The 57671-nt window shown below is 53.4% G+C and carries 46 protein-coding genes and 1 pseudogene (2 of these 47 cut by a window edge); 20 read left to right on the top strand and 27 right to left on the bottom strand.

Annotated elements, in window-relative coordinates; genetic code table 11:
- From ptrA to rppH, 9 genes are all read right to left on the bottom strand, one after another.
- Nucleotides 1–2544, bottom strand: partial view of a pitrilysin gene (gene ptrA / locus J1782_RS15410; protein WP_217153464.1) — the 5' portion only. The gene continues 342 nt to the left of window position 1, outside the view; the window shows 2544 of its 2886 coding nt (coding positions 1–2544); its start codon is at nucleotides 2542–2544; its stop codon lies beyond the left edge, outside the window.
- Nucleotides 2545–2856: 312 nt separating this feature from the next.
- Entirely contained in the window at nucleotides 2857–3204 is a 348-nt protein-coding gene (locus tag J1782_RS15415; protein ID WP_165061752.1) for a prepilin-type N-terminal cleavage/methylation domain-containing protein, read from the bottom strand.
- The gene (locus J1782_RS15420; RefSeq protein ID WP_371819787.1) at nucleotides 3197–3685 is read right to left on the bottom strand and encodes a YgdB family protein; all 489 of its coding nucleotides are present in this window, start codon (nucleotides 3683–3685) and stop codon (nucleotides 3197–3199) included. Before J1782_RS15420 ends, J1782_RS15415 begins: the two co-directional genes overlap by 8 nt.
- Nucleotides 3682–4269, bottom strand: coding sequence for a prepilin peptidase-dependent protein (locus tag J1782_RS15425; protein WP_217153465.1), 588 nt, complete (start codon nucleotides 4267–4269; stop codon nucleotides 3682–3684). Before J1782_RS15425 ends, J1782_RS15420 begins: the two co-directional genes overlap by 4 nt.
- Nucleotides 4260–4754 (bottom strand): prepilin peptidase-dependent protein, encoded by a 495-nt coding sequence (locus J1782_RS15430; RefSeq protein ID WP_256443913.1) that lies wholly within the window; start codon nucleotides 4752–4754, stop codon nucleotides 4260–4262. Before J1782_RS15430 ends, J1782_RS15425 begins: the two co-directional genes overlap by 10 nt.
- A 249-nt stretch (nucleotides 4755–5003) precedes the next feature.
- Entirely contained in the window at nucleotides 5004–5798 is a 795-nt protein-coding gene (thyA, locus tag J1782_RS15435) for a thymidylate synthase (protein ID WP_152325435.1), read from the bottom strand.
- Nucleotides 5799–5804: 6 nt separating this feature from the next.
- A complete protein-coding gene (gene lgt / locus J1782_RS15440; protein WP_152325434.1) occupies nucleotides 5805–6674 on the bottom strand; it encodes a prolipoprotein diacylglyceryl transferase in 870 nt (289 codons plus the stop codon).
- A 182-nt stretch (nucleotides 6675–6856) separates the two neighbouring features.
- Nucleotides 6857–9103, bottom strand: a complete 2247-nt coding sequence (gene ptsP / locus J1782_RS15445; protein ID WP_152325433.1) for a phosphoenolpyruvate--protein phosphotransferase — start codon at nucleotides 9101–9103, stop codon at nucleotides 6857–6859.
- Nucleotides 9104–9114: 11 nt separating this feature from the next.
- Nucleotides 9115–9642, bottom strand: a complete 528-nt coding sequence (gene rppH, locus J1782_RS15450; RefSeq protein ID WP_101079247.1) for an RNA pyrophosphohydrolase — start codon at nucleotides 9640–9642, stop codon at nucleotides 9115–9117.
- Nucleotides 9643–10337: 695 nt separating this feature from the next.
- Here rppH and mutH point away from each other — a divergent pair.
- The 3 genes from mutH to J1782_RS15465 all read left to right on the top strand — a co-directional run bounded on the left by mutH (nucleotide 10338) and on the right by J1782_RS15465 (nucleotide 12581).
- Nucleotides 10338–11024, top strand: coding sequence for a DNA mismatch repair endonuclease MutH (gene mutH, locus J1782_RS15455; protein WP_217153467.1), 687 nt, complete (start codon nucleotides 10338–10340; stop codon nucleotides 11022–11024).
- A 127-nt stretch (nucleotides 11025–11151) separates the two neighbouring features.
- Nucleotides 11152–11370: a YgdI/YgdR family lipoprotein gene (locus J1782_RS15460; RefSeq protein WP_165061797.1), complete on the top strand. Its 219-nt coding sequence runs from the start codon at nucleotides 11152–11154 to the stop codon at nucleotides 11368–11370.
- A gap of 170 nt (nucleotides 11371–11540) precedes the next feature.
- The gene (locus J1782_RS15465) at nucleotides 11541–12581 is read left to right on the top strand and encodes an NADP(H)-dependent aldo-keto reductase (protein ID WP_152325431.1); all 1041 of its coding nucleotides are present in this window, start codon (nucleotides 11541–11543) and stop codon (nucleotides 12579–12581) included.
- A 76-nt stretch (nucleotides 12582–12657) separates the two neighbouring features.
- Here J1782_RS15465 and lplT read toward each other — a convergent pair whose 3' ends face one another.
- The 3 genes from lplT to J1782_RS15480 all read right to left on the bottom strand — a co-directional run bounded on the left by lplT (nucleotide 12658) and on the right by J1782_RS15480 (nucleotide 18621).
- Nucleotides 12658–13866, bottom strand: coding sequence for a lysophospholipid transporter LplT (gene lplT / locus J1782_RS15470; protein ID WP_152325430.1), 1209 nt, complete (start codon nucleotides 13864–13866; stop codon nucleotides 12658–12660).
- A complete protein-coding gene (gene aas, locus J1782_RS15475; protein WP_152325429.1) occupies nucleotides 13863–16028 on the bottom strand; it encodes a bifunctional acyl-ACP--phospholipid O-acyltransferase/long-chain-fatty-acid--ACP ligase in 2166 nt (721 codons plus the stop codon). Before aas ends, lplT begins: the two co-directional genes overlap by 4 nt.
- 322 nt (nucleotides 16029–16350) lie before the next feature.
- Nucleotides 16351–18621, bottom strand: coding sequence for a molybdopterin guanine dinucleotide-containing S/N-oxide reductase (locus J1782_RS15480; RefSeq protein ID WP_217153468.1), 2271 nt, complete (start codon nucleotides 18619–18621; stop codon nucleotides 16351–16353).
- Nucleotides 18622–18871: 250 nt separating this feature from the next.
- Between J1782_RS15480 and galR the strand changes: the two genes are divergently transcribed.
- Nucleotides 18872–19876 carry an HTH-type transcriptional regulator GalR gene (galR, locus tag J1782_RS15485; protein ID WP_152325427.1) on the top strand — a complete coding sequence of 335 codons (1005 nt, stop codon included), beginning with the start codon at nucleotides 18872–18874 and terminating at the stop codon, nucleotides 19874–19876.
- On the opposite strand, the gene J1782_RS15490 is transcribed toward galR, so the two are convergent.
- From J1782_RS15490 to J1782_RS15510, 5 genes are all read right to left on the bottom strand, one after another.
- Nucleotides 19873–20322 (bottom strand): GNAT family N-acetyltransferase, encoded by a 450-nt coding sequence (locus J1782_RS15490; protein WP_217153469.1) that lies wholly within the window; start codon nucleotides 20320–20322, stop codon nucleotides 19873–19875. The two genes, galR and J1782_RS15490, sit on opposite strands and share 4 nt — an antisense overlap.
- 2 nt (nucleotides 20323–20324) lie before the next feature.
- Nucleotides 20325–21098 (bottom strand): FCD domain-containing protein, encoded by a 774-nt coding sequence (locus tag J1782_RS15495; RefSeq protein ID WP_152325445.1) that lies wholly within the window; start codon nucleotides 21096–21098, stop codon nucleotides 20325–20327.
- 69 nt (nucleotides 21099–21167) lie between these two features.
- Nucleotides 21168–21485: a PTS sugar transporter subunit IIB gene (locus tag J1782_RS15500; protein ID WP_101079257.1), complete on the bottom strand. Its 318-nt coding sequence runs from the start codon at nucleotides 21483–21485 to the stop codon at nucleotides 21168–21170.
- Between the two features lie 14 nt (nucleotides 21486–21499).
- On the bottom strand, nucleotides 21500–22936 hold the full coding sequence (locus J1782_RS15505; protein ID WP_165061735.1) for a glycoside hydrolase family 1 protein: 1437 nt from the start codon (nucleotides 22934–22936) through the stop codon (nucleotides 21500–21502).
- Between the two features lie 22 nt (nucleotides 22937–22958).
- Nucleotides 22959–24302, bottom strand: a complete 1344-nt coding sequence (locus J1782_RS15510; protein ID WP_208950557.1) for a PTS sugar transporter subunit IIC — start codon at nucleotides 24300–24302, stop codon at nucleotides 22959–22961.
- A gap of 278 nt (nucleotides 24303–24580) precedes the next feature.
- Here J1782_RS15510 and J1782_RS15515 point away from each other — a divergent pair, with 278 nt between their 5' ends.
- Nucleotides 24581–24901, top strand: coding sequence for a PTS lactose/cellobiose transporter subunit IIA (locus J1782_RS15515; protein WP_152325444.1), 321 nt, complete (start codon nucleotides 24581–24583; stop codon nucleotides 24899–24901).
- A 79-nt stretch (nucleotides 24902–24980) separates the two neighbouring features.
- On the opposite strand, the gene lysA is transcribed toward J1782_RS15515, so the two are convergent.
- A complete protein-coding gene (gene lysA, locus J1782_RS15520; RefSeq protein WP_217153470.1) occupies nucleotides 24981–26240 on the bottom strand; it encodes a diaminopimelate decarboxylase in 1260 nt (419 codons plus the stop codon).
- Nucleotides 26241–26375: 135 nt separating this feature from the next.
- On the opposite strand from lysA, the gene J1782_RS15525 reads away from it, so the two are divergent.
- The 5 genes from J1782_RS15525 to J1782_RS15545 all read left to right on the top strand — a co-directional run bounded on the left by J1782_RS15525 (nucleotide 26376) and on the right by J1782_RS15545 (nucleotide 33711).
- On the top strand, nucleotides 26376–27305 hold the full coding sequence (locus J1782_RS15525) for a LysR family transcriptional regulator (RefSeq protein ID WP_152325423.1): 930 nt from the start codon (nucleotides 26376–26378) through the stop codon (nucleotides 27303–27305).
- 67 nt (nucleotides 27306–27372) lie between these two features.
- On the top strand, nucleotides 27373–28227 hold the full coding sequence (locus J1782_RS15530; protein WP_217153471.1) for a ChaN family lipoprotein: 855 nt from the start codon (nucleotides 27373–27375) through the stop codon (nucleotides 28225–28227).
- Between the two features lie 128 nt (nucleotides 28228–28355).
- Nucleotides 28356–29186, top strand: coding sequence for an energy transducer TonB (locus J1782_RS15535; protein WP_152325421.1), 831 nt, complete (start codon nucleotides 28356–28358; stop codon nucleotides 29184–29186).
- 73 nt (nucleotides 29187–29259) lie between these two features.
- Nucleotides 29260–31386, top strand: a complete 2127-nt coding sequence (locus J1782_RS15540; protein WP_217153472.1) for a S9 family peptidase — start codon at nucleotides 29260–29262, stop codon at nucleotides 31384–31386.
- Between the two features lie 57 nt (nucleotides 31387–31443).
- Entirely contained in the window at nucleotides 31444–33711 is a 2268-nt protein-coding gene (locus J1782_RS15545) for a TonB-dependent receptor domain-containing protein (RefSeq protein ID WP_152325419.1), read from the top strand.
- Between the two features lie 79 nt (nucleotides 33712–33790).
- On the opposite strand, the gene J1782_RS15550 is transcribed toward J1782_RS15545, so the two are convergent.
- Together J1782_RS15550 and J1782_RS15555 are read right to left on the bottom strand one after the other, a co-directional pair.
- Entirely contained in the window at nucleotides 33791–34954 is a 1164-nt protein-coding gene (locus tag J1782_RS15550; RefSeq protein ID WP_152325418.1) for an MFS transporter, read from the bottom strand.
- 217 nt (nucleotides 34955–35171) lie between these two features.
- Nucleotides 35172–36089: a LysR family transcriptional regulator gene (locus tag J1782_RS15555; RefSeq protein ID WP_208950565.1), complete on the bottom strand. Its 918-nt coding sequence runs from the start codon at nucleotides 36087–36089 to the stop codon at nucleotides 35172–35174.
- 116 nt (nucleotides 36090–36205) lie between these two features.
- Between J1782_RS15555 and J1782_RS15560 the strand changes: the two genes are divergently transcribed.
- Nucleotides 36206–37081, top strand: a complete 876-nt coding sequence (locus tag J1782_RS15560; protein ID WP_165061714.1) for an MBL fold metallo-hydrolase — start codon at nucleotides 36206–36208, stop codon at nucleotides 37079–37081.
- 289 nt (nucleotides 37082–37370) lie between these two features.
- Nucleotides 37371–37694 (top strand): DUF805 domain-containing protein, encoded by a 324-nt coding sequence (locus J1782_RS15565; RefSeq protein ID WP_217153473.1) that lies wholly within the window; start codon nucleotides 37371–37373, stop codon nucleotides 37692–37694.
- Nucleotides 37695–37751: 57 nt separating this feature from the next.
- Here J1782_RS15565 and J1782_RS15570 read toward each other — a convergent pair whose 3' ends face one another.
- Nucleotides 37752–38468, bottom strand: coding sequence for a tetratricopeptide repeat protein (locus J1782_RS15570; protein ID WP_152325415.1), 717 nt, complete (start codon nucleotides 38466–38468; stop codon nucleotides 37752–37754).
- A 129-nt stretch (nucleotides 38469–38597) separates the two neighbouring features.
- Here J1782_RS15570 and J1782_RS15575 point away from each other — a divergent pair, with 129 nt between their 5' ends.
- Nucleotides 38598–40352, top strand: coding sequence for an ABC transporter ATP-binding protein/permease (locus J1782_RS15575; protein ID WP_217153474.1), 1755 nt, complete (start codon nucleotides 38598–38600; stop codon nucleotides 40350–40352).
- A 182-nt stretch (nucleotides 40353–40534) separates the two neighbouring features.
- Nucleotides 40535–41275, top strand: a complete 741-nt coding sequence (locus J1782_RS15580) for a GntR family transcriptional regulator (protein ID WP_152325413.1) — start codon at nucleotides 40535–40537, stop codon at nucleotides 41273–41275.
- A gap of 6 nt (nucleotides 41276–41281) precedes the next feature.
- Here J1782_RS15580 and J1782_RS15585 read toward each other — a convergent pair whose 3' ends face one another.
- Nucleotides 41282–42883 carry a PTS transporter subunit EIIC gene (locus J1782_RS15585; RefSeq protein ID WP_152325412.1) on the bottom strand — a complete coding sequence of 534 codons (1602 nt, stop codon included), beginning with the start codon at nucleotides 42881–42883 and terminating at the stop codon, nucleotides 41282–41284.
- 580 nt (nucleotides 42884–43463) lie between these two features.
- Here J1782_RS15585 and J1782_RS15590 point away from each other — a divergent pair.
- Nucleotides 43464–43766, top strand: a complete 303-nt coding sequence (locus J1782_RS15590; RefSeq protein ID WP_217153475.1) for a phage holin family protein — start codon at nucleotides 43464–43466, stop codon at nucleotides 43764–43766.
- Between the two features lie 71 nt (nucleotides 43767–43837).
- On the opposite strand, the gene malI is transcribed toward J1782_RS15590, so the two are convergent.
- Together malI and J1782_RS15600 are read right to left on the bottom strand one after the other, a co-directional pair.
- On the bottom strand, nucleotides 43838–44854 hold the full coding sequence (gene malI, locus J1782_RS15595) for a Mal regulon transcriptional regulator MalI (protein WP_165061705.1): 1017 nt from the start codon (nucleotides 44852–44854) through the stop codon (nucleotides 43838–43840).
- A 173-nt stretch (nucleotides 44855–45027) separates the two neighbouring features.
- A complete protein-coding gene (locus J1782_RS15600) occupies nucleotides 45028–46530 on the bottom strand; it encodes a PTS transporter subunit EIIC (protein WP_217153476.1) in 1503 nt (500 codons plus the stop codon).
- A gap of 654 nt (nucleotides 46531–47184) precedes the next feature.
- On the opposite strand from J1782_RS15600, the gene J1782_RS15605 reads away from it, so the two are divergent.
- From J1782_RS15605 to J1782_RS15615, 3 genes are read left to right on the top strand one after another with little or no spacing between them, the layout of a single operon-like run.
- A complete protein-coding gene (locus J1782_RS15605) occupies nucleotides 47185–48318 on the top strand; it encodes an efflux RND transporter periplasmic adaptor subunit (RefSeq protein ID WP_165061702.1) in 1134 nt (377 codons plus the stop codon).
- A gap of 12 nt (nucleotides 48319–48330) precedes the next feature.
- Nucleotides 48331–51480 (top strand): efflux RND transporter permease subunit, encoded by a 3150-nt coding sequence (locus tag J1782_RS15610; protein WP_208950571.1) that lies wholly within the window; start codon nucleotides 48331–48333, stop codon nucleotides 51478–51480.
- Nucleotides 51473–52876, top strand: a complete 1404-nt coding sequence (locus J1782_RS15615; protein WP_217153477.1) for an efflux transporter outer membrane subunit — start codon at nucleotides 51473–51475, stop codon at nucleotides 52874–52876. Before J1782_RS15610 ends, J1782_RS15615 begins: the two co-directional genes overlap by 8 nt.
- 81 nt (nucleotides 52877–52957) lie before the next feature.
- Here the strand turns inward: J1782_RS15615 and J1782_RS26395 are convergent.
- The 3 genes and pseudogenes from J1782_RS26395 to J1782_RS15630 all read right to left on the bottom strand — a co-directional run.
- Nucleotides 52958–53128 (bottom strand): annotated as a pseudogene (locus tag J1782_RS26395) (helix-turn-helix domain-containing protein); the annotation flags it as partial.
- Nucleotides 53129–53354: 226 nt separating this feature from the next.
- Nucleotides 53355–53723, bottom strand: a complete 369-nt coding sequence (locus J1782_RS15625) for an endonuclease domain-containing protein (RefSeq protein WP_152325442.1) — start codon at nucleotides 53721–53723, stop codon at nucleotides 53355–53357.
- 160 nt (nucleotides 53724–53883) lie between these two features.
- A complete protein-coding gene (locus J1782_RS15630) occupies nucleotides 53884–54285 on the bottom strand; it encodes a hypothetical protein (RefSeq protein ID WP_217153478.1) in 402 nt (133 codons plus the stop codon).
- A gap of 342 nt (nucleotides 54286–54627) precedes the next feature.
- On the opposite strand from J1782_RS15630, the gene J1782_RS15635 reads away from it, so the two are divergent.
- Nucleotides 54628–56538, top strand: a complete 1911-nt coding sequence (locus J1782_RS15635; protein ID WP_217153479.1) for an FAD/NAD(P)-binding protein — start codon at nucleotides 54628–54630, stop codon at nucleotides 56536–56538.
- Nucleotides 56535–57671: the 5' portion of a cytochrome c gene (locus J1782_RS15640; protein ID WP_217153480.1), read on the top strand. 42 nt of this gene lie beyond the right edge of the window; the window shows 1137 of its 1179 coding nt (coding positions 1–1137); its start codon is at nucleotides 56535–56537; its stop codon lies off the right edge, out of view. Before J1782_RS15635 ends, J1782_RS15640 begins: the two co-directional genes overlap by 4 nt.

Below are 57671 nucleotides of genomic sequence, written 5' to 3' on the forward strand. Positions count from 1 at the left end.
TTTCATTTCCCGCAAACGCTTTTCAGCCTGCGGATAAAATGCCAGATAGCGCTGATAGAGATAGTCAGGTTGTTTGCTGTTACTTTGCAGCAGGAAGCCGATACCCCATTGTTTACCCACCGGGATCGGGAAGGCAAATACCGCGTATCCCAGCTGTTCCTGCGTACGCAGCTGGCTGTAGAACCACGGCTGAATAATCTGACCCAGCAGCGCACTGTAGCCCATACTCTGAACTTCGTCATAACCGCGTGGCACATACACCGCCGCCAGTGCAGAATCTGTACTGGTGCCGGTACGCTGGACATTGGCCTTCATCGGCTCAGACACTTCAGCCTGCTTTCCGCGCCACCATTCGGTCCCGTGCGCGCCCAGCTTTTGCATAATCTGCTGTGACATCGCCCTGACCTGATCGGCGGTCATATTCCCCACCACCATCACTTCGACGGCGGCGTGGTGAATCAGCTGTTCACGGTAATTATTCACGTCATCAAGCGTAATCTGCGCGACTAACTTTTCACGCTCGGCGCGTTCGGTATACGGCACACGGGAAAGCAGTTGGATCGGCTGTAACGCCAGTTCGAAAGCTTTGCCTTTATCGGCTGAAGATAGGCGTTCCAGATACCAGGATTTCGCCTGATCCAGCTGTTCCTGCGTCGGCTTAAAGTTCGGATAGTTATCCACTAATGCCGCCAGCAAATCAGGCAGACATTCAGTAAAGCCGGTGGCGGTAAATTGCAGGCCATTATCCGGAGACGTCCCGAACGTAATGCCGCCGATGGACGCCTGATAGCTCAGCTGATCAAACGCGACACCGGTGAGATAATCCGTCAGGCCGTACAACACCTGATTTTTTGCCGAACTCAGTGCCTCTTCATTACGGAAAGACACCGTGACATTGGCTTTCGGTTCATCGGCGAAGTACCTGCTCGGCATATAGAAGACACGCAGCCCTTTATCTTCCACCAGCAACTCAGGTTTGGCCGCCTTCGAGTCTTTCGTCACCAGCGCCAGAGAATCGGGAATATAGGGATTCAGTGCTGGCAGCGACAACGTGATGCCCTGCGCCAGCGTTTTCCATTTTTCAAAAGTTTGCGGCGGCACTTTATCGACTTCGTAAGGTGCCTCCATAAAGTAAGCCATTTTGTTGTGCGGCTCATTCGGGCTGATGATCCAGTAGCGTGCATTTTGCGGCGTCATTTCATCCAGACGTGATGCGATTGCTTTGGGATCGTACTGATCGGTCAGATACGGCGAATCGAGCACATGTTCAACCGGAACACGTAGCATGGTATCCACCAGCCACTCCACATAATCCATATCGCGGGTTAACGCGGGATACCGGAAATCAAGCGCCATGACGTGAGCAATTTCGTCAAAATAAGACTTCTTAATACCCTGTGTCCGCATTTCGTTGAGATAACTGAAAATCGCGGCGATCACTGTGTCGCGCCGGGCAAGACCTTTATCCGTCAGGGAAACAGAGATATTAAATACCCCCATATTCCGGTTAACCATCGGGTCTGCTCCGGCGCTGATCCCGTCTGCATAACCTTGTTTCTGCAACCAGTCTGACAGCGTATTTGGGCTGCGGTTACCAATCAGATAGCTGATATAGGTATCTGTTTTACTGCGAAAATCTGCGCTGTTGTTGTCGATGGCAAATTCAATACGCAATTCTTTGCGTGGCTGCGCGGGAACAAAATGGATGAATTCACCTTTTTGCTCTGTCGTCACCGTCGGTACGGTAATCGGCGGCACAACGGCATGATGGTTAGTGATCTTTCCGAAAGTATTGGCAGCCAAATCTGCCAGCTCCGGCAATGGTTTATTGCTGTAGATAACTCCTACCAGCAGATTGGCAGAATAATAGCGGTGATAGAACGCGGTGAGCTGATCGTGAAGTTTGCTACCCGGTTTATCTTTTAACGTATCGAGATTACCACCGGAATAACGGGCCGCCGGGTGTTCAGGGTTTAACGTTTCGGCCCGAACCTGCGCCATACGCATCCCGTCACGCGAACGCGCCATGGTCAGTTCGGCATTTACCGCATTACGCTCACGGTCACCGTTAGCCGGGTCCAGCAATGGCTCACCGATGGCGTCCGAAAGGCGATCCACGGCTTCAGGCAAAGCATCATTTTCAACTTCCAGATAAAAGGCCGTACGGTAAGAAGCGGTGCTGCCGTTATGGCTGCCGCCATGTTTTTTAAGGAACTCGGAGAGGCTTTCAGGCTGAGGATACTTTTTCGATCCCATCAGAAGCATGTGTTCGGTGTAATGGGCAAGGCCAAGCTGGGAATCAGGGTCTTCCAGCGAACCCACGGGAATAGCCAGCGCAGCAAGTGACTTGGGCGCCTGAGGGTCAGAAACCAGCAATACCGTCATATCATTATCAAGCTTGATCGCCTGATACAGACGGGGGTCGTTCTGACTTTTATTAATAGCTTGTGCATAAGGCTGCCAGTTGGCGGCGCTTGCGACTCCAGGGGCCCAAAAGGTCAATAACAACAGTAACCCGGAAATTCGGGTAACCTGTTTCAACATTGCCACTCTCCCTCAATCGAGTAAATATGCCCGCGGGCACTAAAAATAAACAGTTCAACAACTGATGGATCTCAACCTGCTGTTTTCTGCTATCAGGACTGTTCAGACCCCGCAGACGCAGGATAGTTGTCAAAAAAATCGAACCGGGATGAGCAGTCAGGAGCTCCGTCACATTTTGTTCCCGAACCGGACGTTTCCTCCAGGGGAAAATCACCCTGTTAAACCACTCTAAGCTGTTAGCCCGTCATTGCAAGCGGCTTGAGGGTATTTTCCCGACTTATTCTGAACCCATTCTGCTGCCATTTAGCCATCCTATTTGCAGATCAGACGCTGCAAAATTGCCTGATATTTTGCAGGTGACCGGATAACAATATTGACCCGCTGGCATGATTGCCCGAAAGAAATCCCCGACAGTTGATATTCCCAGCCTTTCATGACAGTTTCGTGGCTCTGCCCGGTTGCCGCATAAGCTTCCAGCTGCGAATGAGCCTCTGACCACGCCTGTTGCACCTGCCACTGACGCATAAAACCATAGGTCAGTGACTGGTAATAATTTAGCAGCCCTAAAACAGACACCGACAGCAACAGTGCGGCTATCAATGCTTCCGGCAAGCTAAAACCCTGCTGTGAGATATCTTCTTTTCCGGATGCATTAACCATTACAAATCAGCTCATTAGTTTCCGGGCAGAAATCCAGCCAGCCTTGTTTCAGAGGGATAAAAACCTGAGTGCCGTCAGCCTTGTTTTTTCCACTGGCTTGCTGAAATTGCATGACAGGCTCACCGCCTTCGGCCATTTGCCCTTCCCCGCGCAGCAGAAATAGATCCGGGCGCAGTGACGGGCGCACACAGACCCGGCCTTTTCCTGAAATCAGTAAACCTGCGGCCACATCCTGGCATTGCCAGTCTGAACCGGTAGAAGCCTTCCAGCTTTGCTGAACTCCCCAGGCCAGCACCGTTGAAGCATTTTCCCAGGCAATAACGAACCGGTGCTGGCTGGAAGTCAGCGCCAGGCCAGCCGAAAGTTGCTGCTGTAATGAGTTAAGGGCGATAAGCCCCAGCCCCATCATCACCATAACGCTCAATATAAGGGCGCTGCCGCGCTGGCGTTCCGCACCGGTAAAATTCACAACAGCCTTCACAAGTTATGCCCCGCAACCAGCGCGCCGACCTGCTGATGGATAAAAGGATTTCGCCTCCACCGGGCCTCGAGTTGTAAAGTAAACAAATGGCCGCCAGAACTACTGGTTTGTTCTGTGATGTTAAACCTTGTCACGCTGACTTCGGCAGGATCGAGTAATTTTTCCCAGCCGGAACCGCTGCAACCGGAGGCTCCGCGCTGGATTTCAATGCCTCCTTGACGCAGGCGATAGCCAAAATATTCAGATTCAGCGGTGCCGGGGTTTTCCCATTTTCCGTTGCGGTTCAGGTCGTAAATGGCAATGACGCAGGAGCCCGCCGCTTCTCCGTCAGCATTGCCGATAAGGACGGGCTTTCCCTCACAAATGCCATTACAAAAACCAACCCGTCGGAGATCTTTCTCCATCGTAAATGCCGTCTGACGCAGAAGCTGATCCAGCTGATAATGTCGGCCAAGGCTCTGGCTTCTCTGGCGCATCATCGGGTAAATTTGCGCGGCACTGAGCATCAGCATGCTTCCCAATCCCATCGCCATCATCACTTCCGGCAGCGTGAACCCGAAGTTATTGCGCGGGATTACTGGCATGACGCTATCCCAAGTAACGGCTGATTCTCACTGCATATCCGCAATCTTCCCCGAGCAGAAAGGACAATCCGCAGGCTGCCTGCCGCATTTTTCAGTGTGAGATGTCCCGGCATGGCCGAATTTCGCAATCCGTAAAAACCGGTCGCGTTGTCAGAAAAATCGAGCAATTCAATTTCAGGATCATCAACCGTAAACACCTTACTACCAGCCGCCTTACAATCCGCCGCGCGCTGCCCGGTTCCCACGCAACCGCCCTTTCCACTCATCACCCACAGTATCGCGGAACGGTTGTAGTTGTTGGCACCGGTCTGTACGCCATAAAGATACAGGCGCAGCCGCTGAGCATGCTGCTCAAGCTTCAGCGCCTGCTGATAACCGCGCCAGCTGTGCATTCCCCACAGCGTGCACATCGCTACGATGACAACCACGACCATCATTTCTATCAGCGACATTCCCTGTTCTCCCGTCCGTTGCGTTGTTTTCATGCGGTCAGGTTAGGCATTTAAATTTTATCCGCTACAGGCAAAACGCATTTTTCCAGCACGCCTCGGGAACAATATGTGCAATAAAGGGCACGCAGCAAAATCGTTGTGCGATGCCTCGCAGGGATGAAATGAAATTAGAAATCACAACAGAAATTGTCAGGAAAAGGTGTAAAACGTACGGCAGCAGGGAGAAAGGTGTTAACGGAAATGGCCGCCTGACCAGAGTGGCAGGCGGCAAACAGCGAAGGATCAGACAGCGACGGGCGCTTTGATTGCCGGGTGCGGATCGTACCCTTCAATCTCGAAATCTTCGAAGTTGTAATCAAACAGGGAGGCTGGTTTGCGCTTGATAATCAGTTTAGGCAACGCGCGTGGCTCACGGCTCAGTTGCAAATGCGTCTGTTCCATGTGGTTGCTGTAAAGGTGAGTATCGCCACCGGTCCAGACAAAATCGCCCACCGCGAGGTCGCATTGTTGCGCCATCATGTGGACCAGCAATGCATAGCTGGCGATATTGAACGGCAGGCCGAGGAAGATATCGCATGAGCGCTGATACAACTGACAGGACAATTTTCCGTCCGCCACATAGAACTGGAAGAAGGCGTGGCACGGTGCCAGCGCCATCTGATCCAGCTCACCCACGTTCCAGGCCGAAACAATGATACGGCGGGAATTAGGATCCTGTTTCAGTTGCTTAATCACATTGGACAACTGGTCAATTTGCGTGCCATCAGCCGCACCCCATGCACGCCACTGTTTGCCGTACACTGGGCCGAGGTCGCCGTTTTCATCTGCCCACTCGTCCCAGATGCTGACGTTGTTTTCACGCAGATAGGCGATATTGGTTTCGCCTTTCAGGAACCACAGAAGTTCATGAATGATGGAGCGCAGATGGCATTTTTTCGTGGTGACCAGCGGAAAGCCTTCCTGCAGATTGAAACGCATCTGATGACCAAAAATCGACAACGTGCCAGTACCGGTACGGTCGGCTTTAGGGGTGCCCTCATCGAGCACTTTCTGCATTAAATCCAGATACTGTTTCATGTTACCTCACGACAATTGTTTCTGCGGACGGCGATATGCCCAGACCATCATAATCAGGCCAATGACCACCATCGGGATGGACAGAACCTGCCCCATACTGATGATCCCATCGAACAGGCCCAGTTGCGCATCCGGCTGGCGGAAATGTTCGACGATGATGCGGAATAAGCCGTAGCCAATCAGGAATAAGCCTGATACCGCACCCATCGGGCGTGATTTGCGAATAAAGACGTTCAGAATGATGAACAATACGATGCCTTCCAGCAGCAGTTCATACAGCTGCGAAGGATGGCGCGGCAGTACACCGTACTGGTTCAGCAGCGGCTGCCATTTCGGGTCAGCGGCGGCAATCGCGATATCTTCCTGACGTGAGCCGGGGAACAACATCGCCCAAGGCACATCGGTGGTCACACGACCCCAAAGCTCGCCGTTAATGAAGTTGCCCAGACGTCCTGCACCCAGGCCAAACGGGATCAGCGGAGCAATGAAATCGGAAACCTGGAAGAAATTACGCTTGGTACGGCGTGCGAAAATCAACATCACGACGATCACACCAATCAGGCCGCCGTGGAAGGACATACCGCCGTCCCACACTTTGAAGAGATAAAGAGGATTATCGAGGAACAGTGGCAGGTTGTAGAAGAAGACATAACCGATACGGCCACCGAGGAAGACACCGAGGAAACCGGCATAGAGTAAATTCTCTACTTCTTCTTTTTTCCAGCCGCTGCCTGGCTTGTTGGCACGGCGAACAGCCAGCCACATTGCGAAGACAAAACCGACCAGATACATCAGTCCGTACCAGTGAAGAGATACCGGCCCGATGGAGAAAATCACCGGGTCAAACTGGGGAAACGCCAGATAGCTGTTGCTCATCTATCACCACAAATTGTTTATCATTATCGCCCGGTTAAGGGCCAGCAGGGAGCGAATAGTAGCATAGCCGGGAGGTTTTCCGGGGCTAAGCCGCTGGAAAAGTTCTGTAAAAAATCATCTCATCGTTCGCCGGAATGCGGCCACAGCAGAAGTCACGCGGTACCGCGTACCGCGAAGGGTGTTTATTTGCCGCCGCGGATCAGGCCGCCCAGCCCGCGTCGCTCCATAAATGCTGCCGTCATATGGCGAACATCCGTGGTGAAATGCGCCTGTAAAACGCGGCTGGCCAGCTCTTCGGCATCGTGTAATTCAATACGGCGGAGCAGATATTTTATACGCGCCACGCTGCGGCCGTTCATGCTGAGATTGCGGAACCCCATGCCGGTCAGCAACAGCGCGCCCATCGGGTCACCGGCCATTTCACCGCACAAACTGACATCCAGCCCTGCGGCTTCTGCGCTGGTGACAATCTGCTTAAGCACACGCAACATCGCCGGATGCAGGCTATCGTAAAGCCCGGCGACGCGGGTATTGTTACGATCGACGGCCAGCAGATATTGCGTTAAATCGTTGGTGCCCACGGAGATAAACTCCACTCTTCCGGCCAGAGCCGGGAGCATGAAGATCATCGAAGGCACTTCAATCATGACACCCAGACGCGTCGGCGGCAGCTCATAACCCAACTGTTCTTCCACTTCACGTCCGGCACGATCAATCAGGCGTCGCGCTTCATCAATCTCTTCGAGGCTGGTGACCATCGGCAGTAAAATGCCAAGATTGCCGGTCGCCGCGTTGGCGCGCAGCATGGCGCGAACCTGAATCAGGAAAATCTCGGGCTGATCGAGCGTGATACGAATTCCACGCCAGCCCAGACACGGGTTTTCTTCGCTGATCGGCATATACGGCAGCTGTTTGTCAGAGCCGATATCCAGCGTGCGCAGCGTCACCGACTTTTGCGGGAATAATTGCAGCATGCCCTGATACTGCGCGACCTGTTCTTCTTCCGAAGGGAAGCCGCTTTGCAGCATGAACGGAATTTCCGTGCGGTATAACCCGACACCGTCGACGCGGCTGCCAAACAACTTTTCGTGGTCAGCGCTAAGCCCGGCGTTGAGCATAACCTGTACCCGCTCGCCGCTCTTCAGCGCAGCCGGTTGCTCAACATCATCTTCGGCTTTCTGGCTCAGCTCCATTTCTTCGCTGATGAGACGTTTGTATTCCGTCACCAGAACGGCTTCCGGGTCAATCAGCAATTCGCCACGGTAACCATCAACAATCAGCTGACGCTGGCTCAGCAGCGCGGGCTGAATATCCGCGCCCATAATGGTCGGGACGCCCATCGCACGGACTAAAATTGCGGCATGGGAATTCGCTGCACCGTCGCGGACGACGACGCCCGCCAGCCGGTCTTGCGGAACTTCCGCCAGCAATGTCGCGGTCAGTTCATCAGCGACCAGAATGAAACGTTCCGGCCACTGAGTATTGCCCTGGATGGTATCGTCGAGATGAAACACCAGCCGCTGGCCGAGTGCGCGTAAATCGCTGCCGCGCTCACGCAGATAGGTATCCTGGAGGCTGGCAAACTGAGCCGCAAATTCTTCAACAACCTTTTTGACCGCCCATTCCGCCACTGCGCCCTGATCAATCTGCGCAAACAGCTCGCGCTTGAGGCGCGCATCATTGAGTAAATGGGAATAGAGGTCGAAAATCGCCGCGCTTTCTTTCTGCGCGCTGGCCGTGAAGCGTTTACTGAAACGGCGAAATTCTGCACCGGCATCTTCCAGTGCGCGGGTCAGCCGCTCGCGTTCACGAACGGTGTCCAGCGTGGACGCCATGTAGACATGCTCAAGCGAAGGTTGCGAGCTGTCCTGCCAGCCGATCCCAATCGCCACACCGGGCGATGCGGCCAGTGCCCGCACGCGGGTCTGACGGAAACGTCCGTAAAGCACATTAAGCTGTGCCTGGGAAAGGATTGCCGCCAGCTGCGTTGCCAGCGTGACCATAAAGGACTCTTCACTTTCATCAAACTGGCGATGCTCGCGCTGCTGAATAACCAGCACGCCCAGCAGCTGACGACGGTGAATGATCGGCACGCCTAAGAAGGATCGGAAAAGATCTTCTTTGACGGCAGGGATATATTTGAAACTCGGGTGGCTCTGCGCGTCGGCAAGGTTGATGGGTTCAGCCAGACGCCCGACCAGACCCACGATGCCCTGATCAAACGCCAGGGTAATAGTGCGCCCGCGAGGCTTTTTCAAACCTCGCGTCGCCATCAGATAGTAACAACGGCGGTCATTGTCAGCGAGATAGACGGAACACACTTCAGTGTCCATCGCCAGGCAGGTTTCGTTGACCAGTACGTCCAGCGCATCATTCAGGCTGGACGCCATTGCTACCTTTTCAACAATTTCTCGCAAACGCGTGAGCATTTCTTCGTGACTTAGCCTCTTTTACGACGATAAGCGGGCGATGTCTTTGGAAGAGAGACTTCCTGCATCGGCATGATGGTGGTGGAAAACTCCTTCATTACACGACGGTAGACATCACGTTTGAATGACACGACCTGACGAACCGGATACCAGAAACTCACCCAACGCCAGCCATCAAATTCAGGCGTGCTGCTGCGCTGCATATTGATATCCGCATCGTTGCACATCAGTTGCAGCAAGAACCATTTTTGCTTTTGGCCGATACAAACCGGCTTTGTGTCCCAACGCACCAAACGTTTTGGCAATTTATAACGTAACCAGTTACGGGTCGAAGCCAGAATACGTACATCTTTACGGCCAAGCCCCACTTCCTCAAACAGCTCGCGGTACATGGCCTGCTCAGCGGTTTCACCGGGGTTTATGCCCCCCTGTGGAAACTGCCAGGAGTGCTGACCGTATCGTCTGGCCCATAACACCTGACCCTGCTTGTCACAGATTACGATACCAACATTCGGGCGGTAGCCATCATCATCGATCACCGGACTACCTCAATAGCTTAAAATCATAGATGTTCTGATTGTTTCATACTACCAACAGGCGGTAAACCACTGGTTAACGCCGATCGGCATGAATAAAAATGGGATAACTCACAGTTATAACCAAAGTTATAAACAGATTTGGGAAAACATCCGAGATTTTATTCACTTTTTCTGTGGATAGATATGTGAAGAACTTAAGAGTAAGCGGGGTAAAACTCTCCTGAACTTATTTGCCCGAGAAAAATGAAATCCCATAAAACACTTAAAAAACATGGTATTGATAACCAATAAACACGTTATCCCACGTTCAAAAATGAGAACCAAATCACATTGGAAAGTGATCTGGCGAAAGATCGACCAATGACGTTTTTATCCACAGCGATCGACTAAAAGTTGACGTTACCTGAGCAATAATTGGATGAAACCCCATACGTCAAGCCTGTAAATCGAACCAGTGATCGGATAAACCTGAGGTTATCCAAGAAATCTGTGGATAACTAGGTGGAAGATCCTGTTTATTGTCGCCTTCAACAGGTGATCAACCTAATCTTTAGCCTGCAAAATCCGCCGGAATGCGGAAAAAAAACTAAGATAAATCATGCTATTATTCCGCCGCCGCGCAGGTATAACTTTTTATTCACCGTGCGGGATGAAAGCAGTACGAAATTTAATCTATCGAATGAGCATTGTTTTTTATGTCGATTCCTTTACCTGCAACACAACCGCCCCGTGACGAAAACGCACTGCTGCAACGCGCGCAATCTCTTGCGGGTCATACATTAGGCGAACTGGCCACACGCGCAGGTTTGCCAATCCCGGCGAATCTGAAACGTGAAAAAGGCTGGGTCGGCATGTTGCTGGAAGTGTATCTCGGTGCCATCGCGGGCAGTAAACCCGAGCAGGATTTTGCCGACATTGGCATTGAGCTGAAAACGATCCCGGTCGATTCCAGGGGGAAACCGCTGGAAACCACTTTCGTGTGCGTCGCCCCGTTAACCGGAAACAGCGGCGTGACGTGGGAAAGCAGTCATGTGCGGCACAAACTGGCCCGTGTGCTGTGGATCCCTGTAGAAGGCGAACGTCAGATCCCGCTGGCAGAACGGCATATAGGTGCGCCTTTACTGTGGCAACCGTCGCAAGAAGAAGATCAGCAGTTGCGTCAGGACTGGGAAGAGCTGATGGATTTAATCGTGCTCGGTAAAGTCGAAAGCATAACGGCCCGTCACGGAGAATATCTGCAACTGCGGCCGAAAGCCGCGAACAGCAAGGCGCTGACAGAAGCTATCGGCGAGTTCGGACAGCCGATCCTGACACTTCCCCGCGGCTTTTATCTTAAGAAGCGTTTCACCGGCGCGCTGCTGTCCCGCCACTTTCTGCTTTGAATACCGAAATTTATAAAATTTCACACACCTTTTCTGCCACGCTGGATTCCTTTTGCTACGCTAGACTGTAGATCATTTCCCATAACGAAAAATCTTCGACGTAACCAAAGGAATAACAACGATGATGATGAAGAAAACTTTGATGCTGACCGGTGCTGCACTTCTGGTTTTTAGCCTCTCAGGCTGCGCCAGCGACTACGTGATTTCCACCAAAGACGGCAATATGATCCTGACCGACGGCAAACCCGAGCTGGATAAATCCACCGGTCTGCTCAGCTACACCGATGAACAGGGCAATAAGCGTCAGATCAACAACGATAACGTCAGCCAGGTCATGAAACGCTAAACACCGCGCCCCACTCCATCCTGCCTGATGCAATAACGCGGGTAGCCATACGTGCCACCCGCGTTATTGCAGGATAGTTGCCCCCTTCCCCCTTGTTCCTGCCTTGTATATAGTCAGTAAAGGCGCTTTTTCGTTAGGCTGACATTCTCAGATAGAAAGGAAGACCGGCAATGCAATATCACCGTATACCCCACAGTTCTTTAGAAGTGAGCTTACTGGGACTTGGCACCATGACTTTTGGTGAACAGAACAGCGAAGCCGACGCCCATCAGCAACTGGATTACGCGGTTGCGGCGGGCATAAACCTGATTGATACCGCAGAAATGTATCCCGTTCCGCCGCGTCCTGAAACGCAGGGCCTGACGGAAAGCTATATTGGCAGCTGGCTGAAAGCCCGCGGCAACCGCGAGAAGATCATTCTGGCGAGTAAAGTCGCCGGTCCTTCGCGCGGTAACGATAATTCCATCCGTCCGGGCCAGATGCTGGATCGCAAAAATATCCGCGCGGCGCTGGATGCCAGCCTGAAACGTCTGAATACGGATTATCTGGACTTATATCAGCTGCACTGGCCGCAGCGTCAGACCAATTTCTTTGGCAAACTGAGCTATCAGTACACTGAAGAACAGTCTCCGGTGACTTTACTGGAAACGCTTGAAGCTCTGAATGAACAGGTGCGCGCCGGTAAAATCCGCTACATCGGTGTTTCTAACGAAACGCCGTGGGGCGTGATGCGTTATCTGCAACTTGCCGAAAAGCATGACCTGCCGCGTATTGTTTCGATTCAAAACCCGTACAGCCTGCTGAACCGCAGCTTTGAAATCGGTTTGTCAGAAATCAGCCAGCACGAAGGGGTGGAATTGCTCGCCTATTCCAGCCTGGCGTTCGGTACGCTGAGCGGCAAATACCTGAACGGTGCGAAACCGGCCGGTGCGCGTAACACGCTGTTCAGCCGCTTCACGCGTTACTCTTCACCGCAGGCAGAAGCGGCGATTGCCGAATATGTCGCGCTGGCGAAAAAACACAATCTGGATCCTTCGCAGATGGCTCTGGCCTTCGTGCGCCAGCAACCGTTTGTCGCCAGCACGCTGCTGGGCGCGACCACGCTGGAACAACTGAAGATCAACATCGACAGTCAGGACCTGACGCTTGATGGCGAAATTCTGGTTGAGCTGGAAGAAATCCACAAACGCTTCACCATTCCGGCGCCGTAACAAACGCCATATCACAGCCATTAAAAAAGGGCGCTCAGCGCCCTTTTGTTTTTGCGAAATCGCTATAAAAACAGCATCACGCCAGACGACGTTTCTGCATATTCTTCCAGATCCACAGCCCGGTAATCGCCAGCGCAAACACCACGCCGAAGCCGATACCAATCGCCACGACCGGCGCGCCCGCCATCACCACCAGCGAATACAAGCCAAGCATCAGCAACATCGCCGTGTTCTCACCGAGGTTTTGCACTGCAATTGCATTACCGGCGCCAACGGAAATTTTACCGCGATGCTGTAACAGCGCGTTCAGCGGAACCACGAAGAAACCGCCGAGGATCCCGACAACCACCAGCACAATATACGAACTTAGCATGCTGGTTTGCAGGGCGAATACGACGACCGCAATCCCGATCGCGACACCCGCCGGCAGACAGCGTTTCACTGTTTCCAGGCGGATGAGTTTCGCAGCCGCACCGGCACCAAACACAATACCGATGGCGACCATCGCATTCAGAAGCGTCGGCGTTTTGTTATCGGTAATGCCGAGCGCCACCGGCACCCACAGCACCAGCAGGAAACGCAGCGTCACACCCGCGCCCCAGAAGAGGCTGGTACCGACCAGCGAAAAGCGGGTTTCGCCGTCCTGCCACAAGGTTTTGCAGGCGAAGAAAAACGTCCGCGTCATTTTGGCCGGATTCCACGACTGCCCCGGACGCGCCGGTGTCAGCTTGGGAATAAACCAGTTCGCCGCGACCGCCGCGCCATAAGCCAGCACGCAGATACCGAGCGCAGCCAGAATGCTCCAGTCAGCCAGCGCGCCACCGGCCACCGATCCGAGAAGGATCGCCGCAATGGTCGAGGCTTCCATCATGCCGTTGGCTTTCACCAGCTGCTCGCCGCTGGCGATTTCACCCAAGATGCCATATTTGGCCGGTGAATACGCCGCCGCCCCAATCCCCACCAGCGTATAGCCGAGGAACGGGTTCAGTCCGGCGCAAATCACCGCCGCCCCGCCGAGTTTGAGCAGATTGGCAACCATCATTACGCGGCCTTTCGAGAAGCTGTCCGCGAACTGCCCGACAAACGGCGCGAGAATAATGTACGTCGCCACAAACGCCATCTGTAAAACCGGCTGGCTCCAGTCGGGATACAGCTGTTGTTTGATCAGCGCCAGCGCGGCAAACAACAGCGCGTTATCGCCAAACGCAGACAGAAACTGCGCGACGATCACCGCCGTCATGCTTTTCGACATCAGCGGCGCTGCCGCCATAGAAGGTTGGCTCATGCCTCACTCTCCGGGTTTTCTGCCATCTGGCGCAGGGTGACAAAATCAGGTTTACCGCTGCCCAGCAACGGCAAGGCTTTAACCACGCGAATATCGCGCGGCACTGCGAGTTCCGGCAGCCCCAATTCGCGGGCGGCTTTACTCAGGGCATCACGGCGTAATTCCGGGTCGGTGGTAAACAGCACCAATGCTTCGCCTTTGCTGCTGTCGCTGCGTGACGTCGCTGCATGTTGTTTATCCGGTGAAGCTTTGATGGCAAGTTGCTCGACGCTTTCCAGCGACACCATTTCACCGGCCAGCTTGGCAAAACGCTTCACGCGGCCACGAATGGCGCAGAAACCTTTGTCATCCAGCGTGACGATATCCCCCGTGTCATACCAGCCTGCCTGCATTTCGCCGTCGGCGTTTTCGGCCTGTGGCGCTTCCAGTACGCCCGGATTTTCAACCCGCAGATAGCCTTTCATGATGTTCGGGCCACGCAGTTGCAGGCGTCCGCCTTCTTCAATACCCGGCACTTTAATCAGACGTGATTCCATTCCCGGCAAAATCTGACCGACGGTATTCACTTTCGCGGCCATCGGCACGTTAATCGCCACCACCGGCGCACATTCGGTCACGCCATAGCCTTCGAGAATGCGGATACCGAATTTGTTCTGCCAGATTTCCTTGGTGCTTTCCGCCAGTTTTTCCGCGCCAGCAACGACATAGCGCAAGCGGGCAAAATCATAAGGATGTGCAAATCGGGCATAGTTGCCGAGGAAGGTGGACGTACCGAACAACACGTTGCAGTTCTGATCGTAGACCAGCTCCGGCACAATGCGGTAATGCAGCGGGCTCGGATACAGGAACACGCGCGCGCCAGTCATGATCGGCGTTAACAGACCGACGGTCAGCCCGAACGCATGGAACAGCGGCAGGGAGGACATGAAACGGTCGCGGGGGGTGAAATCCGCCACGGTGCGGATTTGCTCAACGTTCGCCAGCAGGCTCGCATGGGAATGCACCACGCCTTTCGGATTGCCTTCGGAGCCGGAGGTAAACAGCACCAGCGCGGCATCGTCAGGTTGCTGTGGCAACATTGCGCGACGCGGGAAAATCAGGTGGAGCAGGATCCAAAGTTTGTCCTGCAACGTGACGGTATCTTTTAAATCTTCCAGATAAACCCAGTTAGCTTCCGGGACATTCTCCGGCAGATGCGTCAGTTTGCCTTTTTCGAGGAACTGGCGGGACGTAATGATCGTTTTGATTTGCGCCGCTTTCATCGCGCTTTGCAGCCCTTTCGCACCGGCGGTGTAGTTGAGCAGCGCCGGAATACGGTTGCGCATCGACGCGCCAAACAGCGCTGCGGCCATGATCGTGGCATTCGGCAGCAGCATCCCGACGTGTTCCCCTTCGCGGGTGAACCGTTGCAGGATACGGCTGACGCCGAGGGATTTTTTCAGCAGGCCCTGATAAGAATCTTCCTTGAAAGAAACATCGGCGATGCAGGGTTTGCGGCGGCCATAGCGGGTTTGCGCCGACAGAAAAGCCTGATACAACGTTTCCGGCTCGCGGGTTTCCATGCGCGCCTGCATCATCACTTTATGCAATTGCTCACCAGCCAGCACGCGGCGGTCGCGGGAACGCGCGGCTTCCGGCATCGGGATCGTCACCGGCGGCAAAACGTTGATTGTCACTTTCGGGAACCAGCGGATTTTGAAACTGCCGAACAGGCGACCAAACGGCGTAAATTCTGCGCCGTCAATGCGGATCGGGATCACGGTGGCCTGTGACTTCGCCGCGACAAAAGCGGCGCCGTCATAAATCTTCATTAATGAACCGGTGACCGTAATACGCCCTTCCGGGAAAACCACCACCGGACGCCCTTTTTCCACTTCGCGGATCAGGTGTTTAATCGCCATCGGTTTGGTCGGGTCCAGCGGCATGAAGTCCACGTACGGCTTCAGCCAGCGCATAAACCAGGTATCAGTAATGTTGGAATACACCGCGAACACCGGTTTGACCGGCAGAAAAAGCACCAGCAGCATGCCGTCTATAAAAGAAACATGGTTGGGCGTGAGCAATAAACGCGGGTAATCAAATGAGGATTTCGCCGGCGTGACCGTCACCCGGAACGCTATGCGGAACAGCCACCTGAACGCGGCGAAAAGAAAGTTATACATGTTTGCCATCTCCTTATGTGTCATCCCTGATCTTGAAAGAAAAAGGTTGGGGAAACAGCATACTATAAGCCGTTGTAAAAGACGCCAGTCGGAGAGAGTTTCGGAGGTTGCTTAACGACGTGCAGAATTGAGACAAAAAAAAACCTACGCATCCGCGTAGGTTGGTGCAAATTTAATCGGTATCAACATGCAGAGCACGTTGATGATTCACCAATCAATACCTCTGGGACGTTCAATTTAGCTGGTTTGTACGAACCACAGCCAGCAGGCAATCGAAACATAATTCCGCAAAGTGTAACGAGTGGTGAAAATGCCTCCGGTTTTAATCATTTAATGCTGATTGCGTTACTTCGACCAGGCAGCTCATTGCATTTGGCCCCTGCGTCAGACGCGAGGTGCCGATATCCAGCGTCAGCACATTCGGATTTCCCGCCTGCTCGGTTTCCTGCCATTTACCGCCAAAGCCCGGATCAAACCAGGCGCCGGTGGACATCAGCACCACGCCGCGCGTAATGCCGTCATTGAACGAAACCCCGGCCAGACAGCTGCCGCGCGCGTTATGCACTTTCACCCGGTCGCCGTCGTTCAGCTGGCGGCTGGCCGCGTCTTCAGGGTGCATAAACAGCGTTTCTTTCCCGGCCGTTTTGTTCGACTGCGCCAGCGGCGACTGATCGAGCTGGCTATGCAACCGGTCTTTCGGCTGGATGGAAATCAGATGCAGCGGCCACTCTTTGGCCGTTTCTGCGCCCAGCCACTCAACCGGCGGCTGCCATTCCGGATGCGGTGCGAAATCTTCGTAACCGTATCCGGCGATGGTTTCGGAGAACAACTCGATTTTTCCACTGTGCGTGCCCAGCGGATTAGCGCGCGGGCTTTTGCGGAATTCTTCGAAGAAGATGTAATCCTTCTCCGGCGTCGGTAATTCAACAAAACCGCGTTCCCAGAACGTTTCAAAGTCCGGCCATTCAACGCCGGTGCCTTTCTGCGCTTCACCGCACTGACGGTAAATATGGCGCAGCCACTGATCTTCGTTGCGCCCCTGCGTGAACTGTTCGCGGTAACCGAGACGGTCGGCGATATCGGCGAAAATATCAAAATCGTTACGTGCCTGATGCTGTGGCGCGACGGCCTGATGCATCGCCAGCACGAAACGGTCACGCGAAGAACCGCCGATATCATTACGCTCAAGCGAGGTGGTCGCAGGCAGCACGATGTCGGCCATCTGCGCTGCCGGTGTCCAGACGTTATCCTGCACGATCACCGTGTCCGGTTTCTGCCAGCCTTCGACCAGGCGGTTAAGCTGCTGATGGTGATGGAACGGATTGCCGCCGGCCCAGTGAACCAGATGAATATCCGGATAATTCAGCATCTCGCCCTGGAATTCGTACGGCTGCCCCGGATTGAGCAACATGTCGCTGATGCGCGCAACAGGAATCGACAAACCAGAAGGATTCGGCCCGGCGCTGACGGCAGGGCCCGGCGTGTCAAAACGCGGATTGCCGACGCTGTTCATCGAACCGTGTCCAAACGAGAAACCGCCGCCCGGCAAACCGACCTGCCCGAGCATGGCGGAAATGGCGATCATCATCCAGTACGGCTGTTCGCCGCGATGGGCGCGCTGCACGGAATAAGAACAGGTAATAAAGCTGCGCACGCCGATCAGATCGTCGGCCAGCCGCGCAATGCGTTCAGCCGGAATACCGGTAATGTGGCTCGCCCACTCCGGCGTTTTCGCCACGCAGTCAGTATCACCGCGCAGGTACGCCGCGAGCTGCGGATAACCCACGCAGTGGCTGGCCAGAAACGCATCGTCCTGTGCATCCTTGCGCTGGATCTCATACGCGATCGCCATCATCAGCGCTGCGTCAGTGTTCGGGCGGATCGGGATCCACTCGGCATTCACAAACGCCGGGCAGTCATCGCGCATCGGGCTGATGTTAATCACCCGCGTGCCTTTTTTTGCCAGCTGTTCCAGCGCCGGTTTCAGCGTATGTTCCACCGCGCCGCCGGATGCCACTTGCGCGTTTTTCAGCGCCAGACCGCCGAAGGCAAGCAGGATTTCCGCATGCTCCACCACGCTCGGCCACGACGTGACGCGCCCGGTCAGTGGCGTAAATGTACCAATCACATACGGCAGGAAAAACTGCGCCGAGCCCCAGCTGTAATTGCCCTGCTGATCCACACCGCCGCCGCCGGTGAAATAAAAACGGCGCACCAGCGAACGGGCATGGTGTAAACGCCCCGCAGAAGACCAGCCGTAAGAACCGTTGAAAATCCCGGATGCGCCGTAGCGGTCGCGCACGCGTTTATTCTCTTCAGCGACCAGATCCAGCGCCAGATCCCAGTCCACTTCGACAAAATCTTCACGCCCGCGCAGCGAGCGATCACTGTTTTCGCGTTTTTGCAGCCAGGAACGGCGCACCGCCGGTTTGCGGATGCGTTTTTCCGAATACACCAGCGGCGCAATCGAATCGAGTAAAGGCGAAGGGTCAGCATCGGCGGAATAAGGCTCGCAGCGGATCAGGCGGCCATCTTCCACCACGGCGGTATACGCGCCCCAGTGAGCCAGTTGCGGGTAACGTTTTATCGACATTTTTCTTTTTCTCAGCGCGGGTAAATAGCATTAAAAATAACATTCGCGCCGTTCTCAGTTCAAAGAACAAATCATCTTAATCAAACCCATTTAGGTCCTTTCAGGCTGCGATTTCCGTTAAAGACGGCATTCTTTTCCCGTTACATGCGTCTTGCATCGAAAAGTTGCGATCGACATCCTTGCAGCCACCGGTCTTTTCCGCAAAACTGGGCAGTGTAAACGATTACCCTCACGGAATAGCGGAAGTGTTATGGCAACGATTAAGGATGTAGCAAAACTGGCAGGCGTATCGGTTGCGACCGTCTCACGCGTGATAAATCATTCTCCGAAAGCCAGTGAAAGCTCGCGGGAAGCCGTTCAGAACGCCATGCAGCATCTGCAATATCATCCGAATGCCAACGCCCGCGCACTGGCGCAACAGGCTACCGAAACCCTGGGCCTGATTGTGGCCGACGTGTCCGATCCTTTTTTTGGCGCGATGGTAAAAGCCGTCGAACAGGTGGCGTATGCGACCGGCAATTTTCTGCTGATTGGTAACGGTTATCACAACGTGGAAAAAGAGCGTCAGGCCATCGAACAGCTGATCCGTCACCGCTGTGCGGCGCTGGTGGTCCACGCCAAAATGCTGCCTGAAGATGAACTGACCAGCCTGATGCAGCAAATTCCCGGCATGGTGCTGATCAACCGCACGCTGCCCGGTTTCGAGGAGCGCTGCATTGCGCTTGATGACCGCTACGGTTCATGGCTGGCAACCCGCCATCTGATTCAGGCAGGGCATCAGCGCATCGCCATTTTGTGTTCCAACCACGGCATTTCAGATGCCAGCGACCGTCTTCAGGGCTACATTGACGCGCTGACCGAACACAATATTCCTGTCGATGACAAACTGATTGCCTACGCCGAACCCGATGAAATCGGCGGCGAAAAAGCGATGGCGGACTTACTGGGATTAGGCAAAAGCTTTACCGCCGTGACCTGCTACAACGACCCGATGGCCGCCGGTGCGCTTTCGGTATTAAGCGATAACAGCATTGATGTGCCGGGGGAAATTTCTCTGATCGGGTTTGATGACGTGCTGATTTCGCGGTATCTGCGCCCGCGTCTGACCACGGTGCGTTATCCGGTTGTCGCGATGGCGAATCAGGCTGCGCAGCTGGCGTTAGCGCTGGCAAACGGCCAGCCGCTGCCCGAAACCACTCACATGTTCAGCCCGACGCTGGTGCGCCGTCACTCGGTGAGTTCTCCGGGGAATTAAAGAAATTGCTGGTAAACGCGGACAGGTTTGTCAGGGTAATCCAGCGCATCGCCGATGTATTTCCAGCCAAAACGTTCGTAGTAGCCGGTAAATTCAGCGTAGAGATAGAGCTCGGAAAAGCCGCTGCGGCGGCTGTGTTCCAGCACGAAAGCCTGCAATTCCTGCCCTAACCCGCGCGATCTGTAACCTTCATCAACGTACAGCGCCGCCAGCCAAGGTGTGAGATCCTGACGGCTGATTAAATCGCAGCGCCATAACCCGACGGTTCCCGCCAGCGTATCGCCCTCGAGCGCGATAAAGGTTTGTGGCAAATCCGCACCGCGCAGGCTGCTTTGCACCACGCTTTCAAAAAACGCCCGGCTGTTTTCACTGCCAAACGCTTTCCACAGCCAGTCCGTGACGGTTTCCTGAAATTCCGGACATTCGCTGAGATTGATGATCTTCATACTCAGACCAGTTTCCCCTGAAAAATCGGCACAGATTCAAACAGATAACCGTCGAACTCAGGCGCATCAACATCAGAAAGTTCCATCAGCGTGTTCTTCACATTTTCCATGTGCTGCCACATGGCCTGATACGAACCCATCACGTCGCGGCGGCGCAGTGCGGCCAAAATATTCTGATGATCTGCCAGCCATTTCAGCCGGTAACCGCGCGTGGCGATGTGGCTGTGTAATTGTTTCCAGAGCGGGCTGGAATCGCGATGCATCCAGATATTTTTGACGGAATCGAGCAGCATCTGGTTCTGCGTGGCACCGGCGATCAGCAGGTGAAAAAGGCGGTCGTTATCGCCACTTTCGTCATTGGCAACAATCGCGATTTGTTCCTGCTCCAGCGTGCGGCGCAGGTTTTCGATATCCGCCTTGGTCGCCATTTTGGCGGCAAACGCGGCAATATTACTTTCGAGCAACTGCCGCGCCTGTAAAATTTCAAACGGGCCAATCTGCCCCTGATACATCAGTTCGTCTTCGCCCTCTTCCTGCGAAGGAATGCGGATCACGTAAACGCCGGAGCCCTGGCGGATATCCACCGTTCCTTCGAGTTCCAGCATCAGCAGAGCTTCACGCACGATAGTCCGGCTGACGCCGTAGGTTTCAGCCATATTTCGTTCAGGCGGCAGGCGGGAACCCACAGCGAAATGCCCCTGCTTGATTTGCTCGCGCAGGTCGTGCCCGATTTCCTGATACTGCTTTCTGTCCTGCGAAACCACACCTTTATCCACACATTCACCCTGATGCAAAGACTGACAAATTGGCTCCAAAGACAGAGCCAATGGACCTGCGCTGAAGGGTCAGTGTATCAAACTTAATGCCTGATCCAGCACTTTGGCGCCGTTCAGGGTTCCGTATGCCACCATGTCGATCACGGCGATGGGAATGTTGTGTTCATCCGTCAGCTTTTTATTTTCCGCCAGTTTGAACCGCACCTGCGGCCCTAACAGCACAACCTGAATGTCACGTCCGTAAGCCTCGAGTTCGTCGCGCAGATTATTTTCCGGGATGGCGTAAATCTTAAATTCCAGCCCGCGGGCTGCCGCTTCTTTTTCCATTTTGGTGACCACAAGGGAAGTGGACATCCCTGCCGAACAAGCTAAAACGAGTCGTTTCATAATGTTTCCTCGGGTTATTTATCTTCATCGTCCAGTGTTAAAGACAACACACCACTTTCACTCAGCGATTTAAACCAGTGAGATGATTTCTTCTGACGGCGATCACGGTTGTTATCAAGATCAATCTCGATCAGCCCGTAACGGTTTTTAAAAGCATTCATCGGCGAGACGTTATCGGTAAAAGCCCAGAGCATATATCCCTGACAATTTGCACCGTCTTCCCGCGCCTTTAATGTCCAGTAAAGATGTTCGGCAATAAATTCAATACGATAATCGTCCTGAATTTCTCCGCTGCTGGCATCACGGAACTGGCCTTCATTTTCAATGCCCATTCCGTTCTCAGCAATAAACCATGGAATATTTCCGTATTCCGTTTTAATGCGCATTGCAAAGTCATAAACAATTTTCGGGTAAATTTCCCAGCCACGGGATTTATTCATCCTGCGGCCCGGCAGTTCAAAATGTTCGTAGTAAAACGCGGGATGGAATGGCGTCTCTTTATTCCATTCACGGGACGGGGCTTTAACACGGTGCGGGTAATACAGATTAATGCCCACTTCGTCCACCGTGTTATTACGGATAACCGCCAGTTCCTGCTCTGAATAATCAAACTGCACGTGGTGCTTTTGCAGCAAATCGAGCAATTCCTGCGGGTATTCGCCTTTAATCATCGGGTCTAAAAATACGCGGTTATAGAATAAATCGTATAAATGCGCCGCCTTCTGATCGTGCGCCGCTGCTGAACGGGCGTACGTCACTTCCGGGTTTAAAATCACGCCCATCGTGCCGTGCGAACCGTAACCTTTACGGTGAAACAGCTCGACGACTTTGGCGGTTGCCAGCACTTTGTGATGATTCCACTGCATCCATTTACCGGTGTTCTGCTCGAAAGGCCAGCGGATTGCGTCCAGATACACGCGGGTTTGCACCACTACCGGCTCGTTGAAAGTGAACCAGCGGCTGACCTTCCCGGCGAAGCGCTCAAGCACTTTATCCGCGTACAGGACAAAAAGCTCAACGACTTTTTTCGAGCCCCAGCCGTCATATTTTTCAAGCAGATACGCCGGTAATTCGTAGTGTTCGAGGCACAGCATCGGCTCAATGCCGTTGCGCTTCATCTCATCCAGAAGATTGCCGATGTACGCCGCATATTCCTCATCAACCGTACCCAGTTCGTAGTCGGTGAAAAAGCGCGACCAGTTAACTGAAGTGCGGTAATGCGTCAGCCCGCTGGCCTTCATCAGCGCCACATCTTCTTTATAACGGTTAATGAAATCAGTGGCTTTCGCCGGGCCGTAGCCGTTGTGCCAGACGTGGCGGTTGTTTTTGTACCAGAGATCCAGATACGAATCCTGCCCGTCCTTTTTGCCACTCCAGCCTTCGGTTTGCCACGCAGAAGCCGCCGCACCGAGAATAAACCCGTCAGGAATGGTGATTGAAACTTTGCTCATAATTTTCCTCGTTGTCCCGGATTCAGGCCGTTGCAGCGCGTTTTTGCTGCTGCGCGATAGCGTCAATCTGCGCCTGTTCTGCACGGCGCGAAGCCACTTTGACGAACGGCAGATAAATCAGCACAGCCACCACGATGCAGCCAATTTGGGTAATCACCGCGCCCATCGAACCGGCGGTAGACAGCCAGGCGTTGATGATCGGCGGCGTGGTCCACGGCACCATGACCACGGCACGTCCGGCAAAACCCAGGCTGGTCGCAAAATACCCGATAGTACCGGTGATGAGCGGCGTGATGATGAACGGGATCGCCAGAATCGGGTTGAGCATGATCGGCATGCCGAAAATCACCGGTTCATTGATGTTGAAGAAGCCCGGCCCCATGGATAATTTGGCGATTTCGCGCATCTCTTTGCGGCGCGTTCCCAGCATGACCGCCAGCAAAAGCCCGATAGTGCAGCCCGAGCCGCCGATGCTCATGTACACATCCCAGAACGGCATGGTGATGATGTTCGGCACTTCATGTCCCTGCTCGAACGCCGTCATGTTCACCATGATCGCGCCCAGCAGCAGCGGCTCACGGATGGGTTTGATCATCTGATTGCCGTGAATACCAATGACCCAGAACAGTTGCGCGACAAACATCAGCAGCAGAATGCCCGGCAGGCTTTGCATCACCGATTCCAGCGGACGCTGGATCACCTGATACACCGCGTCGTACAAATACATGCCGGTCACGCGATGGAAAACGAAGCCGAATGTGGCGACGATAACCACGGTAATAATCGCGGGGATCAGTGCGGAGAACGACGCGGAAACGTTCGGCGGCACACTTTCCGGCATTTTAATCCGCAGGCCGTTAACCTTTTCCAGGCGGGAATATATTTCCACCGAGAGAATGGCAATAAACATGCCAAGGAACAGGCTTTTGGTGTCGGAGAATTGTTTCGCCAGCACGTCTTTCACTTCCTGCATCTGGCCGTTGACCATCATATCGACGGTCGTCGGCGTGACGGCAATAAAACAAATCACCGCCAGCAGGCCGGGAAATAACGAACGCGAGCCGTTAATTTTGCCCAGTTCAATACCAATTAAAAATACCGCGCCGATGGTCAGGAAACTCAGCGTGGCATAGTTAATACTGCTCATAATCGGTTTGAGCGCCGCCAGCCAGGAGAACATTTCAAAGTGGGCTAATCCGTTTTTCGGATCCATCACCATATTTGAAATTAAAACTGAGAATGCCCCCACGATAATGACCGGCATTAACGTGATAAAAGAAGCCTTAATAGCCATGATGTATCTGAGGCTATTAAAAGTATTCGCGAATCCCCCGAGAGAATCGATAAAACGGTCTTTCAGTGACATGACACCACCTCTTTTAATATTGTGTTTTGCTTTACAGGTGTTTGTTTCGCATTGACCTTTTGACGTATCAGAGGATAAAGGTTGAGTGCGAATATAAAGTCAGATTCCGGTTCTGAGAGAAATTCCGTCCATCTTTTGGGTCATTATTGTCTTAATGTGGCATGCCAAAAAATAGCGGAATACGAATTAATTTCTGTGACAGCGTTCTCACATGTGAATATTGGAATTCCAATATGATGAATTCACCCCTTTCTGGTATACCAATTTTGGAGATGTCGATGGAATTCGATCTGGAACAAACGGTAATGGAGTTATTGATCAACGCCGGGGAAGCGCGTTCTAACGCGATGATGGCGATTCAGCATGCCCGCAAAAAGGAATGGGAGCAGGCGGATGCCATGCTGAAAGCCTCAGACGATGCGGCGCGCGTCGCTCACAAAGTGCAGACGCAGCTGATCGGGCTGGATGAAGGCGTGGGAAAAATACCGGTAAATCTGATTATGGTGCATTCGCAGGATCATCTGATGACCGCCATGCTGTGCCGCGAACTGGCCGAAGAAATCGTGTTACTGAGGAAAGAGATGTTTGAAAAACAGTAAATTCAACACGAAACTCCCCTGCGAAAAAGTACAGAGAACTCGTTCAGCTCCTCCCCCTTCGCAGGGGGAGGAGCAGAGCTTACAGCTCTAAAGCGATTAACTCTTCCACCGTCTGCCTGCGACGAATCAGCCGCGGGACGCCATTTTCGAACAGTACTTCCGGCAGCAGCGGACGGGTGTTGTAGTTAGAAGACATCGATGCGCCATAGGCACCGGTATCGTGGAACACCAGATAATCGCCAATCTGCAACGGTGGGAGCGGGAAGGTTTCAACGCCGCCGCCTGCCTGCTGGGTAAAAACGTCACCGGATTCACACAAAGGCCCGGCAATCACGGATTCCGTCAGCGCCTGACCGCTGAGGTCGCGGCCATCTGCCGGTAACAGCGAAATATGGTGATAACTGCCGTACATCGCAGGACGCATCAGGTCGTTAAACCCGGCGTCGCACAACACGAAATGGCGGCTGCCCATGTTTTTCGCCGCACGGATTTGCGCCACCAGCACGCCGGATTCCGCCACCAGGAAACGCCCCGGTTCGATTTCCAGTTTCACTTCATGCCCGAGGTGTGCCGCAATCTGCTCACGCGCACGGTTCCACAAACCAAAATAATGGCCGGTATCGATAGATTCTTCGTCAAAATGATACGGAATCGACAACCCGCCGCCCGCTGAAATCGCTTCAATATCTTGTCCGGTTTCAATGACCTGGCGAACCATCGCATCACAAACCTGCTCAAGATGGCCGTAATCCACGCCGGAACCAATGTGCATATGAATGCCCACCAGTTTCAGGCCGTAACGGGCAATTTCAGCCAGTGCCTGCGGTAGATCGGCATGCCAGATCCCGTGTTTGCTGTTCTCACCGCCGGTATTGGTTTTCTGGCTGTGACCGTGGCCGAAGCCGGGATTCACGCGCAGCCACACCGGATGCCCGGCTTTGTGCTGACCAATCTGACTGAGCATATCAATGGAACCGGCGTTTACCGGGATATCCAGTGCCGTCACACGTTCCAGCGTCGGCTGATCCAGCACATCGGCGGTAAACACGATTTCACTGTTTTCACGCCCCGGAATAAAACCGGCCACCAGCGCACGTTCTATTTCGCCCAGCGATACCGAATCCACCTTCACGCCCTGCTCACGCATCAGGCGAAGAATATGAATATTCGAACAGGCTTTTTGCGCAAAGCGGATCACATCAAATTCACGTAACTGTGCAATACGTTGCTTAATGATTTCAGCGTCATACGCCCAGACCGGGCAACCAAATTGTTGCACAAGCGCCAGCAAATTCGCGGCGTTAAGTGCAGTGGACGTATCGTTCAGGGCGCGGGGCATAAGATTTTCCGTCAGATGAAGGCTGTCATATTTCGTTAAGTATGACGGCAGATGAAGCAGCGATAAAATATCTATTTCAGGCCAGTCTATTCATTTATGATATGGATAAATGCCTTGCCGGAATGCGATAAACTCATGCCCGCTCTCTCCTTGCGCCACATCGAAATCTTTCATGCCGTGATGACCACCGGCAACCTGACCGAAGCCGCTGCGCTGCTCAATACTTCACAGCCAACGGTCAGCCGCGAGCTGGCGCGCTGTGAAAAGCTGCTGGATTTGCAGTTGTTCGAACGCCTGCGCGGGCGTTTATACCCGACGGTGCAGGGTTTGCGGCTGTTTGAAGAAGTGCAGCGATCGTATTACGGGCTGGACCGGATCATCAGCGCAGCGGAAGGGATCCGCCAGTTTGAGCAGGCGCAGCTGTCTATTGCCTGTCTGCCGGTTTTCAGCCAGTCGCTGTTACCGGCGGTCTGTAAGCCGTTTCTCGACAAGTATCCTGACGTCAGTTTTAACATTGTGCCGCAGGAATCGCCGCTGCTGGAAGAGTGGCTGTCGGCGCAGCGCCATGATCTGGGTCTGACGGAAAACACCCAGACGCCCGCCGGTACTGAACGCCAGACGCTGCTGACGCTCAACGAAGTTTGCGTCCTGCCCGCAGGTCATCCGCTGGCGGCGAAAAAGCGCCTGACACCGCAGGATTTCAGCGGCCTGAACTTTATCAGTTTGTCGGCCACCGACAGCTACCGGCAGTTACTGGATACGCTGTTCGCCGAGCAGCAGGTTACCCGGCGGCTGGTGATGGAAACACACAGCGCCGCCTCGGTGTGCAGCATGGTGCGCGAAGGCGCGGGCGTGTCAGTGGTCAATCCGCTGACAGCGCTGGATTATGCCGAACGCGACCACGGCGTGGTGATCCGCGAATTCAGCGTCGCCGTGCCGTTTACGGTCAGCCTGATCAAACCGCTGCACCGGCCTGCTTCCGCGCTGGTCACGACGTTTACCGAACATTGTCATCAGCAGGCACAACGGTTCGCAGAACGCCTGGAGGTGGTCGTCGGCGGCTGATCTTGTAAATGATAATCATTATCCATAACATGCGGGCACTGTCCCGCTATGGAAAATGAGGATCCCAATGAAAAAGCTGTTACTTCTGGCCACGCTTGCACTGACCGCCTGCTCGACCGCACCGCACAATACCGCCGTTCCCGCCACCGCGCCTTCAGGCCAGATTCAGGATTTACGCACCGGAAAAACGCTGACGCCGGATCAGCTGCTCCGCCAGCTTGCCGCCGCGCCAGGGGTCATCGTCGGCGAAAAACATGACAACCCCGCGCATCATCAGATTGAAAACTGGCTGGTTCAGCGCCTGCCGGAGATCCGCCCGCAGGGCAGCGTGCTGATGGAAATGCTGACGCCGGATCAGCAGCCGAAAGTCGATCAGGTAAAAGCCTGGCTGCAAACCGGCGCGCAAGCGCGGCCTGCCCGGGTTGCAGAGCTGATTAACTGGCAGAAAAGCTGGGACTGGACGATGTACGGCGATGTGGTGATGACCGCGATAAAAGCGCCGTATCCGCTGCTTTCCGCCAATTTGGATCGCAGTGAAATCATGGCATTTTACGAAAAACCCGTCTTCCCGGCAGGCGTTCACGCGGCGGATCCGCGGGTTCGTGATGCCATCAGCGACACCATCCGCACTTCCCATCAGCAAAATATCGATGCAAAGCAGTTACATGCGATGCTCGCCATTCAGCAACAACGCGATCGCCGCATGGCTGAGCGTCTGCTGGCCGCGCCTGCACCCGCATTGCTGATTGCCGGGGGCTATCACGCCGGAAAAAGTATCGGCGTGCCGGTGCATATTCAGGATCTGGATCCTCAGGCGTCTGTCACCGTTCTGATACTGGCCGAAAAAGGCATAGTGATTGATAAATCACAGGCCGATTTTGTCTGGACGACGGCAGCCGTGGCGGCGAAATCCGCGCCCTGATAACCCCTGATTTATTGTGACCATTGAAATTAAATTGTGGAGGAATCGAAAGTTTCTTGTTAAGACCCATTACAAATGATTACTATTATCAAATAATATTGAATCTCATTATCATTTTAATGGACTAAATGACTACTTACTCTCCTTCCGGCTCTCCGGCTGCTGCGGCGTTTGTCTTCCACCCTCAGCGCCGGAGTCTCGGCTTTCTCTTATCAGTGACGCTTCACGTCGCGCTGGCCGCATTTTTCCTGTGGTCCGCGCCCGTACCGCCACCTGTCGAACTGCCGCCTCCCGCCGTCATGCTGACGTTTTCCGCTGATATCGAAAATAACCAACTGACTAAACCGCTGCCGGTAGGCATTGTGCAGGCGGTGGATTCGGCTGCGTCCAGCCAGCAGGAAGCCGTGCAGCAGCAGCAGAAAAACATTACGCCGCCGGTCAATGAAAGCGCGGAAATCAAACTGGTTCAGCAGCATAAGAAACCGAAAGAACAGCAAAAACGCCCGAAACCGGTACAGAAAACGCAGGAGCGCTCGCAGGATCAAACCCGCGCTTCCGCTGCCAGTGCTGCCGCGCCACCGGCAACCGCAAACCTTTCCGACAAAATCGCCGCACCGATGAACAGCGATTCTACGCAGTCCGCCAGCGCGAAAGTGACATGGGAAACCCGGGTGAAGGTGCAGCTCAATCGCCTGAAAAAATATCCGCAGGATGCGATTGCGCGCCACCGGACGGGTGTCGCACAGGTGGCGTTTGTCGTGGATGCGCGGGGAGAAATTGTCAGCAGCCGCCTGCTGAAATCTTCCGGCACGATGTCGATGGATCGCGAAGCGCTGGCTGTTTTGCAACGCGCCAGCCCGTTGCCGCCACCGCCGGGCGATATGCTGAAGGCCGGACAAGTGCCGGTCAGTATGCCGCTTGAATTCACACTCAGCGACGGCGGCAGCCGGAAGTCGTAAAACCAAACGGTTAATACCTTTATTCCTGAGTCTTTCAGGGAAGATTTATTTTTTTCAATATCATCGGGCCACTATGACTTTTTCACGTTTTATTACGCTGTTACTGGCGGGGACTCTCTTTTTCTGCGCGACGGCAACTGCTGAATTCCAGCCGCCGGTCGCTGAAAAACATCCGCATATTTTGAGCAGTGCAACGGAGCGCCGGACGGACAATTATTACTGGCTGCGCGACGATTCCCGGCAGGATCCTGAGGTCCTGAATTATCTGCGTGCGGAGAACCAGTACAGCGCGCAGGTCATGTCGCGCTGGTCAGATTTGACCAACACGCTGTATCAGGAAATGCGCCTGCGTCAGGGCGAGCACACCGAATCCGTGCCCTACGAATTACGCGGTTATCGCTATCAGCAGCGTTATTTGCCGGGCCAGGATTACGCACAATATCTGCGTCAGCCGGTTGGCGGAAATACCGTCTGGCAGACGCTGGCCGATGCCAGCCAGCGTGCGGCGGGCAAAAAGTTTTATCAGTTTGGCGGGCTGGAAATCAGTCAGGATAATCAGCAGATGGCCATTGCCGAAGATACGCAGGGGCGTCGCCAGTTTGCCGTCAGCCTGCGCAATCTCACCACCGGCCGCTGGCAAAACGACGTACTGCACAATACCTCGGGAAGTATGGCGTGGTCTGCCCACGGAAATTACCTGTTTTACATCCGTAATCACCCGCAAACGCTGATGCCGTATCAGGTTTATCGCCACAAAATCGGCACACCGGTGGCGCAGGACGCGCTGGTTTACGAAGAGAAAGATGGCGGATTTTACCTCGGCCTTTCCCGTTCGGCGTCCGGTGATTTCCTGATTATTCTCAGCAGCGGCAGTACGTCGTCTGAAGTTCATCTGATCCCGGCCGCCAGTCCGCTGGCGGTTCCGCAGCGCTTCGCGCCACGTCGTGCGGGCGTTGAATATTATCTGGATCATTACCGCGGCCAGTTCTTCATCCGCTCCAACCTGCACAGCCCGCATTTCGGTCTGTATCAGACGGCTCGCATCACAGGTCAGTGGCAAACGCTGATCGCGCCAGACGATAACCGTGATCTGGAAAACTTCGCCCTGTTCCGCCGCCATCTGGTATTGCAGATTCGCAGTCAGGGGCGTGTGCAGCTCGAACAGATTGGCCGGGAAGACCACAAAACGCGAACCGTGCCGTTCGATGAAGAAAGTTACATGGCGTGGCTGGGTTCCAACCCCAGCCCGGAAACCGACAAGCTGCGTTACGGCTATTCCTCGATGACCACGCCAACCACGATTTATGAATGGGACATGGCGACCGGTACCCGCACGCTGTTGCAGCAAAAGCCGGTCGAAGGCGTTGATCCGGCGAATTACGCCAGTCAGCGGCTGATGATTACCGCACGCGACGGCGTGCAGGTGCCGGTTTCGCTGGTGTACCGCAAATCGCTGTTTGAGAAAGACCGGAATCCGCTGCTGGCGTACGGCTACGGCGCGTACGGCATGAGCATGGATCCGGCGTTCAGCGCCAGCCGCGTCAGCTTGCTGGATCGCGGTTTTGTGTTCGCACTGATCCACGTTCGCGGCGGCGGCGAGCTGGGCCAGCAGTGGTATCAGCAAGGGAAAATTGACAAAAAACCCAATACCTTCAATGACTTTATTGATGCCACGCAGGCGCTGGTAGAGAAAGGTTTCGGCCAGCCGGGGCATTTATATGCTCAGGGCGGCAGCGCGGGCGGTCTGCTGGTGGGTGCCGTCATCAATCAGGCACCGGCGCTGTTTCACGCGGTCGTGGCGCAGGTGCCTTTCGTCGATGTGCTGACCACCATGTCTGACCCGACGTTACCGCTCACCGAAGGCGAGTACGAAGAGTGGGGAAATCCGGCGCAGCCCGCCGCCTATCAGACCATCAAATCCTACAGCCCTTACGACAATGTGCGACCGGTCGCTTATCCGAATCTGTTTGTGACAGCCGGATTGTACGACTCACAAGTGCCCTACTGGGAACCGGCGAAATGGGTCGCCAGATTACGCGCCATGAATCAGGGGAATTCCCTGATCTTACTGTCCACCGAAATGGCCGCCGGGCATGGCGGGAAATCAGGCCGCCTGAACCGCCTGAAAAATACCGCGCAGGAATACAGTTTCATCCTTGAGATGGACAAAAATAATAATAATCGCAGTCTCCGTTTTTAATTTATGGAACGCAATGCAAAGCAATAACGATTAGAAAATATCGCTCCTCGAGGGAATATGAAAAATACACTTTTCACCGGCATATTGAGTGCCGGTTTAACGCTGGCCGCACCGCTGGCATTCGCTGACACCACTGATTCAGAAAACAATAAAGAAACCGTCGCCTTCAGCCCGCTGAAAGTTTCCGCGGCAAAAGTAAACAGTGAACATGAAGCGATGGCAAAACCCGGCGCGTTCAGCTCGCGCGGCGAAAACACCAACCTGCAATCGACCGATTCCGTGTTGCGCGGCATACCCGGCACCTTCACGCAAATTGACCCGAGCCAGGGCACGGTAGACATCAATATTCGCGGAATGTCCGGCTTTGGCCGCGTCAACACCATGATCGACGGCGTCACCCAAAACTTCTACGGCTCCTCAGTACCGGGCGGGATTTCCCACGGCTCGACGAGCAGCGCGGCGGGCGCACTGATCGACCCGAATTTCCTGGTCGGCATTGATGTCTCGCGCGGCTCCAGCGCCGGTTCAGCCGGGGTTAACGCCCTCGCGGGCAGCGCCAACCTGCGCACTATCGGCGTGGATGACGTGATTTTTTCCGACAATCCGTTCGGGATCCGCACCCGCTTTTCCGCCGGGAATAACGGCATCGGCGAAAGCGGTATGGTGGCGGTGGCGGGCAAAACAGACGCCTTCACCGACACCGGCAGTTTTGGCATTATGACGGCCATCAGCGGCAGTTCTATCGATGCTGATTTCAAAAATGGCGACGGTCAGAACAGCAGCGATTTCGGCTACGAAAAGAGTTACCGCCAGAATCCGAAATCCCAGTTAGTGAAAGTGGATATTAAACCGGATGAATTTAACTCTATTGAATTATCCGGGCGGCATTACGGGAATAAATTTACCCAGCGTGATATCCGCAGCGATGACTTCTATGTGAAATATCATTTCGCGCCCTTTTCTGAGCTGGTGGATTTTAATCTGATGCTCAGCACCAGCCGCGGGAATCAAAAGTATAACGAGGACACGCTTTATACTTTTTATAATACCGATGCCAGCAATCAGTCCGACGCTCTCGATATTAATAATACCTCACGCTTTACGCTTGCTGACGTGGATTTGGCGTGGAGTTATGGCAGCAAGCTGATGCGAAATAAGTACGATAAAAACATCAACAGCAACGCCTGGGATCCGGATAACCCGGATGCGGCAGAACAGTCTATCGAGAACAATACTTTCCAGCCTTCCGGCAAGCAGGATGTTTATAGTCTGTATACCGGACTGGAGCTGAAAAAAGGCATCTGGCAGGCCAACTTTGACCTGAATTACAGCTATTACGATCTCAGCGGATACAAACCGGCGTGCGATCCGCGCGTCGCCTGTTTCCCGCAGGGCGGACAGGATATTCATTTAACTGAAGACGGATTTAACCCGTCGGTCATGTTGTCAGCGGAAGTCCGGCCGTGGTTCCAGCCGTTCGTCAGCTACAGCAAATCCATGCGCGGTCCGAACGTTCAGGAAGTGTTTTTCTCCAACTCCGGCGGCGCCTCCATGAACCCGTTCCTGAAAGGCGAACGGGCTGAAACCTACCAGATTGGTTTCAACTCCACCGCCGGTAACCTGTTGTTTGAAGAGGATGCTTTCCGCCTGAAGGCCCTGTATTACACCAGCAGAATCAAGAATTACATCTACAGCGAATCCTTTATGGTGTGCCGCAATGGCCGCAAATGCAGCATCGGCGAAAATATTCAAAACGACTGGGAAGATGCCAGCGATGAGTATTCCGACAACATGTATATCTACGTGAATTCCCTGTCGCCGGTGCGCACACACGGCGTCGAGATTGAAGCGGAATATGATGCCGGACGCGCCTTCGCCAAACTCTCGTTCAGCAAGGAACACACCAATCAGCCGACGTCGATCGCCACCGGTTCCTTTGGCGTCGGCAATATTAACGAGCTGCCGCAACTGTATTTCACGGTGGATACCGGCGTGCGTTTCCTCGATGAATCCCTGACCGTAGGCTCGCTGGTGAAATACACGGGGAAAACCCGCCGTACATCGCCGGATCAGAACTTCAACGAAAAAACCGGCGCGCTGGAAAACGAAGATATGCCGAAGATCCCGACGATTGTCGATCTCTACAGCACCTACGAAATCAACCGTAATGTGATGCTGAAATTCACCGTGCAGAACCTGATGGATAAAGATTATTCAGAAGCCCTGAATAAACTGAATTCTATGTACGGCCAGAATGACCCGGGCACGTCGGTTAACACAGCGCGCGGCCGGACGTATATCGCGGGCGGCGAAATCCGCTTCTGATCGCGTCACCTCAGAAAAAGCAAAAAAAGGGCCACGCAGAAATCATTCCGCGTGGCCCTTTCAACACATTTCTTACCGGTTACGCGACGGCTTTCTCAGCCTTTTTCGCCGCACGGCGGAAAGTGATCACGCAAAGCACAAAGCCGGCAGCGCCCAAACCGCCCGCTGCCAGCGGAACAACGCTCAGGCCAAGCCCGCGTTCAATCACCACGCCGCCCACCCAGGCACCCAGCGCATTACCGACGTTGAAGGCTGCAATATTGAGCGTCGACACCAGATTGGGCGCGTGTTTACCGTAGGTCACCACGTTCACCTGCAAGGCCGGTACGGCGGCGAAGTTCACCATCGCCCAGATGAACAGCGTGATTTCCGCGGCCACCAGATGCACGCTGGTGAAGCTGAACAGCACGGAAAACACGGCGATCAGCAGGAAAGTCATGGTCAGGGAAACGCCCAGACGCCAGTCCGCCAGACGCCCGCCAACCACGTTACCGATGGTCAGGCCGAGGCCAATCAGCAGCAGCGTCCAGCTGACGCCGTGCTCAGAAACGCCGGTGATTTCGGTCAGGATTGGCGCGATATAGGTGAACAGTGCGAACATCGCCGCAGAAAAGAAGATAGTAATCGACAGCGACAGCCACAAACCCAGGCTGCCCAGCGCACGGATTTCTTTACGCAGATCAGTCGGTTCTTCTTCTTTCTTATCCGGCAGCTTTTTATACAGCGCAAACAGCGACGCCACACCGATGACAGAAACGACCCAGAAAGTTGAACGCCAGCCAAAAGCCTGCCCCAGCGCGGTGCCCAGCGGAACACCCAGCACGTTCGCCAGCGTCAGGCCGGTAAACATCAGCGCCACCGCAGAAGCACGGCGGTTCGGTGCCACCAGACTGGCCGCCACGACCGCGCCAATCCCGAAGAATGCGCCGTGGCACAGTGCGGTGATCACGCGCGCCAGCATCAGGAAGCCATAGCTATAGGACAACGCACACATCACGTTGCCGATAATAAAGATGCTCATCAGCAGCAGCAGGGTTTTCTTGCGCGGCAGTTTGGCGGTCAGCACGGCCATAATTGGCGCGCCGATAGCCACGCCCAGCGCATAGCCGCTGATTAACCAGCCTGCGGAAGGAATGCTGACATTCAGATCACCCGCCACATTGGGCAACAGCCCCATGATGACGAATTCGGTGGTACCGATGGCAAATGCGCTTAGCGCCAGTGCCAGGAGTGCGACAGGCATAAAAACTCCGGATATTTTAGTTATGTTTAATGGCTCCGGTATTCCACCGGATTGGCTTAAATACCACGTTGATCACACTTTTGACCAGACGCAGTCTGTGCCCTTACTGCCTGCAAAACGTTCAATATCCGGATTAATCTTTACATAACAATACATTGCATAAAATGCGATAAAAGCGGAAAAGGAACCGATTCCAGTAAGCGCCTTGCGCAGCAGCTCAGCGTTTTTCATCCGTCAGGGACAGCCAGCGCGGATGCCCTTTGAACCATTCCACCAGGAAATCGAGCAAAGCACGCAGCGCCGCAGGCATCTGCCGCCGTGACGCGTAAATCGCGTAAATCCCCATTTCCTGCGGCTGCCAGCCTTCCAGCAGGGAAACCAGCTGCCCGCGGGCAATCAGTGGCGCCGCCGAATAATAAGGCTGCATGACGATCCCCGCGCCTTCCACCGCGCCGGTCAGCAATACCAGCGATTCATTGGCGCTCAGGTTACCGCTCACCGGCACCGTCACTTTTTCGCCCTGATGCTCAAACTGCCACAGGCTTTTGCCAAAATAGGTGTACGTCAGGCAGTTGTGGACGCTCAGATCCTGCGGATGCAATGGCGTTCCCTGCGCGGCCAGATAAGCCGGAGATGCGCACACCACCGACGGACACAGTGCCAGCGGACGGGCAATCAGATTCGGATCCAGATCGTTAGTAATGCGCAGCGCCAGATCGATGCGATCTTCCACCAGATTAATTGCCCGGCTTTCCAGTTGCAGATCGATACTCACCTGCGGGTGTCGGCGCAGAAATTCGCTGACCGCAATCACCACCGCGCCCTGCCCGAAAGATTGCGAACAACTCAGGCGCAGCAAACCGCGCAGCGCTTCGTCACCGGTATCCGCCACGCTGGCCATTTCCGCCGCCACCGACAGCATTTTCCGGCACCGCGCCAGCGTGTTTTCGCCCGCATCGGTCAGGCTGAGTTTTCGCGTCGAGCGGTGCAGCAGGCGCGCGCCCGACCACTTTTCCATCTCCGACAGATAACGCGTCACCATCGCCCGTGACATATTCAGCGACTCGGCGGCATTGATCATGCTTCCGCGTTCGACGATGGCAACAAAAACTTGTGCAGCGGTAATTCTGTCCATGATTCGTCCGGTTTATGCAACAAACAGTTGCGCATTATCCGGTTTTTCCCGCGGATTATGCAACGTACAGTAGATGCTTACTGAACGTGATTATTTTTGCTCTCTGAGGAAATGCTATGCGCTTGTGCCTGAAACCCCTGACCCTGATCGTTGCTCTGCTGGGCAGCAGCCTGTCCGCTCATGCCGCCACCGCGCTGAAAATGGACGTTTATAACCCCGGTGAAAAAAGCGTATTTCCGGTGTCTTCTGAAATTATTACCGGCGAAAAAGACGCGGTGCTGATCGACGCACAGTTCCAGCGCAATGACGCGCAGAAGCTGGTGGAGATGATCAAAGCGACCGGCAAAAAGCTGACCACCGTGTACATCAGCCAGTCGGATCCGGATTTTTACTTTGGCCTGGACGTGATCCACGCGGCATTCCCGGAGGCTAAAATTATCGCCACACAGGCAACGGTCGATCAGATCAATGCCACCAAAGACGGCAAAGTCGCTTTCTGGGGCCCCCAACTGAAAGACAACGCGCCGAAATCGGTCGTCGTACCGGCTCCGCTGAAAGGCACATCTTTTGAACTGGAAGGCCACAAGTTTGAAATTCAGGGCGTGGATGCAGAACGTACTTTCGTGTGGATCCCGTCGCTGAAAGCCGTCGTCGGCGGTGTGCTGGTGAATGGCGACAACATGCATGTCTGGACTGCCGATACGCAAACCACGACATCGCGCAAACAGTGGGTCGAAGCGCTGGATGAAATCGCCGGGCTGAAACCGTCCGTTGTGGTGCCGGGGCATTTCCTGCCAGGCGCTTCTCAGACGCTGGAAGCAGTGAAATTCACCCGCAACTATCTGCTGACGCTGGAAAAAGAACGACCAAAAGCGAAAGATTCTGCCACACTGATCGCTGCGATGAAAAAACATTATCCGCAGCTGAAAGACGATTCTTCATTACAGCTGAGTGCAAAAGTATTGAAAGGCGAAATGAAGTGGCCGCAGTGAATACACTTTTTTAAATAATGAATAAAAACTGACGGCGATATTATTTATCGCCGTTTTTTATTTTCAGAAAGTATAGGAAATTCTCTTTATTATTAATCATTGTGTTAGCCATTCGCCTTTCCTAAACAGCCGAAAAATCCTTTATTAAACAATAACAACACATTAATCAGCAATTGAAGCCTCACTTTCCCCGTATTAGACTCCGCACGGCATTACACTTCCCCAAAAGGTACAGGGAAAATCCTATTCATTCTGGGATTACCCACCTCAATTTATATAAAGGAATATTATGAATTGGTATATCAAGGCACTTAAGAATTACTCCACATTTTCTGGCCGCGCGCGAAGAAGAGAGTACTGGTGGTTTACCCTTTTTAATGGCCTTATCTCAATGGGCATAACTTTGATTGCCCTGTTATTTGGCGATGATTGGATTATATCGACGCTTTACTCTTTATTCGCGTTGTTACCGGGTCTGGCAGTTATGGTTCGCCGTAATCACGATGCAGGTTACAGCGGCTGGTGGATCCTCTGCCCCGTTTTTAACCTGATCCTGATGTTCTTCAAAAGCGATCCTGAAGATAACCGCTTTGGCCCTTATCCGGCGGAATAAAAGGGTGAAATCGGGTGCCAGATTGGGCACCCGCATTACTGAAAGCAATAATTCAACCTACGGTGTCACTCTGACAAATTGCCCTTCGGCCTGCACGTTGTGTCCGAAGCCGCAGTCACCGGTGGTATGCAGTTTCACGTTCTGCGGATCGAAATTCATGTCCACGCTGCATTCACCGTCACCCGCAGAGGCGTCGTCGGCTTCATGGTAAACCGCGTGATGATCTTTAATGGCCGTCACCACCGAAAATTCGCCGGTATTCGGGCCGTAATACAACGACATTTGCCCCATGTACATGCCGGTGAAATCGATTTTGAACTGCGCTTCTTCCGCTTTGACTTCCACCAGATTCCAGCTGCCGAAACCGGCATATTGCCAGTAAACGCCTGCCGGAGATTCCGGTTGCGGTAAGGCATCCAGTTTTGGCTGAATCTGCCCCAGATTGTACTGCGATTTTTTGTCCGAAGGCGCCAGCATCAGCCAGGCTTTGGCTTTCAGGTAATCTCCCTGCTTTATATAGGTCAGCGCGATGTTGTTGTAAGCCGTCGCAATCTGGTCCTGAGGTTTGTGGCAAAACTCACTCCAGGCCACCTGATTACGGAAAATCTCCCGCGCCTTGGCGAATTCCCCTTGCTGATACGCCACTTTTCCGGCGGCCGCATAGATGCCCGCTTTTACGCAATCATTCGCAATATCCGGTTCATCAATCTGAGCAAATGCCTCAACACTGGCAAAACATCCTGCCACCAGCAGTAAATTCACTGCGACTTTCATCAAACATCCTTCTACTTTTGTGGTCTACAGAGCTTCGTGCTGGAAAAACATCCTTACAAGTGGCTCATTGCTCTATCGCACTGAGACACTCATTCTGGGATGATTGGCTTCACAACATATCGATTACATATGGCTATTATGACTAAAAAACCTGGGAAATCGGCGCAATGGGGCGCCGTCTGGCAGCTAATTAAGCCTTACTGGCGCTCAGAAGAAAAGTGGCGTGCCTGGGGCATGTTAACCACGATTATCATCCTCTCGCTGGCCGGCGTATACCTCAGCGTACAATTTAACGAATGGAACCGCGTTTTTTATGACGCGCTGCAAAACAGAAACTATCCGGTTTTCAAAGCCCAGTTGTTCAAATTTACCTGGCTGGCGCTGCTGTTTATCGTCATTGCGGTGTATCGCGTTTATCTGACGCAGGGCCTGCAAATGAGCTGGCGGCGCTGGATGACCGAAGAGTATATGGAGAAGTGGCTGACCAATCACGCCTATTATTACACGGAGTATCAGCATCAGGTCGATAACCCCGATCAGCGTATTTCCGATGACCTGAATTCCCTGACCAGCGGCACGCTTTCTCTGGTGCTCGGGCTGTTGTCGAGCGTAGTCACGCTGTTCTCCTTCGTGTTTATTTTATGGTCTATCAGCGGGCCGCTGTCTTTTGCGATTGCTTCCCATGAATTCACGATCCCCGGTTATATGGTGTGGTTCGCAATCCTTTACGCTGCCGTCGGTTCTGCCATCATCTGGTCGGTCGGTAAACCGTTAGTTCGTTTAGGTTTTAATCAGGAGTGGTTCGAGGCGAACTTCCGTTTCGGGCTGATCCGTATCCGTGAAAACAGCGATGCGATTGCGTTGTATCACGGCGAGAAAAATGAGCACGACCAGCTGACCGGCAAATTTGATTCCATCAAAACCAACTGGTGGTCAATCATGCGCGTCACCCGTCGCCTGAACATTGCCACCAACTTCTACGCGCAGTTTGCCAATATATTCCCGATTCTGGTGGCATCTCCGCGCTATTTCTCCGGTGCAATCCAGCTGGGCGCGCTGATGCAAATTTCCTCGGCATTTGGTCAGGTTCAGGACGCGTTATCCTGGTTTATCAATGCGTTTGATAATCTGGCAAGCTGGAAAGCCACCGTGAACCGTCTGGCCGGTTTCAATGCCGCCATTGATCAGGTGAACGCTCAGCCGCGCGGCATTAAAGTGAGCCAAAACGCAGAACATGCGTTGAAACTTGATAACCTGACGCTGAATCTGCCGGACGGCAGCCCGCTGTTCTGCAACGTTTCTGCGGCCATGAAACCGGGCGAACGCGTGCTGGTTGCGGGGCCTTCTGGTTGTGGTAAATCCACGTTGCTGCGCGCGATTGCCGGTATCTGGCCTTATGGCGCAGGCAATGTTTCGCTGGCCGAAGGTAAGCGCTATCTGTTCCTGCCACAGCGCAGTTATATCCCGATCGGGACGTTGCGCGATGCGCTGAGTTATCCGGACACTGACCGCGAATACACCGACGAGCAGTTGCAGCGCGTGCTGGAACAATGCCGTCTGCCGCATCTGGCGAAAACTGAAGTGCTGGATGACTACGCCAACTGGAGCCAGCGCCTGTCGCCGGGCGAGCAACAGCGTCTGTCGTTCGCGCGCGCCCTGCTGATCAAGCCTGATACGCTGTTCCTTGATGAAGCGACCAGCGCAATGGATGAAGAAACTGAACACCGGGTTTATTCGCTGCTGCTGAGCGAACTGCCGGAAACCTCGGTAATCAGCGTCGCGCACCGCAGCACGGTGGCAAAATATCATCAGCATTGCTGGCAGTTCAAGAATCAGGTAAACGGCCCGTGCGGATTCACCGCTTCGGCGATTTTGGCTGAATAAAATCTGACACCACCGTCCTGTGGTTTCGAAATACAGAAAGGTTGCTGATGTCAGCAACCTTTCTTTTTTGTGTGCTGAAACCCATTTCGCGCAGAAAATCAACAGTCTGCCTGGTTCAAATGTATACCTGACTATACAATTATCCTTAAGTGACTTTCTTTAAATCCGGAGGTTCAGGTCTGATGAAAATAGATAAAAACTCGTTCATACCGCTTTACCTGCAAATCGAGCAGCAACTTACCGAGAAAATCAGCGCGGGCGAAATCAAAGCCGGTGACCCGATCCCGACGGAAGCGGCGCTGTGCGAAATCTACGGCGTATCCCGCATGACCGCACGCAAAGCGGTGGATTATCTGGTGCGTCAGGGTCAGGTCGCCCGTTTTCGCGGGCGCGGCACGTTTGTCGTCGGGCCCGCAAGGCAGGAAAAAATCATTCTGCCGCTCGACCGCCATCTGACCGCCAGCGAAGTCGCGCAGGAAAATAATCAGCGCATCGAAAATCAGGTACTGGAATTTCGCCGGACGCCCGCCAGCGACGAAATCGCCCGCGAGCTGAATATCCCGGCGGGAACGGACGTCTATTTTATGATCCGCCTGCGGTTGCTGGGCGATGAGCCGTTCGTGTATGAACAATGCTGGATGCGCGCCGATAACCTGCCGGATATCAGCCGCGCGGCGATGACATCGTCGAAATACGCCTATCTGCGATCCAAAGGTTTTCAGCCTGCGGGCAGCACAAAACTGATTTCCGCCGAACTACCTTCCAATGAAATCCGCCTGGCACTGAATCTGTCGCGCGACCAGCCGGTGCTGCATTCGCACGCCGTGGTGTCGTTTACCGACGGCACGCTGTTTGAAGTTTCCGACGTCTACTACAACCAGAAAAATTACAGCTTCAGCGTCCATGCCAAAGTTAAAAGCTAGCGGCCATCAGGCTATTCCTGACAACTCCGCCTTCACCAGATTCGCCACCTGTTCAACCTGCGGGCCATAAATAACGTGAACATCCGTTTCGGTGATCCGTTTCACACCTGCCGCACCGGTATTCATTAACGTGCCGTCCTGCACCTGAGCCATATCTTTGACCTTAACCCGTAAACGGGTAAAGCAGCAGTCGACGGCGGTAATATTTCCCTCGCCTCCCAGACCGATAATAATATTTTTGGTTTTCTCGCCGGTTCCCTGCGCCGGTTTTGCACGTTCTTCGGCATCATTTTCATCTTCACGCCCCGGCGTTTTCACCTGCATGCGTAAAATAACCCAGCGGAAACTGAAGTAGTAAACCGGTGCATAGATGATCCCGAGGATCAGCGGATACCACCAGTGCGTTTTGCTGCCGCCCAGTACGCCGAAGATCAGGAAGTCGATCGCCCCGCCCTGCACGTTACCGATCATCACATGCAGCATCTGCATCAGTACGAACGAAAGCCCGGTCAGCACCGCATGCAGGATATACAGCACCGGCGAGACGAAGATAAAGCAGAACTCGAGCGGCTCGGTGATCCCGGTGGTAAATGACGCCAGTCCGCCCGCCAGCATCAGCGCTTTCACACGGCCTTTATGTTCGGGGCGCGCGCAGTGATACATCGCCAGCGCGGCCGCCGGCAGGCCAAACATCATGACCGGAATTTTCCCCTGCGCCAGGAACCGTGTCGCCTGCTGCGTAACGGCGTCCGGGATCATCCCCGGATCGGCCAGTGCGGCATTAAAGATATTCAGCGCACCGACAATGCTCTGATTATCCACCGTCGTTACCCCGCCAATCGGCGTGAAACGCACGGTTTCGTTGATGATGTGATGCAACCCCGTCGGGATCAGCAGACGTTCCGACGTTGCATAAATGAACGTCCCGATTTCTCCCGTGCGGCCAATCAGTTCGCCAACCCACTGAATACCCAGCGCAATCGTCGGCCAGATCAGCGACATAATGACGCCGACAACCGGCAGCACGAGGATGGTAATAATCGGCACGAAACGACGCCCGCCGAAGAAGGCAATCGCCGTCGGCAACACAATCGTATAAAACCGGTTATGCAGCCACATGGTGATGAGCCCGACCAGCACACCGCCCAGCACGCTCATGTTGTAGGTGAAAATCCCCAGCGTGTTGGTGAATTCGGCAGCGTAAATCATCGCGTTACTTTCGGTCATGCCCTTTGCGGTGAGCTTCGCAACGGTAATGGTGTCCGGTGAAATCCCCTGCGCCAGCAAACTGTAATTCACCCCGACGTGCAGCCCGACAAAGCCGATCACTGCGGAAAAGGCCGCCGTGGCCTTTTCTGCATTGGCCAGACCCATCGCGGTAGCAACGGCAAAAAACAGCGGAAGATTGGCGAACAATGCGCCGGAAACCTGACGGATAAACCCGATCACCAGCTGCAAAGTTTTCATCTGGGTAAAGGCTTCGCCGGTCACCGCCGGATTCTGTAACGCGGCCGCCAGCCCTAAGAAGATCCCGGCGGCGGCAATCACCGAGATAGGCGTCATCAGGGCTTTGCCCAGATCGTGAATTTTGCTGCCAAGTTTAATCATCTGAAATCCCTCAATTGGGTGGCTAAAAATAAGCCGTTAATTGAGTTAAGTCACAGAATGTATAGTTGTATAGACATAGAAGTCAGGAGTATGAAAGAGATCACAGTTTTGCGCGGTAAAAGAAGAGTGGGAATGGGATCTTCAGAGGACTTTGAGTGCAGCGGTAAAAGATGCAGATGAACATAGGGGAGGGTGTTCAGCCCACAAGCCCCCTTCAGGTTTAAATAGTGGAATAAGTAAAGACCATCATTAACTTTATGACGTAGAAACCTTAAAAATAAATATATCCAACAAATGAAAATCAACGAAGGGATTAAGAGTATTTACTTTCCAATAGTAAATAACTTAAAAACATCATTGATATGAATAATTAAATAATCATCAACAATAAAAAACTTACCGTAACGCGTTAATCGATCGTTAAAATCTATTGGTGTAGAAAATTGTGACAATGATCACGAATCATTATGGTGCAATAGTTATTCTTCTCTCATTGTTAAGAACGAAATAAATACTGATTTAACAAAAACCGAATAATATATTTCCACCACCACCAACTGATATAAAAGGGAGTCATACCTTGCCGTGGAGAGATCCATCCAATAATAACATTGTAAGCTGGCTATACATTTTTATATTCGCTGCCTGGGGTGGCGTGGTCAGATACATTATAGATGTACGTTCTGGGAAAATATGCCGGAGTTTTGTGGCGGTAATCGCACAGGTTATTATATCTGCATTTACAGGCGTCGTTGCCGGACTCCTATCAGAAAGTATGGGATCGGGATTTCATACCACTCTGGCAATATGCGGTATATCTGGTGCTATGGGTGTTGCCGCTTTGGATTATTACTGGAGGGCACCGCAGATTATTGCGTATTAGCATAATTTACAATGCTGTCAATAATGAATACCAGCTCACCATGAGCTGGTATTTTTTTGAGATATTCCAGCTTAAGCCGATTCGCGTAAAACCAGCTGACTGGAAATAACAATTCTCTGAAAATCCTGGGCCGGTTCTTTGATTTTTTTAATGATAAGCGATGCCGCTTCGTATCCTGCTTCTTCGCCGGGAGATGAAACATACGTAAGGGAAGGAGAAGTCAGGTTGATATGCATCATATCTTCAAACCCTGCTACCGAAATTTGTTGCGAGAGAAAAATATCTTTCCCGATGGTGCGCCCGATACGATGCGCTCCGTTTATACATCCAATGATTGCAGAAGGTGAATGGCATAAAATCGCAGTAATATTATTGTATTTTTTCAATAAGTCGCCCACGGCTGCGGAGGCGGCAAAAGTACTCTCTTCGCATTCGGGAAGCCAATCTTCGCGAAACGGCAAACCATATTGCGCTAATGAATAGCGATATCCCTGCAATCGTTCTTCACGGATCAGGCAGCGTTTATTTCCGCCAAGATAAGCAATACCACGATGACCACGCTCAATAAGATAACGGGTAATATTGATCCCCGCTTCACGATTATTGCATTCGACACTATCCTGAGCACCTTCTACACCTGATTTTGAAACAATCACAACGGGTAAATGACTTTCAATAACCGGATCCGGGATCTTTTTCGACAAATGATCACAAGTGAGATAAATAACGCCGGCAACACCCTGCTGTAGGAAGGATCTCAGGCAGTGGCGTAGCGTTAATTCATCATTTTGTGGCTGACCCAGAAATACCATATACCCCTGAAGCTCAAGATTACGCACAATGCTGGCCATAACCTTCAGAGAAAACGTATCGCTAAAATCATCGATAATCAGACCGATAAGATTAGAAGTATTCGAGCGCAGGTTCGCTGCAGCTACGTTGTGGACATAACCGAGTTCGTCGATAGCCGAACGGATTTTCCCGATAGTCGCTTCAGAAATTTTTCCTTTCTGGCGCAATACCAGAGAAACGGTTGAAACAGAGACGCCCGCCCGTTTCGCGACATCAGTAATGTTTACTTTTTTCATCAGGCCTCTTGCTGCTTTTGTTCTTCTCAATCGATGGCATACGGCCTCCCTGAGGATCCGGAACGTTATTGTCCAATTGTCTCACAGAATGCCCAGGTATTTCAGGGTTACGGGGTTGCCGGCATGACGTATCGAAAGGAATAACCGGGCCAGCAGAGGTGGCCCGTCTCATTCTAGGGCTTAAGCGTGATTTCAGACATTGTCTGGGCAATAAATTGCGCCCTTGCACCAAAAATCACCTGTATGCCTTTGTCTCCGACAAAGACTACGCCTCTGGCACCGACCTGATTCAGGCCATCTTTATTGACTAACTCACTCTTTGCTATCTCCAGACGTAAGCGTGTTATGCAGGCACTGATGGACAGAATATTTTCCTGACCGCCCAGTAACGTTATAATTTCATGAGAAATTTCCGTATCTGTTTTGTCATCACAATTCACCATCACCTCTGTACGGCCTGGCGTTTTAATATCAAAACGTCGGATAACAAAACGAAAAGTGAAATAGTAAATGATCGCCATCGGGATCCCCACGAACACGGCGCTGAGGAAGTGGGTCTGGTAGTCATTCAGAGACGGTAAAATGCCAAAAGAAATGTAGTCGATTAAGCCCGCGGAGAAGGATTTAGCAATATGCGCATGCAGCAGATACATGCACATATAAGAGACACCCGCCATCAATGCGTTGAAGACATACAACACAGGCGCAACAAAAATAAAAGTAAATTCAACAGGCTCGGTGAGCCCCGTCAGGAAACACGTCAGGGCAGCAGAAAACAGAATACCGAAAGCAATTTTCTTATTTTTTGTATTGGCTTCGTGATACATCGCCAGACAAGCCGCCGGCAATGCAAACAACATCAGCGGAAACTCACCCTGCATAAATTTGCCAGCATTCTGGTAGCTATCGCTGCTAAAAGATTTAACCCCTTCCTCCAGCATTTTGAACCAAATTGTCTGATCACCGTGAATGACCTGCCCCGTTTGTGTGGTGTATTCACCAAATGAATACCAGAAGGAAGGATACCAAATGTGATGCAGGCCCAACGGGATAAGTGCACGTTCGACTGTGCCGAAAATAAAGGTCGATAACACCTGATTATCGCCATTGACCACTACAGAAAGCCCGTCAATCCCTGACTGGATGTATGACCAGACCCAGGGCAGTCCCATCCCCAACAAGAAAGACAGAAATGCCGTCGCGATAGCCACAAAACGTTTTCCGGAGAAAAAACCCAGGAATTCAGGCAATTGCAATGTATTGAATTTGTTGTAACACCATGCCGCAAGAATGCCGGAAATCAGTCCACCGAAGACCCCCATTTGCAGGGTCGGTATCCCAAGCACCATCGCATATTTCCCCCCGGCAGCCGCCATTTCCGGCGTGATATGCAGGAGCGTCCCCATCGTGACGTTGATGGTTAACACAGAGACAGCGGCCGATAAGGCAGCAATACCTGATTCTGCGGCTAATCCGACGGCGGAACCAATCGCAAATAGCAGTGGCAGATTGTCAAAAATGACACCGCCCGCATTCATCATCAGAGGTAAATGAAAGCGGTCACCAAAAGCCAGCAAAAGTCCCGCCGCAGGAAGCAATGAAATGGGCAGCATAAGCGCCCTGCCTATCATGGACAGTTTCGACAACGATTTTACAAAACCTGAAAACATCTTCATTAGTAAATATCCCTATTAATTAGTTCGTTAATTCAAGTATAACGTTCTACTATAACGTTATACTTATCATGTCGAAATGGCAGAAATATTGATACTGTGGCCAGTCATTTGGGAATGGATTTTTTTGATAGTGTGAAGCAGCACAGCGAGAAAGCGGTAAAAGACGAGATATTCAGACAAAAAAAAGCCCACATCGGACTGTGGGCACGGGGGTTGCAACTGGCCGTCGTTCAGAGCGGCTGGCAACAAGCAAATGTGAGAACTGCTCGCTCTCGGGTCTTAAGGTAACGGCAGACGGGAAGAACCTTCAGCCTTTTCTGGTAAACGGCAGGTTAAAATGTATAAATTTGTTTGATCCAGATCACACTTCGCCGCGCGACAACAATTCATTTACGTTCAGATGAATCTGCTATAAATCCCGCTTAAGGCCTATTGGTTAGTTTGCTAAGTAACAAATAACCTGCCCTTTGCGACTGCACGAAAAGATTAAAACCTCAATGATACAAGGGGTTATGCCGCAACATTTACCTTCCATTTTGAAACATCGCAACATGCGTCATGACAATAACCTTACACAGCGAATTGTGGCGCTCTCGTATAGTGGGGGACTTGTTGAGAACGGTTATTCTCAATTCCCCAAAAAGAGTGAATTCTATGCGCCTGAAGTTTCTTTCTGTCAGTACGGTTGTACTGCTTTCCGCATGTGATGGTTCCGCCGGTTCTGCTTCTCCGGCGGCACAAGTGCCTGCGGTCAATGTCGTCACTCTGCACAGCCAGCCCGTCACGTTAACTACCCGTCTGCCCGGCCGCACAACCGCGGTGCGCAGCGCCGAAGTTCGTCCACAGGTCAGCGGCGTAATCCAAAAACGCCTGTTTGTGGAAGGCAGCGAAGTCAAAGCTGGTCAGCAGCTTTATCAGATTGACCCCGCCACTTATCAGGCGGCCTATGACCGCGCGATGGCGACATGGAAAAGCGCCGATGCCACCGCGCGCCGTTACAAACCGCTGGTCGAAGCGCAGGCAGTCAGCCGTCAGCAGTATGACGACGCCGTAGCTGCCGAGCGCGAAGCCGCCGCCGATGTCGAAACCGCCCGCGTCAATCTGCAATACACCAAAGTTTACGCGCCGATTTCAGGCCACATCGGACGCTCGCTGTATACCGAAGGGGCGCTGGTGACCAGTGGCCAGACGGCGTATCTGACCACGATTGACCAGCTGAATCCTATCTACGTGGACGTCAGTGAATCCTCACAGGATTTACTCAAACTGCGTCGCGCGCTGGCTTCCGGCAAATTACAGTCGGCCGGTGAAAACGCCGCACAGGCCACGCTGACGCTGGAAGATGGCAGTAAATATGCGCTGCCGGGCAAGCTGGAATTCTCAGAAGTGACGGTTTCGCAAAGCACCGGTTCCGTGACGCTGCGCGCCTCATTCCCGAATCCGCACGACGAATTACTGCCAGGCATGTTTGTTCACGCCGAGCTGCAACAGGGCGTGGATGACAAAGGGATCCTGGTGCCGCAGGAAGCGATCATGCACGACGTGAAAGGTGCACCGTACGTCTACGTGGTGAAAGCCGATAACACCGTCGAACAGCGCTCCGTCACTACCGGCCAGATGATGAATGGCTACTGGCTGGCAAATCAGGGGCTGAACGACGGCGATAAAGTGATCACCGACGGATTACAAAACGTCAGGCCTGGCGCCAAAGTGAATGCCACCGAGCGCAAAGCCAGCGCCCCTGCCGAACAGGCTAATCTCGCGATGACCGATCCTTCTGCGCAATAACGGGTGAGCTGAATGTCTACTTTCTTTATTAATCGCCCGATATTCGCCTGGGTGGTCGCCATCGTCATCATGATCGCCGGTGCGCTGTCGATCATGAAACTGCCGATCAACCAGTATCCGAATATCGCGCCTCCGGCGATTTCCGTCAGCGTCACCTATCCGGGTGCTTCGGCAGAAACCGCGCAGAACACCGTCGTTCAGGTTATTGAACAGCAACTTAACGGGCTGGATAACCTGCGTTACATCGAATCACAAAGTAACAGCGACGGCAGCGCCACAATCATCGCCACCTTCGATCAGGGGACCAACCCGGATATCGCGCAGGTTCAGGTGCAGAACAAAGTGTCTCTGGCCGAATCGCAGTTGCCGACCGAAGTGGTCAATCAGGGGATCCGTATTGCCAAATATCAGGCCAACTTCATGCTGCTGGTCAGCCTGATTTCAACTGATGGCAAAATGAGTAACTCGGATCTGAGTAACCTGCTGGTCACCAAACTTGAAGACCCGATTGTCCGTACCAAAGGCGTCGGCGACTTCCTGGTGCTCGGTTCAGAGTACGCGATGCGTATCTGGTTAGACCCGGCGAAACTCTATAAATATCAGCTGATCCCCAGTGATGTCAGCGCCGCCATCGAAGCGCAAAACGTGCAGGTGTCTTCCGGTTCTCTCGGCGGATTACCGACGGTGAAAGACAGCAAACTCAGCGCCACCATCATCGGCAAAACCCGTTTCGACAGCATTAACCAGTTCAAAAACGTGCTGCTGAAAGTGAACGCTGACGGCTCGCAGGTACGTCTGAGTGATGTCGGGAATGTGGATCTGGGGCCGGAAAGTTATTCCATCTCATCTACCTTTAACGGCAGTCCTTCTACCGCTATCGCCCTGCGTCTGGCGAGCGGCGCGAACGTGCTGGATACCGACAAAGCGGTGAAAGCCACCGTCGCCGGGCTGGAGGATTCCCTGCCTGCGGGCGTGAAAGTCGAGTTCCCGTATCAGACTGCGCCGGTGGTCAGCGCTTCCATTGAAGAAGTGGTGAAAACGCTTATCGAAGCCATCGTGCTGGTGTTCTGCGTCATGCTGTTGTTCCTGCAAAACCTGCGCGCCACGCTGGTCACCACGCTGGTGGTGCCGGTCGTTCTGCTCGGGACGTTCGGGATTCTGGCGGCCGCGGGGTATTCCATTAACACCCTGACCATGTTCGGGATGGTACTGGCGATAGGCCTGCTGGTGGATGATGCCATCGTGGTGGTGGAAAACGTCGAACGTGTGATGACGGAAGAAAAGTTATCGCCCAAAGAAGCCACGATTAAGTCGATGAAACAGATTCAGGGCGCCCTGTTCGGGATCGCACTGGTGCTGTCGGCGGTATTAGTGCCGATGGCATTCTTCGGCGGCTCGACCGGAATCATCTACCGTCAGTTCTCCATCACTATCGTTTCCGCGATGGCGCTTTCGGTTCTGATGGCACTGATTTTCACCCCGGCGCTGTGTGCCACCATCATCAGACACAACGACGAAGAGAAATCTCAGAAAGGCTTCGCCGGCTGGTTTAACCGTAATTTCGACAAAGGCGCGATGCATTACACCCGCGCCGTCGGTACGGTCATCTCCCGCCGTCGTCTGTTTATGCTGATTTACCTGCTGATTGTGATTGCCACCGGCTTTATGTTTACCCGCGTGCCCACCACTTTCCTGCCGGATGAAGACCAGGGCGTGATGCTGGTTCAGGCCACATTGCCGGCCAACGCCTCATCACAACGTACGCAGGAAGTGCTCGATAACGTCCGTGAATACCTGATGGATAAAGAAGGCGGGATTGTGTCGTCGGTGTTCACCGCCAACGGCTTCAGCTTCGCCGGTCGCGGGCAGAACGTCGGTATCGCCTTTGTACAGCTGAAAACCTGGGCGAAACGTCCGGACGCGGCGCAGAAAGTTCAGGCGCTGGCGGGTCGTGCAATGGCGCATTTCGCCACCATCAAAGACGCCCGCGTGTTTGCTTTCGTTCCTCCTGCGGTCATGGAACTGGGTAACGCCACCGGCTTCGACTTCTTCCTGCAAGACACCAACGGCAAGGGTCACGCCGCGCTGATGGCCGCACGTAACCAGTTCCTGCAACTGGCGTCACAGGACAAACGCCTGACCGCCGTGCGTCCTAACGGCATGGAAGATGAGCCGCAATATCAGCTGGAAATTGACGATGAACGCGCACAGGCGTTGGGTCTTAGCCTCGACGACATCAACAATACGTTGTCGGCGGCCTGGGGTTCGGCGTACGTGAACCAGTTCATGTACAACAACCGCGTGAAGCGCGTTTACATCCAGGGCAAGGCGGCTTCGCGTGTCACTCCGGAAGATTTAAACAACTGGTATTTCCGGAATTCCAGCGGCGATATGGTGCCGTGGAGCGCCTTTGGCAGCGGTAAATGGGTTTACGGTTCACCGCGTTACGAGCGTTTTAACGGCGTGTCCTCCGTCGAACTGATGGGCGCACCGGCACCGGGCTACAGCTCGGGCGACGCCAACGACGCGGTAATGGAAATCGCGGCCAAATTGCCACCGGGTTACAAAGTGGCATGGCACGGCCTGAGCTATGAAGAAAAGCTTTCCGGCTCACAAACACCGGCACTTTATACCCTGTCGATGATCGTGGTGTTCCTGTGTCTGGCGGCACTTTACGAGAGCTGGTCGATTCCGTTCTCGGTCATGCTGGTGGTTCCGCTTGGGATCTTAGGCACCATCGGCGCGGTGCTGCTGCGCGGATTATCCAACGACGTCTTCTTCCAGGTCGGCCTGTTAACCACCGTCGGACTGGCGGCAAAGAACGCCATATTGATTGTCGAGTTCGCCAAAGAGCTGCATGAGAACGAAGGCATGTCGGTTACGGAAGCGGCGATTGAAGCGGCCAAGCTGCGTATCCGGCCAATCATCATGACCTCGATGGCCTTTATTCTGGGTGTATTCCCGCTGACGATTTCCAGCGGTGCGGGCGCAGGCAGCCAGCATTCCATCGGTACCGCCGTGGTTGGCGGGATGATTACGGCGACCTTCCTGGCGATTTTCTTCGTCCCGATGTTCTACGTGACGATTGTGAATCTGTTCACCCGCAAATCGAAAAAACAAGACAAGGCGCTTCCTGCGTCTGAGGCAACACACCATGAATAAATCGCATTTCGCGCTGTCACTTATCGGCGCGTTTACACTCACCCTGCTGGCGGGCTGTACGATGGAGCCGCATTATCAGCGCCCTGCGCTGCCGGTCGCCAGCAACTGGGACGGTGCCAAAACCGGTGCCGCACAGGATATCGGCTGGAAAGCGTTCTTCAGTCAGCCGGCGATGAACCAGCTGATTGGTATGTCCCTGAAGAATAACCGCGACCTTCGGGTCGCGGCGTTAAACGTCGATACCGCCCGCGCTGCCTTCCAGATTGACCGCGCCGCGCTGCTGCCGACCCTCGACGCCAGCGCCGGTGAAACCAACCAGCATCTGCCGGGCGGATTGTATTCGACGCAAAGCACCGGACCGGTAACATATCAGCAATACAGCGCCAATCTGGGCGTGACGTCTTATGAAGTTGACCTGTTTGGCCGCGTGCGCAGCCTGCGTGATCAGGGGCTGGAAACCTATCTCGCCACCGAAGCGACGCAGCGCGCAACGCAAATCTCGCTGGTGTCTGAAGTGGCTTCCGGTTACCTGAGTCTGGCGGCGGATAACGACCTGCTGAAACTGGCGATCAATACCGCCAACAGCCAGAACAAATCCTACGAGCTGACCAAACGCAGTTACGACTCCGGCATCAGCACCTCTCAGGATCTGGTGCAGGCCGAAACCACGGTACGCGCGGCGCAGGCCGATATCGCGCAGTACACGCGCCAGGTACGGCAAGACGTGAACGCGCTGACGCTGCTGGTTGGCACCACCATTCCACCGCATCTGCTGGCGGACGCCACCCTGCAACAGGACTGGAAATTCCCGCAGACACCGGCTGGCTTACCGTCTGATCTGCTGACCCGCCGCCCCGATATTATTGCAGCGGAACATACGCTGAAAGCGGCCAACGCCAACATCGGCGCAGCGCGTGCTGCGTTCTTCCCGAGCATTACACTGACCGGCACCGCCGGTTCTGAAAGCGGCAGTCTGAGTAAACTGTTCGACGGAGGCACCGGCGCGTGGTCCTTTATGCCCTCGATCAACATTCCAATCTTCGACGGCGGCGTGAATCAGGCCAATCTCGACATCGCGAAAGACACCAAAAAAATTGATATCGCCAACTATGAAAAAGCGATTCAGACGGCGTTCAAAGAAGTGTCTGATGGTTTAGCCGGTCAGGCGACTTATAAAGACGAACTTCTGGCGCGCCAGCAGGACGCCGACGCCAACCAGCGCAACTACGATCTTTCGCAGATGCGCTTTAAAGGCGGTATAGATAATTATCTGAGCGTACTGGTCGCGCAACGCTCGCTGTACTCAGCCCGGCAAACGCTGATCACCACACAACTTGCCCAACTGAATCAGGACATCAGTTTGTATAAAGCGCTGGGCGGGGGATGGAAGGAGTAGGTTTTGAATTAACGCAAACGCCGACGGAAGCCGGCGTTTTTTTAAACCCGTAGACTCATCATCCCGTAAAAATACTCATCGCAGAATCTTCTCCCCTTTTGACCATGATCGAGACAGGGCATTCGACAACGTGGATGAACTCAATCCCACGCTGCGCGATACCGCGGCCAATGTCGTGCCCCGTTTACGCAATGCCGCAATGATGTCTGCCTGATGCCAGTCAGCGGGTGAAAAATTATCCCAAAACGGGATAAAACCGGAGGAATAGTGTTCAGGTCATTGATAGATAAGATGAAATTTAATATTGATGAGTTAGCTGAGCTAAATACTGATAAAAATTATTTTGGTGGGAATTTTTTCACCGAGTAACCATTAATACCCCACCCCACCCCAGCCCTTCGCAGGAGAGGAAGCCGATCGGGCTTTTAACTCCTCCCCCTGCGAAGGGGGAGGCTGGGAGGGGGTATTAAAAATAAAATCAGAAAGTTAACATTGTCTTTCGACGCATAATTTCATTTCTCAAATGCTCAAGAACTTCAGGTAATTCCTGCATAACCTGAAGATTCGTAAACCGGATAACTTTCATTCCTGAATCACACAGAAAGTCCGTTCTGATTTTATCCGCTGCCATCCCTTTCTCACTGAAATGACTTTCACCATCCAGCTCAACCACCAGCCTCACCTCTCCGGCGTAAAAATCGACGATATAGCGCCCGATCCCATGCTGACGGCGAAATTTAGTACCCAGCGCTTTACACCGGATCGCCTGCCATAAAACAAACTCTGGATAAGTAAGATTTCCCCGCAGATCCTTGCGTAATTCTTTCTGTTTTGAATCATTGAACATGCCACCACCGCGATGTCTTTAATACCCCCCACCCAACCTCCCCCTTCGCAGGGGGAGGAGCCGTACTGAGGGTATCTGCAAATGCGGTGATGATATTTTTCTCACACCAGTGCTGCGGCCTTCATTCCAATCTTTTTTTAAAAGCCCCGCTGTCTTTATTTTAATAAGGCAAAGCGTCCAGATGCACAATAACTTTATAGCTTCCATTATCGAATGAGGATATATCGCCACGAACGCGAAGATATAGATGATCATTGTTGGCTGTGGCCGTGGCCTTGCTGTCAGATGTGACCATGAATGCCCTTTGATCATCAATGTGAGCCATAAAATCAGCCTCACTTTTCGTCGCATCATACAAATAATAGTGGTACGAAAATGACGTCATTGCTCCGGCGCTGGCCTGGGTTATATATAAGGTGACCAGATTATTCACTTTAACCTTCTTATATAACTCCTCTTCCACTGAAAATTTAAGAAAGTGAATGACCCATGCGATTAACATAAACGCAAAAAGTACAGGCACCAAAGCATAGCGTTTTTTAAAACCCCGTTCTTTTTGCATAATCGATACCACACTTTATCCAGAACTGATCGTTTGAGTCGTCACCATCATCTTTAAGCCATAAATATGCCGGGATTGCCATTCTGATAAATTCCTTTTTAAAAAGTGAGGCAATACGTTATGCCCGTATGTTTTCACAAACCATTCGGGAACCTTTAAAAATGGAATTTTCAGAAGTTTGTTACTGGTGAACTCCCCTTGTTTCCTCATTTGCGCCTGCCGTCACGCTCGCTAAGTGTTTCTTTATGTTAAATTTGTTAAAATATTTAGACAATTTTTGAGCGAAAAGCTTTTGCCGTGCGGCTTCCGCGCGGGTTGATGGTGTAATTTTAAGGAAACAATATGGGCATCACTCGTCGTGATTTTCTCAACGGTGTGGCTATTACGGTCACTGCCGGTATGACTCCGTTTGAGGCGCTCCGGGCTTCGCCGCAAACGGCCACGCAGTCGTTGTATTACCCGCCTTCCCTCACCGGGTTGCGTGGTAATCATCAGGGTTCTTACGAAGCGGCGCATATCCTCGGGCGCGAAGGCAAAAAGGTCGGGCCTTCCGGTTTGCCTGTTGAGGATGAGTTTGATCTGGTGGTGGTCGGGGCCGGGATCAGCGGGCTTGCGGCGGCGTGTTTCTGGCAGGAACAGCACGGTAAAGATCAGCGTATTTTGCTGCTCGATAACCATGATGATTTCGGCGGCCACGCCAAGCGTAATGAATTCCACGTCGAAGATAAAATGCTGCTGGGCTACGGCGGCAGCGAGTCCTTCCAGTCGCCGCGCACCAATTTCAGTCCGGTAGCAATGGGTCTGCTGAAAACCCTGAACGTCGATATCGAGAAGATGGCGAAAGACTTTGATCAGACGTTTTATCCTGATCTGCACCTGAGCCGCGGGGTGTATTTCGACCGTAAAAACTTCGGCGTCGATAAAATTGTCAGTGGCGATCCGGGTCGTGCGGTCGCAGATGATATCCCACCCGATCGCCTCAATGGCCGCGATATTACTGCATTCATCAGCGATTTCCCGCTGCCGGAATCAGACCGTCAGGCGCTGATTGCCCTGCACACTGAATCGAAAGATTATCTGCACGGCATGAGTCAGGAAGAAAAAACCGCCTGGGTCGACGGGCACAGTTATACCCAGTTTCTGCGCGAAAAAGTCGGGCTGAGTGAAATCGCTATCCGCTATTTCCAGCAGCGTACCAACGATTTTCAGGCGGTCGGAATTGATGCCACCTCTTGCAGCGACGCCCGCATCTGCGCCCTGCCGGGGCTGGAAGGCATGGGATTACCTCCGCTGGATGCCGAGTCGCTGGCCGATCTCGACGAGCCGTATATTTTCCACTTTCCGGACGGCAATGCTGGTTTAGCACGACTGATGGTTCGCCATCTGATCCCGGACGTGGCGCCGGGTAACACGATGGAAGATATCGTGCTGGCGAAATTCGATTACAGCCAGCTTGATAAAACCGGGCAGCCGGTGCGGCTTCGCCTGAACAGCACCGGGATGCATGTCGCCAACGTGGAACATGAAGGTAAACCGGCGGTAGAAGTGACGTACATGACCGGCAGCACGCTGCACCGGGTTCGCGCCGGTCAGGCGGTGATGGCCGGATACAATATGATGATCCCGTATCTGGTGCCGGAAATCCCTGAAGCGCAAAAAGCTGCGCTGAAAGAAAACGTCAAAGCCCCCCTGGTTTATTCAAAAGTGGTGATCCGTAACTGGCAGCCGTTTATTAAACTCGGCGTCCACGAGATTTATTCCCCCGCCGCGCCTTACAGTCGCGTGAAGCTCGATTATCCGGTGGATATGGGCGGCTATCAGCATCCGCGTGATCCGAATCAGCCGATTGGCCTGCATATGGTTTACGTGCCAACACTGCCGGGCAGCGGCCTCAGCCCGCGCGAACAGTCGCGTAAGGGGCGCGCGTTATTGCTTGGCACCTCGTTCGATGTGCATGAAAAGATGATCCGCGATCAGCTTCAGGGCATGTTCGGTGAAGCCGGTTTTGACCATCAGCGCGACATCATGGCGATCACCGTCAACCGCTGGTCGCACGGCTATTCCTATTTCCTCAGCGGGATGTTCGACGACGAAGAACAATCGCAGAAAACCATTCATCTGGCGCGTACACCGGTCGGACGTATCACCATCGCCAATTCAGATTCCGACTGGAGCCCGTACGCTAACTCGGCAGTGGATCAGGCCTGGCGGGCAGTGAATGAACTGACGGCCATGAAGAAGGTGAGCGCATGAAAAAGCTGATGATTTTTGCCACGCTGATGGCCACGGCGGGTTCTTCGATGGCGATGTCCGAAGGGGAATATGTCGCTAAATCCGCTGACTGCGCGGCCTGCCATACGTCGCCGCAGGGTAAAGATCTGACCGGTGGCGTGCGTTTCGCCACGCCGGTCGGTGAGATTTATTCCACCAATATCACGCCGGACATTCAGCACGGTATTGGCAGCTACAGTTTTGAAGAGTTCGACAAGGCGATGCGTAAAGGCATTGCCAGAGACGGTCATGCGCTCTATCCGGCGATGCCCTACACCTCTTACGTGAAAATGAGCACGAAAGACATGCGCGCGCTGTATGACTATCTGATGAAAGAGGTGAAACCGCAGCCCGTGGCTAACCGTGAAAATGACATCAGCTGGCCAATGTCGATGCGCTGGCCGCTGCGCGTGTGGAACAGCGTTTTCCTCGAAGACGGTGAGTTTATACCGCAGGCGGATAAGAGCGCGCAATGGAACCGGGGCGCTTATCTGGTGCAGGGTGCCGGACACTGCGGTGCCTGCCACACGCCGCGCGGCTGGGCACAACAGGAGAAAGCCGTCGATGAAAAGGACAGGGCATTTCTCAGCGGCGGCGAGCTCGATGGCTGGTCTGCGCCCTCCCTGCGGGGCCTGAAAATGAGTCAGTCGGAACTGGTGACGCTGCTGAAAACCGGTCGCAATACTCATGATGCGGTCAGCGGCCCGATGGGAGAAGTGATCACCAACAGCACGCAGTTTATGACCGATGACGATCTCAACAGCATGGCGGTTTATCTGCTCAGCCTGAAAGCTGAGCCGCAACCGGCACCGGCCAAAAAAGCCGTCGCGACACAAGCCGGACAACAGACGTTTATGCGTTATTGCTCGACCTGCCACGGTGTGAAAGGCGACGGGAAAGCGTTTGCCATTCCGGCACTGGCGGGCAATCTGACCGTCAATTCAGAGGATCCGCAAACATTACTGCGCGTGATCCTCTACGGAGCCCGGACACCGGTGACGGCAGAGCATATGTCCAACACCATGCCGGGCTACGGCTGGACGCTGACCGATCAGCAGGCCGCCGATCTCACCAATACCCTGCGCGCCAGCTGGGGAAATCAGGCAGCAGAAGTT

It is taken from the genome of Rahnella sp. BCC 1045 (genome assembly GCF_019049615.1).
Taxonomy (GTDB): domain Bacteria; phylum Pseudomonadota; class Gammaproteobacteria; order Enterobacterales; family Enterobacteriaceae; genus Rahnella; species Rahnella contaminans.

Excerpts from the sequence above, each read along its gene's own strand:
- J1782_RS15415 (WP_165061752.1), bottom strand. The coding sequence starts at position 3,204 with ATGGTTAATGCATCCGGAAAAGAAGATATCTCACAGCAGGGTTTTAGC.
- J1782_RS15425 (WP_217153465.1), bottom strand. The coding sequence starts at position 4,269 with ATGCCAGTAATCCCGCGCAATAACTTCGGGTTCACGCTGCCGGAAGTG.
- J1782_RS15430 (WP_256443913.1), bottom strand. The coding sequence starts at position 4,754 with ATGAAAACAACGCAACGGACGGGAGAACAGGGAATGTCGCTGATAGAA.
- thyA (WP_152325435.1), bottom strand. The coding sequence starts at position 5,798 with ATGAAACAGTATCTGGATTTAATGCAGAAAGTGCTCGATGAGGGCACC.
- lgt (WP_152325434.1), bottom strand. The coding sequence starts at position 6,674 with ATGAGCAACAGCTATCTGGCGTTTCCCCAGTTTGACCCGGTGATTTTC.
- ptsP (WP_152325433.1), bottom strand. The coding sequence starts at position 9,103 with ATGCTCACGCGTTTGCGAGAAATTGTTGAAAAGGTAGCAATGGCGTCC.
- mutH (WP_217153467.1), top strand. The coding sequence starts at position 10,338 with ATGTCGATTCCTTTACCTGCAACACAACCGCCCCGTGACGAAAACGCA.
- J1782_RS15460 (WP_165061797.1), top strand. The coding sequence starts at position 11,152 with ATGAAGAAAACTTTGATGCTGACCGGTGCTGCACTTCTGGTTTTTAGC.
- J1782_RS15465 (WP_152325431.1), top strand. The coding sequence starts at position 11,541 with ATGCAATATCACCGTATACCCCACAGTTCTTTAGAAGTGAGCTTACTG.
- lplT (WP_152325430.1), bottom strand. The coding sequence starts at position 13,866 with ATGAGCCAACCTTCTATGGCGGCAGCGCCGCTGATGTCGAAAAGCATG.
- aas (WP_152325429.1), bottom strand. The coding sequence starts at position 16,028 with ATGTATAACTTTCTTTTCGCCGCGTTCAGGTGGCTGTTCCGCATAGCG.
- J1782_RS15480 (WP_217153468.1), bottom strand. The coding sequence starts at position 18,621 with ATGTCGATAAAACGTTACCCGCAACTGGCTCACTGGGGCGCGTATACC.
- galR (WP_152325427.1), top strand. The coding sequence starts at position 18,872 with ATGGCAACGATTAAGGATGTAGCAAAACTGGCAGGCGTATCGGTTGCG.
- J1782_RS15490 (WP_217153469.1), bottom strand. The coding sequence starts at position 20,322 with ATGAAGATCATCAATCTCAGCGAATGTCCGGAATTTCAGGAAACCGTC.
- J1782_RS15500 (WP_101079257.1), bottom strand. The coding sequence starts at position 21,485 with ATGAAACGACTCGTTTTAGCTTGTTCGGCAGGGATGTCCACTTCCCTT.
- J1782_RS15505 (WP_165061735.1), bottom strand. The coding sequence starts at position 22,936 with ATGAGCAAAGTTTCAATCACCATTCCTGACGGGTTTATTCTCGGTGCG.
- J1782_RS15510 (WP_208950557.1), bottom strand. The coding sequence starts at position 24,302 with ATGTCACTGAAAGACCGTTTTATCGATTCTCTCGGGGGATTCGCGAAT.
- J1782_RS15515 (WP_152325444.1), top strand. The coding sequence starts at position 24,581 with ATGGAATTCGATCTGGAACAAACGGTAATGGAGTTATTGATCAACGCC.
- lysA (WP_217153470.1), bottom strand. The coding sequence starts at position 26,240 with ATGCCCCGCGCCCTGAACGATACGTCCACTGCACTTAACGCCGCGAAT.
- J1782_RS15525 (WP_152325423.1), top strand. The coding sequence starts at position 26,376 with ATGCCCGCTCTCTCCTTGCGCCACATCGAAATCTTTCATGCCGTGATG.
- J1782_RS15530 (WP_217153471.1), top strand. The coding sequence starts at position 27,373 with ATGAAAAAGCTGTTACTTCTGGCCACGCTTGCACTGACCGCCTGCTCG.
- J1782_RS15535 (WP_152325421.1), top strand. The coding sequence starts at position 28,356 with ATGACTACTTACTCTCCTTCCGGCTCTCCGGCTGCTGCGGCGTTTGTC.
- J1782_RS15540 (WP_217153472.1), top strand. The coding sequence starts at position 29,260 with ATGACTTTTTCACGTTTTATTACGCTGTTACTGGCGGGGACTCTCTTT.
- J1782_RS15545 (WP_152325419.1), top strand. The coding sequence starts at position 31,444 with ATGAAAAATACACTTTTCACCGGCATATTGAGTGCCGGTTTAACGCTG.
- J1782_RS15550 (WP_152325418.1), bottom strand. The coding sequence starts at position 34,954 with ATGCCTGTCGCACTCCTGGCACTGGCGCTAAGCGCATTTGCCATCGGT.
- J1782_RS15555 (WP_208950565.1), bottom strand. The coding sequence starts at position 36,089 with ATGGACAGAATTACCGCTGCACAAGTTTTTGTTGCCATCGTCGAACGC.
- J1782_RS15560 (WP_165061714.1), top strand. The coding sequence starts at position 36,206 with ATGCGCTTGTGCCTGAAACCCCTGACCCTGATCGTTGCTCTGCTGGGC.
- J1782_RS15565 (WP_217153473.1), top strand. The coding sequence starts at position 37,371 with ATGAATTGGTATATCAAGGCACTTAAGAATTACTCCACATTTTCTGGC.
- J1782_RS15570 (WP_152325415.1), bottom strand. The coding sequence starts at position 38,468 with ATGAAAGTCGCAGTGAATTTACTGCTGGTGGCAGGATGTTTTGCCAGT.
- J1782_RS15575 (WP_217153474.1), top strand. The coding sequence starts at position 38,598 with ATGGCTATTATGACTAAAAAACCTGGGAAATCGGCGCAATGGGGCGCC.
- J1782_RS15580 (WP_152325413.1), top strand. The coding sequence starts at position 40,535 with ATGAAAATAGATAAAAACTCGTTCATACCGCTTTACCTGCAAATCGAG.
- J1782_RS15585 (WP_152325412.1), bottom strand. The coding sequence starts at position 42,883 with ATGATTAAACTTGGCAGCAAAATTCACGATCTGGGCAAAGCCCTGATG.
- malI (WP_165061705.1), bottom strand. The coding sequence starts at position 44,854 with ATGAAAAAAGTAAACATTACTGATGTCGCGAAACGGGCGGGCGTCTCT.
- J1782_RS15600 (WP_217153476.1), bottom strand. The coding sequence starts at position 46,530 with ATGAAGATGTTTTCAGGTTTTGTAAAATCGTTGTCGAAACTGTCCATG.
- J1782_RS15605 (WP_165061702.1), top strand. The coding sequence starts at position 47,185 with ATGCGCCTGAAGTTTCTTTCTGTCAGTACGGTTGTACTGCTTTCCGCA.
- J1782_RS15610 (WP_208950571.1), top strand. The coding sequence starts at position 48,331 with ATGTCTACTTTCTTTATTAATCGCCCGATATTCGCCTGGGTGGTCGCC.
- J1782_RS15615 (WP_217153477.1), top strand. The coding sequence starts at position 51,473 with ATGAATAAATCGCATTTCGCGCTGTCACTTATCGGCGCGTTTACACTC.
- J1782_RS15625 (WP_152325442.1), bottom strand. The coding sequence starts at position 53,723 with ATGTTCAATGATTCAAAACAGAAAGAATTACGCAAGGATCTGCGGGGA.
- J1782_RS15630 (WP_217153478.1), bottom strand. The coding sequence starts at position 54,285 with ATGCAAAAAGAACGGGGTTTTAAAAAACGCTATGCTTTGGTGCCTGTA.
- J1782_RS15635 (WP_217153479.1), top strand. The coding sequence starts at position 54,628 with ATGGGCATCACTCGTCGTGATTTTCTCAACGGTGTGGCTATTACGGTC.